The organism is Streptomyces sp. JHA26, from assembly GCF_002005565.1.
In the GTDB taxonomy this organism is placed as follows: domain Bacteria; phylum Actinomycetota; class Actinomycetes; order Streptomycetales; family Streptomycetaceae; genus Streptomyces.
In genome coordinates this window covers 1-42,805 of sequence record NZ_BDJC01000056.1, presented here as the reverse complement: position 1 = coordinate 42,805, position 42,805 = coordinate 1, and the positions used below count along the sequence as shown (strand labels likewise).

Below are 42,805 nucleotides of genomic sequence, written 5' to 3'. Positions count from 1 at the left end.
GCGCGGCGCCGCCCTCGGCCTGCGCCGCGCCCTCGGAGCCCCGGCCGACCCCGCCGCCGAGGCCGAGGCGTTCGCCGTCGCGGCCGACCCCGCCGTCCTCGGCGACTGGCTGGCCGGCCTGCTCGCCCTCGCCCGCGAAGAGATCCTGCGGCCCGCCCCGAAGGGCGAACAGTCCCTGCTCGGCACCCTGGACGGCGTCGTCACCACCATGACCGACCACGTCTTCCTCCGCGCCCTGCCCGCCCTGCGTCAGGCCTTCGCCTTCTTCCCGCCCCGGGAACGCGAACGCGTCGCACGACTCCTCCTCGACCGCCGGAACCTGCACGGCTCCGCCCGCACCCTGCTGCGCACCACCGCCGACCCGCTGCTCCTCGCCCGTGCCGCGGCCCTCGAGGAACACACCGACCTCCTGCTCGACCGGCACGCCCTCGGAGCACCCCGATGACCCCCGACGACCCCCGCGCGGGACTGGAACGCTGGCGGCTGATCCTCGGCGCCCCCGCCGAACGCCGCACCGGCGGCCTCGACGGCCCGGACGCCGCCCGCGACACCGCCCTCCAGTGGCTCTACGGCCGAGACGACGACCTCGCCCGCCGTGGTGAACGCCGCGGCACCGCCGACGGCCGGGAGGACGGCGACGGCCCCTCCACCCTCGCCGTCGTCGACTGGCTCGACGACATCCACCGTCTCTTCCCCCGCGAGACGGTCGAACGCCTCGAACGCGACGCCGTGGAGACCTACGGCATCGACGAGATCGTCACCGACCCCGACGTTCTTCTGCGCGTAGAACCCAGCACCAGCCTGCTGCGGGCCGTGCTGCGCACCAAACACCTGATGAACCCGCGGATCCTGGCCGCCGCCCGGCGCATCGTCGAAGCCGTCGTGCGCGACCTGACCGAGCGGCTGAGGCCGGAGATCCGACACGCCCTCACCGGAGCCCGCTCCCGCCGCCCCAGCCGAACCCCCCGCGCCCGGAACTTCGACTTCAGGGCCACGATCCGCGCCAACCTCGCCCACTACCGGCCCGAGGACCGCCGCATCCTCATCGAGCGGCCGCACTTCCACTCCCGCACCCGCCGCCACATCGAGCAGTGGCAGCTGATCCTCCTCGTCGACCAGTCCGGCTCCATGGCCGGATCCGTGATCCACTCCGCCGTCACCGCCGCCTGCCTGTGGGGCCTGCCCGGACTGCGCACCCACCTGGTCGCTTTCGACACGCAGGTCGTCGACCTCACCTCCGACGTCACCGACCCCGTCGAACTCCTGATGAAGGTCCAGCTCGGCGGCGGCACCGACATCGCCCGCGCCGTCGACTACTCCGCCGGTCTCGTCGACAACCCGCGCCGCACGATCGTCGCCCTGGTCACCGACTTCTACGAGGGCGGCGACGCCCACCGCCTGACCCGCACCGTCCGCGACCTGACCGGACAGGGCGTCACCGTCCTCGGCCTCGCCGCCCTCGACGAGGAGGCCGCCCCCTCCTACGACCGCGACCTGGCCGGCCGCCTCGCCGAGGCCGGCGCGCACATCGGCGCCATGACCCCCGGCCACCTGGCCGAGTTCGTCGCCGAGAGAATGGCCCACGGAGGACGATCGGCATGACCCGCACCGACCTGCTCGCCCTCACCCCCGACACCCTCGCCGCCCTCGCCAACCGCGGCCTGGTCAAACGCGCCGCCAAGGACCTCGACGCCGGAGCAGGCCCCGACCTGGACGTCACCGGCGACCACACCGTGCACGGCCGCTTTCCCGACGGCACCGAGACCCGGCTGCCGCCCGGCGCCACCCTGCAGGACGCCCACTGCAGCTGCGAGGCCCACGGAGTCTGCCGCCACCGCATCGGCCTCGTCCTCGCCTACCAGCGCACCGCGACCGCATCGGACACCCCGCCGCCTTTCACCGACTGGTCCCCCGGAAGCATCGACGACACCGCCCTCGCCGAGGCCTTCGGCCGTCCCGCCCTCACCGCGGCCCGTCGCACCCGCGACCGCGGCTACCAGGCCGTCCTCCACCGCCCCACCCCCGCCGACCCCGTTCCCGCCGTCGAACTCCCCGCCTGCACCGTCCGCTTCCCCGTGCCCCACCGCCCCGGCTTCGCCGTCACCGACGCCGCCGAGCCGCTGCGCGGCACGACGGTCGTCCTCGCCGTCTGGGCCTTCCGGGCAGCCGACACCGAGGGCGGCGACCGAGTCACTGTCGGAGGAAAGGAAACAATCCCGGACAACGGTGACAGCGCCCACCGCGCGGCCATGGACCTCGTCGACGAACTCCTCGTCGAAGGCGTCCCCCAGGCCGGCCCCGTCCTGGACGGAACCCTCCGCCGTGCCGGCGCCGCCCTCACGGCCGCCGGCCGCCACTGGCCCGCCGCGGCCCTCGAGGGGATACGCCACCAGCTCGCCGAGCACGCCGTCCGCGGCGCCCGCCACGACCGCGAGACCCACGCCCTGCTCCTCGCCGAACTCCACGCCCGCCACCGCGCCGCCCCCACCGACCCCGCAGCCGTCCTCGGCACTGCCGAGACGGCCCGCACGGCCTTGCGCCGAGTCCGCCTCGTCGCCCTCGGCTGCCACGTCGACGGCTCCGCCCGCGACCGCACCGCCCACGTCTTCTTCGCCCACCCCGATGCCGGTGTCGTCCTCGTTCTGCACAGACGCTGGGAGCTGCCCGACGGTCAGGCGCCCACCGGCCACGACCTCGGCTCCCGCAGGATCCTCGGTACGAACCTGCGCACCCTTGCCGCCGCCAACGTGGTCAGCGAGGCCACTTCCCGCACGGCCGGCCGCGCCGTGGAGATCTCCCGCGGCCGGGTCGCCACCACGTCCGTCACCCCCGTCGGCGCCGCCTGGGACGACCTGCCGCCCGGGCTGCTGGTCACGGACCTCGCCGCACAGTTCCCCGCCCCCGGTGCCCTCCCTCCCCGCCTCGTCCGCCCTCGGGTGGAGGCCGAGTCCATGCGCGTCCTCGCCGTCGCGGAGGCCGGACCCGTGCGGTACGACCCGGCCGCACAGCGCCTCGAAGCCGTCCTTCACGACCCGGCCGGCAACGAGGTCCTGCTGAGCACCGCGCACAACCCCCACTGCCCCGGCACCCTGGACGCCCTGGCCGACGCCCTCGCCTCCGGCACCGCCGACCGGGTCAGCGGTTCCCTCCGCCATGACCGGGGCAGGGTCCTCCTCGCCCCGCTCGCCGTCCGCACCTCCCGCGGCGTCCTCGTCCCCGACCTCGCCCCCGGCGACGGCGACACCGCCCTCCCCGTCGCCCCGCACCTCCCGGACGACCCCCTCACCACCGCCTTGGAACAGGCCCTCGCAGCCCTCGCCGAGGCCGCCCACCACGGTCTGAAGAACCTGACCGCCACCGATCACGACATCCTCGAATCGGCAGCCGCCCTCCTGCACCGCACCGGCTTCCACACCACCGCGGACAAGGTCTCCGCCGTGACCACCACCCTCCGCGCCCACGGCCCGGCCCCCGCCGCTTCTCACTGGCACACCGCCGTCATCCGCCTCGCCACGACCCTGGAGCTCCACCGGACCGGCCCGTACGCATCGCCGTGACCGGACGTGACGGTCCGGTGCGTTCACGTCGAGCCCCGGCATCCTGTGCACGTCGTCCTCGATCAGCCCTCGGTTCGGTGGGACAGGCCGGGCCGGACGGGGGCCGGGATGGTCAGTCGGCGGCCTCGATGTGGAGGGTCAGCTGCTTGAGCAGTGCGGCGAGGCGGGAGCGGTCGCGGGCCGTGAGGGCGCCGAACAGCTCGTCCTCGGCCTTGCCGCGGAGCGCCATCGCCTGTTTCCAGACGGCGAGGCCGGCCTCGGTCACCTCGACGTCGACGCGACGCCGGTCGCCCGTGGCCGGTGCCCGGCGGACCCAGCCGGACCGCTCCAGCGCGTCGAGCCGACCGGTCATCCCGGCGGCGCTCACGCCGAGATCGGCGGCGAGTGCGGAGGGGGTCGTCCGGCCCGGGGTGTCCCGGATCATCAGGTGGTGCAGGGTCTCGTACTCGTGGATCTGCAGTCCGGCCCCCTCGACGGCGTGGCGCGTGCTCTGCTTGAGGTGGCGCCGGATCCGGTCCAGCCGGACCGTGATCGCCTCCACCTCGTCGTCGAACTCGATGCCGATCCAATGGTCCCGCCAGCGGTCGACGTGGCGGTCCGCCCAGTCGTGCGGCCGGTCGGGGTGAGGTGCCTCCATGCGGCGATCCTAACCGTGTGTTTCGGCGCCTGATAATTAGTTGACGAACATTTCGGTGCCGAAATACCTTCCTCGCCGTGAAGCGACGAAGTCATCGAGTCCTGCGCCACCACGGCTTCCGGTACCTGGTGGCCGGAACCGCGGTCAACGCGCTCGGCAACGCCATCACACCGGTGGCCCTGGCGTTCGCCGTTCTCGATCTGGGGGGATCGGTCGTCCAGCTCGGCCTGGTGGAGGCCGCGTTCGCCGCGTGCCAGGTCGTCACCACGCTCGCCGGCGGCGTGCTGGGCGACCGGGTCTCGCGGCGGCTGATGATGACCGGGGCGTCGGTCGTCAGCGCCCTGGTCATGGGAGGGGTGGCCGGCGCGCTGCTGCTGGGCGTCGCCACCATCTGGCTGATCGCGGTCCTGGGCGGGCTCGGCGGCGTGGTCTCGGCGCTGGGGCGCCCCTCCGCCATGGCGATGACCCGGCTGGTCGTACCGCAGGACGAACTGGGCGACGCGGTCGCGCTGCGCACGCTGCTCCAGACCGGTGCCTCGACCGTCGGATACGCCGTGGCGGGGGTGCTGGTCGCCGCCGTGGGCCCGGGGTGGGCGGTCGTGGCCGACGCCTGCACCTTCGCCTTCGCCGCGGCGGCCTTCGCCCGTCTCCGCGTCCCGCACGTGCGCACGCCCCGGGCGGCGTCGGCCCTCGCGGATCTCAAGGACGGCCTGCGGGAGGTGATGCGGCACAGCTGGCTCTGGCTGCTCATCCTCCAGGCCCTCCTCTACCACCTCTTCTACGGCGGGGCGCAGGCGGTTCTCGGCCCCGTCGTCGTGGGCCAGGGGATCGGCCGGTCGGCCTGGGGGCTCGCCCTGTCGGTCCTGATGGCCGGGTTCGTGACCGGCGGCCTGCTCTGCCTCCGGATCCGGCCGCGACGGCCGCTGGCGGTCGGTGTGGTCCTGCTCGCGTTCACGGGCTTCTTCCCGCTCGCCATGGCGCTGACCGACACGCTGTGGCCCGTCCTGCTCGGCGCCTTCCTGCACGGCCTCGGCCTGCAGATGTTCGACGTGTACTGGGAGCAGTCCATCCAGAGCCACGTGCCGGAGGACAAACTCGCCCGGGTCTACGCCTTCGACACGGTCGGCTCCTTCGTGGCCCGCCCCGTCGGCCTCGCCCTCACCGGTCCGGTCGCCACCGCCGTCGGCTTCGGGACGTGGCTGCTCGTCGTCGCCGCGGTGATCTCCGGGGTGTCGCTCGTCGCGTTGGCCGCCCGGGGCGTGCGCGACCTGGAGCGGGTGGACTGAGACCCGGCACGACGGGTCCCGGTCGCGGCCGGAACGCACCGCCCCCGGGGCCTCGTCGGGGCTCCGGGGGCGGTGCGGCCGGGCCGTGCCTCACGCGCGGGCGCGTCGCACCACTCCCGCCAGCAACGGCCACGCCAGCAGCAGCACGATCACCCCGTACACCGTCACCGCGAACGGTGTGTTCACCAGGCCCGTGACGCTGCCGTCGCTGATCTGCAGGGCGCGGCGCAGCTGCTGCTCGGCGTTGGGGCCGAGGATGACGCCGATCACGGCGGGCAGGACCGGCAGGCCGTAGCGCCGCATGCCGAACCCGACCAGGCCGATGACCAGCAGGATCACCAGGTCGACGACCTCGCCGCCGACGGCGTACGCGCCGACCGCCGCGAAGAACATGATCCCCGCGTAGAGGTAGGGCCGCGGGATGCGCAGCAGCTTGGCCCACACCGGTGCCAGCGGCAGGTTGAGGGCGAGCAGCAGCACCATGCCGACGAAGAGGGAGGCGATCAGGCCCCACACCAGCTCGGGTTCGCGCTCGAAGAGCAGCGGGCCGGGCTGGATGCCGTACTGCTGGAAGGCGGCCAGCATGACCGCGGCGACGGCCGTGGTCGGCAGCCCCAGGGTCAACATGGACACCAGCGTGCCCGCCGCCGAGGCCGACGCCGCCGACTCGGGGCCGGCCACGCCCTCGATGGCGCCCTTGCCCCACTCGTCCTTGTGCTTGGACAGGCGCTTCTCCGTCACGTACGACAGGAACGTGGGGATCTCCGCGCCGCCCGCCGGGATCGCGCCGAACGGGAAGCCGATGAACGGGCCGCGCAGCCAGGACTTCCAGGTCCGCTTCACGTCGGCGCGGCCGAGCCAGGGGCGTCCCACCGGGATGGGTTCGGCCGCCCCGCGCCGCAGGTGCGCCGCCACCCACAGCGCCTCGCCGATCGCGAAGAGACCGACCGCCACGATCACCACGTCGACGCCGTCGGCGAGTTGCAGCGAACCGAAGGTCAGCCGCTGCTGGCCGGTCATCTGGTCCAGGCCCACCAGACCGATCGTCAGGCCGATCAGCAGGGACGCCAGGCCCCTGATCCGGGACGAGCCCAGCACCGAGGTCACCGCGATGAACGCCAGCACCATGATGGCGAAGTAGTCCGGCGCGCCGATGTCCACCGCCAGGTCGGCCACCGTCGGCGCCAGCGCCACCAGCAGGGTCGTGCCGATCATGCCGCCCGCGAAGTGACCGATGGCGGCCGCGGCCAGCGCCTGGGCGCCCCGCCCCGCCTTGGCCATGGGGTTGCCCTCCATGGCCGCGACCACCGCGGCGCTCTCGCCGGGGGTGTTGAGCAGGATGGAGGTCGTCGAACCGCCGAACATCGCACCGTAGTAGATGCCCGCGAACATGATGAACGCGGCGACCGGGTCGAGGCCGTACGTCACCGGCAGCAGCAGTGCCACGGCCATCGCGGGGCCGATGCCGGGCAGCACGCCGATGGCCGTGCCGAGCAGGACGCCGAGGGCGGCCCACAGGAGGTTGACCGGGGTGAGGGCCGTGCCGAAGCCGTCCAGGAGGGAGTTCAGGGCGTTCATGTCACAGCACTCCCATCAGCGGACCACCGGGCAGCGGCACTCCGAGCAGCTTGTCGAAGACGACGTAGGTGACCAGGGACAGCACCGCGGCGATCAGCGGATCGCGGTCGACGCGCCGGCTGCCGAGCGCGAAGGCGGCACCCCAGAACAGCAGCGCGCCCGCGGCGGGGAAGCCGGCCGGCTCGATCAGCACGGCCGCGCCGAGGAAGATCCCGGCGAGCAGCAGCACCGTGCGCCAGTCGGCCGGTTCGGACAGGTCGACGTCCTCGCCGCCCTCCGCCTCGCCACGGCCGCCGCGCAGGACGTCCACGGCGAGCAGCGCGGCGATCACCAGCAGGCCCGCGCCGACGACGACCGGGACCGTCCTCGGGCCGACGGGACCCCGCTGCGCGATGTCGACGTCCATGGTCAGGGCGTCCGTCAGGACCAGGACGCCGAGCGCCAGCAGCAGGACGCACACGCCCAGTTCGGAGTGGTCGCGCAGCCACGAACGCCGCTCGGCGGCCGGCTCGGTGGCCGTTTCGGTCCGCGTCGTCACAGTCCCAGCTCCTTCAGCACCGACACCACGCGCTTGTCCTGGGCGTCCAGGAACGCGCCGAACTCCTCGCCCGTCAGGAAGGCGTCGTCCCAGCCGTTCTGCTGCAGGGACTTCTTCCACTCGGGGGAGTCGTGCAGTTCCTCGACCAGGCGGGTCAGCTTGCCGCGCTCCGCGTCGGTCAGGCCGGGCGGGGCCACGATGCCGCGCCAGTTGGTGAAGTCCACGTCGTAGCCGGACTCCTTCAGCGTCGGGGCGTCCTGGAGGTCGTCCACACGCTCGGGGCCCGTCACCGCGAGCACCCTCAGCTCGCCCGCCTTGATCTGGTCGAGGTACTCGCCGACGCCGGAGACCCCGAAACCGACCTTGTTGCCGAGGATCGACGCGAGCAGCTCGCCGCCCCCGTCGAAGGGGATGTAGTTGACCGACCTGGGGGAGATCCCGGCGGCCTGCGCCATCAGCATCGGCGCGAGGTGGTCGGGTCCGCCCGGGGACGAGCCACCACCGACGGGGATCTTGCCCGGGTCCTTCTTCCAGGCGCCGATCAGCTCGTCGATCGTCCGGTACGGGGAGTCCTTGGCGACCACGACGACGTCCTGCTCCTCGGTGAGCCGCGCGATCGGCGTGGTGTCGGCGAGGGTCTTGGGCGCGTGGTTGGAACGGGCGGCGCCCACGACGCCGAGGCCCATGGACATGGCGAGCTTGCCGTTGCCGTGCTCGCTCACCAGCCGGCTCAGGCCCACGGTGCCGCCCGCGCCCGGCAGGTTGAACACCTCGATGTTGTGCGTGAGTCCGGCGTCCTCGGCGTTCTTCGCGGCCGTGCGGGCGGTGATGTCGTAGCCGCCGCCCGGGGTGTTGGGGACCATGAAGCGCAGGCCGGGGATCTGCGTGCCGGTCCCGGACTCGCTGCCCGTCGAGAGCAGCGGGGGACCGGCGAGGACGAGCACGGCGGCCCCGAGCAGAGCAAGGGGGGTGCGCAGGCGCACGAATGCCACCACCTGTCGGTTGGGTAGATCGGTACGGGGAGCCCTGTGGGGGAGGGTGACGTGGGCCACATGGTGCCCGTGGTCCGGCGATGTGTCTTCCTTGCGGAACCAAGGGAGGTTGTGGTCTTTGCGGTCGCCGGGACGCGGCCGCGGTCCGCGTCACCGGCACATCGCCGGTTCGTTGCGAAGACAGCACATCCCTTTCCTTCACCGCAGGTGGGCGCCATGATGGCGACCCGACACCCCCGCCCCCGGACGCCCTCCCGACGCCCCCCGACCCCGCCAGCCGAGATCGAGTACGCCGTGGCCCCCACCTTCCGCCGTCACACCCTCGCGGGCGAGATGCTGGTCCTCCAGCTCGCCATCGTCGTGGTGGTGCTGCTCGCGGTGGCCGCCGTCTCGCTCGCCCAGTCGAAGGCCACGTTCAACCGGGTCGAGGGCCGTCGCGTCACCGCCCTGGCCGAACAACTGGCCGCCACCCCGCTGGTCCGCAGCCAGTTGCTGCGCCCCGTGCCGCAGGAGGCCCTCGCCCCGCTGGTGAACTCCACACAGACCCAGTCCGGGGTCACGTCGGTCACGGTGGCCGACGCCGGCGGCCGCATCGTCAGCTCCACCGACCCGACGGTGGTCGGCGCCCGGCTGCCGCTCGCCGACGACGCCGTCGAGGGACGCGGCTGGTCGGGGGCGCTGACGCTGGGCGGCAGCCGGGAGCTCGTCGCGCAGGTGCCGGTGCTCGGCGACACCCCGGAAACCCTCGGCCGGCACCTCGGCACGGTGATGGTCGGCGAGGCCGACCCCACGGTGTGGCAGCGGCTCGGCGGCGCCTCCTCCTACCTCCTGGCCTACCTCGGCGCCGCCAGCGGCCTCGGGGTGGCCGGTTCGTGGCTGCTCGCCCGGCGCGTCAAACGGCAGACCCTCGGCCTGGAGCCCCGCGAGATCGCCGGGCTCGCCGAACACCGGGAGGCGATGCTCTACGGCATCGCCGAGGGCGTGGTCGCCCTCGATCCGCAGCACCGGCTCACCCTGGTCAACGAGATGGGCCGGCGCCTGCTCGACCTGCCCGGGGACTGCGTGGGCCAGAGCCTGGACGGCCTGGGCGTCGACGGGCGCCTGCTGGACGTCCTGACCGGTGCCACGGCGGACGCGGACGGCCGGTCGGAGCCGGGCGGGCGGCGTGACGAGGTCGTCGTCCGCCACGGCCGGGTCCTGGTGATGAACCGCATGACCGTCACCAAGGACGGCCGCCCGCTCGGCTCGGTCACCACCCTGCGCGACCGCACCGAACTGGCCCGGCTGGAACGGGAGATCGGTGCCTTCCGCAGCACCTCCGAGCTGCTGCGCGCCCAGGCCCACGAGTTCGCCAACCAGCTGCACACCATCTCCGGGCTGATCCAGATAGGCGAGCAGGACGAGGTGGTGCGCTACATCCGGGCGCTCAACCAGCGCCGCCAGTCCCTCGACGTCACCCTCAGCCGCCGGGTCCGCGACACCGCCGTCGCCGCACTGCTGACGGCGAAGTCCTCCCTGGCGGCCGAGCGGAAGGTCGCCCTGCGCGTCTCCGAGCGCACCGCCCTGGGCCGGCTCGCCCCCGAGGACGCCGCCGACGTGGCGACCGTGGTCGGCAACCTCGTCGACAACGCGGTGGACGCCGCCGCGTCGCACGGCGACGACGCCGCCTGGGTCGAGGTCGAGCTCAGGCAGGACGCCACCGGCGTGGAGATCGTGGTCCGCGACTCGGGGCCCGGCGTGGCGCCCGCACTGGCCCGCGAGGTCTTCTCGCACGGCTTCACCACCAAGGCCGCCCGGCAGGGCGAACGCGGCATCGGCCTGGCGCTGACCCGGCTCGTCTGCGAACGTCACGGCGGCGAGATCTCGGCGGCCAACACCTCCGAAGGGGCCGTGTTCACGGCACGCATGACGGTCAGCCACCTCACCGACGCGGTGGCGGAAGGAGCAGCACCATGAAGGGGACGAGCGGCACCGGCGGAGCGGGGGCCACGACCGGCGCGAGAGCCGCCACCGACGCGATCGGGGTGCTCGTCGTCGACGACGACTTCATGGTGGCCCGGGTCCACCGCGCCTTCGTCGAACGCGTCGAGCACTTCCGGGTCGTCGGAGTCGCCGGCACCGGCGAGCAGGCCCTCGCCGCCGTCGACGAACTCCGCCCCGACCTCGTCCTGCTCGACCTGTACCTGCCCGACCTCTTCGGCCTGGACGTCATCCCCCGGCTGCGCGCCGCCGGCCACGACTGCGACGTCATGGTCATCAGCGCGGCCCGGGAGGCGGACACGGTGCGCGGCGCCGTCCGCCACGGCGTCGTCGACTACCTGCTCAAGCCGTTCGACTTCGAGGACCTGCGGGTCCGGCTGGAGCGCTACGCCGGCCGGCGGGGCCGGCTGCTCGGTACCGTCGTGCGCAGCCAGGCCGACGTCGACCGCGTACTGGCCGGGGCGGCGGCACCGGCCGCCGCGGTCCCGGCACTGCCCAAGGGCATGAGCGCGGAGACCGCCGAACTGGTCGAACGCGCTCTCCGCGAGGCCGACGGCACGCTGTCCGCCAGCGAGTGCGCGGCGCTGACCGGCATCTCCCGGGTCAGCGCCCGCCGCTACCTGGAGTACTTCCACACCGTCGGCAGCGCGGACGTCTCGCTGCGCTACGGCGTCGCCGGCCGCCCCGAGCGCCGCTACCGCTTCCGGGGCGCGGTCACCGGCGTGGCGCTCCCGCGCGCAGCCCGTCCATGACGAAGTCCAGGAACCGGGTGGCCCGCGGCTGCCAGTCCTCGCCGGGATCGATCAGCCACAGACCGCCGATGACGAGGAAGAAGTCGTCCGCGGAGATGCCGGGCCGGATGGTGCCGGCCTCCTCGTTGGCGCGGAGCAGGAGGCCGGCCGCGTCCATGACGGGGGTGGGGTGCGGCTTCTGCGGGCTTCCGGGCGCGCTGGTGACCAGCCGGATCGCGTCCGCCAGGCCGGCCTTGGTCATGGCGAACCCGGCGAGGCGGTCCATCCACTCGCGCAGGGCCCGTTCGGGCTCGCGGGTGGCCAGCAGCTCGGGCGCGGCATCGGCCACCTGCTGCATCTCGTAGCGGTAGACCTCCAGGACGAGCGCCTCGCGGTTGGGGAAGTTGCGGTAGAAGGTGCCCTGCCCGACGCCCGCCTTCCTGGCGATGGCGCTCAACGGCGCGTCCGCGCAGCGCGTCAGTTCCTCCGTGGCCACGCGCAGGATCCGCTCGCGGTTGCGCTGGGCGTCCGAGCGCAGGGGGGTATCCGGCTTGTCCCTCTTCGCCTGCGGCACCCGTCCTCCTCCCGGGTCCGTGGCCGAATCCCGTTCTTGCTAAGCGGACAGCTGTCCGTTACGTTTCCAGTGAGCGGACAGTTGTCCGTTTACTGGCCCACTTTAGCGGCGGACGCGGCCCCGCGGGACCGGCCGGCGGCCTCCGCCCAGCGATGAACCCACGCCTACAGCCCGTTTTCCTTGTCACCAGACACCAAAGAAGGCTGATTATGGCCCCAGCGCCCTCGTCGACGTCCAGTGCCATCACCCTGAACATCAACGGCGAGAAGCACCAGCTGACCGTCGACCACCGCACCACCCTGCTCGACGCCCTGCGCGAGCGCCTCGACCTGACCGGTACCAAGAAGGGCTGCGACCAGGGGCAGTGCGGCGCCTGCACCGTCCTGGTCGACGGGCGTCGCGCCGTCTCCTGCCTCAACCTCGCCGTCGCGGCCGAGGGCCGCGAGATCACCACCATCGAGGGCATGGCCGAGGGCGACCGGCTGCACCCGGTGCAGCAGGCCTTCCTCGACCTCGACGGCTACCAGTGCGGCTACTGCACGCCCGGCCAGATCTGCTCGGCCGTCGCCGTCATCGAGGAGCACGCCGCCGGCTGGCCGAGCGCCGTCACCGACGACGTGCGGCCCGAGGCCGGCCCGCCGCCCCTGACGCCCGAGGAGATCCGCGAGCGGATGAGCGGCAACCTGTGCCGCTGCGGCGCCTACGTCTCGATCGTCCAGGCCGTCGCACGCGCCGCCGAGGCCCACGGGAAGACCGCGGCCGAGAACGCCGAGGAGGCCGCCGCATGAGGGAATTCGGCTACCAGCGCGCCGACGACGTCCCCGGAGCCGTGGCGTTGCTCGCTGCCGATCCGGACGCCCGGTTCCTCGGCGGCGGCACCAACCTCGTCGACCTGATGAAGACCGGCGTCGAACGGCCCGCCCTGCTCGTCGACGTCCGCGAACTCCCGCTGGACGGCATCGAACCGACCGGTGACGGCGGCCTGCGCATCGGCGCCACCGTCACCAACAGCGACCTCGCCGCGCACCCCGAGGTCCGCCGCCGCTACCCGGCGTTGACCCAGGCCGTCCTGGCCGGCGCCTCCGGACAGCTGCGCAACATGGCCACCGTCGGCGGCAACCTGCTCCAGCGCACCCGCTGCGGCTACTTCACCGACGTGAGCAAGCTGTGCAACAAGCGGGTCCCCGGCAGCGGTTGCCCCGCGATCACCGGCGAGCACCACAACCACGCCGTGCTGGGCGCCTCCGACCACTGCGTGGCCGTCCACCCCTCGGACATGGGCGTCGCCCTCACCGCCTTCGACGCGGTCGTCACCTACGAAACCGCCGACGGACCGGGAGAGCTGCCGCTCGCCGACTTCTACCTCCCCGTCGGCGACACCCCGCACCGCGAGACCGCCCTGCCGCCCGGCGCGCTGATCACCGGCGTCACCCTGCCGCCCGCGCCCGTCGCCGCCCGCTCCCGCTACCGCAAGGTGCGCGAGCGTGCCTCGTACGCCTTCGCCATCGGCTCGGTCGCCGCCGCGCTCGACGTCGAGGACGGCGTCGTCCGCGAGGCCCGGCTCGCCCTCGGCGCCGTCGCCTCCCGCCCCTGGCGGGCCCGCACGGCCGAGGCCGTGCTGACCGGCGCACCCGCCGACGGCGACACCTTCGCCGCCGCCGCGGACGCCGAACTGGCGGCGGCCAGGCCCCTGCCCGACAACGCGTACAAGGTGACCCTCATGCGCAACCTCGTGGTCGCCGTGCTCACCGAACTCGCCGAGGAGGCCACCCGATGACCACCGCCACGACCGGCCGCACACCGGTGAAGGGCGCCGTCGGCACCGCGCACACCCGTGTGGAGGGCCGCGACAAGGTCACCGGAGCGGCCCGCTACGCCGGTGAGATCCCCTTCGCCGACCTCGCCCACGGCTGGCTGGTGCTGTCCACCGTCACACGTGGCCGCATCCGCTCCCTCGACGCGGACGCCGTCCTCGCCATGCCGGGCGTGCTGGCCGTCCTGCACCACGGCAACGCCCCGCGCCTCGACGCCGGATACGTCGGCATACTGGGCATTCCGGACCCGACCGCGGCCGTCTTCCAGCACGACCGGGTGCCGCACGCCGGATGGCCCGTCGCCCTCGTCGTCGCCGAGACGCCCGAGCAGGCCAGGGAGGCCGCCGAGGCCCTCGCCGTGACCTACGACGAGGAGCCGCACGACACCGTCCTGCGCGCCGACCACCCCGACGCCCACCCCGCGGGCGGGCACATGCCGGCGGAGACGGAGAAGGGCGACCTGGAGTCCGCCCTCGCCGCGTCCGCCGTCGTCCTGGACGCCGAGTACACCACCCCCGAAGAGCACCACAGCATGATGGAGCCGCACGCGGCGACCGCGCTCTGGGACGGCGGACGGCTCGAGGTCGTCGACTCCAACCAGGGCACCACCTGGGTGCAGAGCGAACTCGCGAAGATGTTCTCCCTCGACGAGTCCGCGGTGCGCGTGCGCTCCGAGCACATCGGCGGCGGCTTCGGCAGCAAGGGCCTGCGCGCCCACCAGGTGTCCGCCGTGATGGCCGCGACCGTCCTCCAGCGCCCGGTACGCGTCGTCATGACCCGGCGCCAGATGTTCTCGCTGGCCGGGTACCGCAGCCCCACCGCCCAGCGCGTCAGGCTCGGCGCCGACCCCGACGGCCGGCTCCGCGCCCTGGAGCACCGCTCGCTGAACCAGACGTCCACGGTGTACGAGTTCGTCGAGCCCGGCGCCGGCGTGGCCCGCGTGATGTACGACGCCGACGCCCACCGCACCGCCAACCACGTCGCACGCCTCGACGTGCCGTCCCCCACCTACATGCGGGCGCCGGGCGAGGCACCGGGGTCGTTCGCGATCGAGTCGGCGCTCGACGAGCTGGCCGAGCGCTGCGGCGTCGACCCGATCGAGCTGCGCCTGCGCAACGAGCCCGAGGTGGGCCCGGTCTCCGGGCACCCGTTCAGCAGCCGCAACCTCGCCGCCTGCTTCCGCGAGGGCGCCCGCAGGTTCGGCTGGGCCGACCGCGACCTGCGTCCCGGCGTGCGCCGTGACGGGCGCTGGCTGCTGGGCACCGGTACGGCCGCCGCATCCTTCCCCGCCGGCGCCGGGCCCTCCACGGCCCTGGTGACCGCGGAGGCCGACGGCACCTTCACCGTGCGGATCGCCGCCGCCGACATCGGCACCGGCGCCCGCACCGCCCTCACCCTGATCGCCGCCGACGCGCTGGAGGTCACGCCGGACAGGGTCCGCGTCCGCATCGGGGACAGCGACTTCGGGCCGGCGATGATCGCCGGCGGCTCCATGGGCACCCGCTCCTGGGCCTGGGCGATCACGGCCGCCGTCGCGGAACTGCGCGAGCGGCTCGCCCTGGGCACCGACATCCCGCCCGAGGGCATCAGCGTGCGCTCCGACACCACCGCCGCCCTCGGCGCCCTCGCGCAGAAGGAGCGGCACTCCTTCGGGGCGCAGTTCGCCGAGGTCGCCGTGGACACCACCACCGGCGAGGTGCGGGTGCGCCGCATGCTCGGCATCTTCGCCGCGGGCCGGATCGTCAACCCGCTCACCGCCCGCAACCAGCTCGTCGGCGGCATGGTCTGGGGTCTCTCCATGGCCCTGCACGAGGAAGCGGTCCGGGACCGGACCACCGGCGGCCTCTACGGCCCCGACCTCGCCGGCTACCACGTCGCCACGCACGCCGACGTCGCGGACATCGAGGCGGACTGGGTGGACGACCCCGACCCCGACGACCCGGTCGGCATCAAGGGCGTCGGCGAGATCGGCATCGTGGGCGCCGCCGCGGCCGTCGCCAACGCCGTCTGGCACGCGACGGGCGTCCGCCACCGGCACCTGCCGATCCGGCCCGACCGCGTGCTGACGGGAGCGGCACCCGTGGACAGGGGAGCGGCGGATGCTTGACATCGCCGACGAGCTGCACGGATGGATCGAGGAGGGACGGGACTTCGCCGTCGCCACCGTCGTCTCCGTCGGCGGCAGCGCGCCGCGCGGTCCCGGCGCCGCCCTCGCCGTCGACAGCGAGGGCCGGGCGCTCGGTTCGGTCTCCGGAGGCTGTGTGGAGGGCGCGGTGTACGACCTGTGCACCGCGGCCCTCCGCGACGGGGAGACGGTGCGCGAACGGTTCGGCTACAGCGACGAGGACGCCTTCGCGGTCGGGCTGACCTGCGGCGGGGTCATCGAGGTGATGGTCACACCGGTCACCGCCCACGCGCCGTCGCGGGCGGTGTTCCGGGCGGCGCTGTCGGCCGCCGTCCGGGACGAGCCCGCCGCCCTGGCCCGGGTCGTCCAGGGCCCGGCCGCGTTCCTCGGACGGGCGCTGCTCGTCCGCGCCGACGGCTCGCACGAGGGCGGACTCGGCGGCCACCCCGAGCTGGACCGCACGGCGGTGACCGAGACCCGGGCGCTGCTGGAGGCGGGACGCACCGGCACGGTCGCCCTGTCGGAGGACGGCTCGCACTGCCCCGGCGGACTCACCCTGCTCGTCGAGTCCCGGACGCCGCCGCCCCGCATGATCGTCTTCGGCGCGGTCGACTTCGCCGCGGCGCTGGTGCGCGCCGGCAAGTTCCTCGGCCACCACGTGACCGTGTGCGACGCCCGACCCGTCTTCGCCACCCCGGCCCGCTTCCCGGAGGCCGACGAGGTCGTCGTCGACTGGCCGCACCGCTATCTGCGGAGCACCCCCACCGACGGGCGCACGGTGCTGTGCGTGCTCACCCACGACGCCAAGTTCGACGTACCGCTGCTGACGCAGGCCCTGCGCATGCCGGTCGCGTACGTGGGCGCGATGGGCTCGCGGCGCACCCACGAGGACCGGGAACGACGGCTGCGCGACGCCGGTCTGGGCGACCGCGAGCTGGCCCGGCTGCGGTCTCCCATCGGACTGGACCTCGGCGCCCGGACGCCCGAGGAGACGGCCCTGTCCATCGCGGCGGAGATCGTCGCCGCCCGGCGCGGCGGTACGGGCCTGCCGCTGACCGGCGGGGCGACGCCGATCCACCGCGACCTGTCGGGGGCGGCCGCCTGAGGCGGTCGAGGGCGGCGTTCCGGCGCCGGGGCCGGGACGGTGTCCGCAGCGCCCCGGCCTCCGCCGTCCGCACCCCGTCCTCCCGGAGGGTCCGCCATCAGGCCGGTACCGAAGCCCGGCCGCGCGTCCAGCACCGGGCGCAGGCGCGGCCGGCCCCGCACCGCCCGCATCCGGCGCAGCCGCACGATCCGGCCCTCCGGGTCCACGACCGCGCTCCGCCCGCCGTCGGCGATCACCGCGTCCTCCCGCGGCACCCACGGCGGACCGGACGGTTCCGGACCTGTCCGGCCCGATCTGCACGGTGTCCCCCGACGCTACGGCCGTCCCGGCGCCGTCGGCCGAGACGACGCCGCGCCGGCGGTTCGCACGGGTGCCACGACGGGCACGCCACGGCGGTACCGGGCCCCGCCCACCCCGTGCTCGGCCAGCGGCCCCACGACCAGGCCCCGCGCACGGCAGTCGGCGACGAGGCCGGGAAGGGCGCCGAGGGCCGCCCGCCAGCTGCCGGGGGCGGAGGCGTGGTCGGTGTCGTGCAGGAGGACCGTGCCGCCGCCGCCCAGGTCCGCCGCGACGGTCGCCCGCACGGAGTCCGGCGTCGCGTCGTGCCGCCAGTCCTCGCCCCACGCCGTCCACAGGACCGGGCGCAGTCCCGCGCGCCGGGCCGCGGCCCAGCGGCCGGAGGTGAGGATGCCGTAGGGCGGCCGGTACCAGTGCGGTGCGCGGCCGGTGGCGTCGCCGATCGCGCCCGCCGCCCGCTCCAGCTCGCGGGCGTCACGGGCCGGCGACGGCAGCCAGGGCCGGCCGTGGGACCAGCCGTGGACGGCGATCTCGTGGCCCCGCCGCACCAGCTCGCGGGCGGTCGCGGGGTGCCGGGCGACGTTCTCGCCCAGGACGAAGAACGTCGCGCGCACGCCGAGCCCCTCCAGCACGTCCAGGAAGCGGGGCGTGGACACCGGGTCGGGACCGTCGTCGAAGGTGAGGGCGACGTGATCGGGCCGGCCCACTCCGGCCAGCGCGGGGAACCAGCGCCGACGCAGCTCCGGCAGCCAGGTCGCGGCCGGACCGATGTGGGCCAGCGCGGCGACGGCCGGCACGGCGACCGCCGACGCCACGGCGTACGCCGCCCGCCCGGCTCCGTCCCGCTCCCTCATCGGCCCCGCCTCCTGCTCTGCCGGAAGTCCCGGTCACCCGTGATCCGTCGTCCGTGGTCCGTCGCCCGTGGTCTGTGATCCGTCGCTCGTCGTCGGGTGCCCCGAGGACGCCCCGAGCCCCGCGCGGCTTCTTCCTCCGCCCTTTCGTCCGTCCCGCTCCTCGCCCGCCGGGAAACCCACGTGCCCCCGCCGGAGGGTCTCCAGTCGCCTTTGCCGACAGACGGGGTCCTTCCACCGGACGTCCGGATCACGGTGCGCCGGGCACCCGATGGTCACGACTCCTGCCGCTCCTGCCGCTGTCGCCCTCCACCTCCACCCGGCCCGTCGCGCGCCGCCGGCGCGGTGTCCCAGGCGCCGTGCACCGACGGCGCCCGGGCCAGTCCGACACTGCCGAGGCCGATCAGCGCCACGCCGATCAGCTCGGGCAGCACCCGCACCCCGAGCACGATCTCCTCACCGAACAGGGCCCAGCCCATGGCGACGCTGGTCAGCGCGTCCCCGAGGGTGAGCGCGGGCTGCGACGCGGCGAGGGTCCCGGCCCGCAGCGCGCTCTGCAGGAGGAGGAAACTGATCACGCCGACGACTCCCGTGGCGTACAGCGGCCACTGCGTCAGTACGGCGCCCGCCCCCTGGGGAAACCGCCCGGTGACCTCCTTCAGCAACGCGGCCGTCCCGCCGAACGCCACCGCGGACGCCGACCCGAACAGGGCGGCACGGGGCGCTCCGTGCACCAGCCGGCCGGCGACGGCGAAGCCCGTCACCACGCAGAACAGCGCCAGGAGGGCCCAGGGCCAGCGGCCCGGGGCCGCGGTGGCGTCCCCCGCCGACGGGGACGCGGCACCCAGGAACAGCGCCAGCCCCGCGGCCAGGGCCACGAACGCCAGCCAGGTGCGCTGGTCGGGCCGTCGGTGGAAGACCATGCTGCCGACGACCAGGGTGAACATCAGCTCGCTGGCCATCAGCGGCTGGACGACGGCCAGGCTGCCCACCGCCAGCGCGGCCGCCTGCAGCACCGTCGTCAGGGCGAGCAGCGCCGCGCCGCCCACCCAGTACGGGTCGCGTATCAGCCGCAGCAGTGAGCGCACCACCGTGTGGACGGCACCGGGCCGGTCCTCGTCCTGGGCCGCGGCCCGGCGCTGCAGCACCGACGCCGCAGCGTTGGACAGCGCCGCGAACAGGGCGAGGACGACGGTGAGGACACTCACCGCGGCGGCCTCCCGCTCATCCGAACCGGGAGGCCATCCGCCGGTAGAGCCCGGGCGCCGCGCCCCGGACCCGGCACGGCAACCGCAGCCAGCCGGGCACGTACACCTCGTCCCGGCCCCGGGCCACCGCCCTGCACACCGCGTCGGCGACCCGCTCCGCCGGCACCGGCCGCGGCCTGGACCGTCGGTAGGGCGCGCCGCGGCGTTCGAAGAAGGGCGTGTCGACGACACCGGGCACCACGTGGGTCACCCCCACCCCGGTGCCCCGCACCTCGTACCGCAGGGCGTCGGCGAAGGCGCCCAGCGCGGCCTTGGCGGCGGAGTACACGGCCTCGTCGCGCACCCCCACGCAGCCCGCCAGCGACCCGATGAGCACCACGCGCCCCGAGCCCGCCTCGATCATGCCGGGCAGCAGCAGCCGCACCAGCCGCAGCGTGGCCAGGACGTCGATGTCGAAGACCTCGCCGATGGTGTGCGGCGGCATGTCGCGGAACTCCCCGGCCCAGCCCACCCCGGCACCGGCCACCAGGAGGTCCACCGGACCCGCCGCGGCCAGGGCGAAGTCGGTGAGCCGCCGGTCGGCGCCGGGCAGGGTGAGGTCCGCGGCGAAGGCGGTGGCCGACGCGGCCCGAGCCACCTCGTGCAGCCGGGACGGGTCGCGCCCGCTGAGCACCAGCCGCCAGCCGCCCTCGTCGGCCAGCCGCCGGGCGACGGCCGCACCGATGCCGGAGGAGGCCCCCGTCACCAGCGCCGTGCGCGTACGCGTGCCCCGCTCGCCGACGGGCGGCCGGGGCCTCGCCCGGTCCGCGTCGGGGGCGGCGATCCGCGGTCCGGGGGCGGACCGGGCGCGGGAGAACGCATCGACCATGGGGACCACCTTGGCTCGGGGTGGACGCCGGGAGGCGATCGACCGGACGGCCGGGGCCTCCCCGCGTCCGACCGGACGGGCGGTCATGGAGTATCCCCGGTGAAAGATCCGAAACATCCGCTTGTGCCCCGGTTTGGAACGCGATGGGCGGGCAACCTGAAGCGCCGTGCATCCTCCCAGCTCATCCGCGTCCCGCCGGACCGCACCTCCGCGCACCCCGCAGGGCGCCGGACGTCTGCTGCTGGTCAGCGCGAGCATGGGCGCCGGGCACGACACGGTCGCCGCCGAACTGGCCCGCCGGATCCGGGAACGCGGGGGCGACGCCCTGGTCGTCGACGTCCTCGCACTCCTGCCGTACGGCCTCGGCCGTGCCCTTCGGCTCTTCTATCGCGGGTCGGTGCGGCACTTCCCCTGGGCGTACGCCGTCCTGTACCGCCTGTTCCTGCGCCCCGGCGGCGGGCGCCGGCCGGGCGGGACGCCCCTGGCCCGGCTCGCCGGCGCCCGGCTGCGGGAGCTGGCCGACCGCACGGGCGCGGACGTGGTGGTCCCCGTCTTCCACCTCGGCGCCCAGCTGACCGGCCATCTGCGCGCCCGCGGGCTGCTGCCCGTGCCCAGCGTCGTGCTCGTGATCGACTTCGTCGTCCACCGGCAGTGGCTCCATCCCGGCAACGACCACTGTCTGTGCCTCACGGACGACGCGGCACGCCAGGTGCGGCGGACCACCGGCACACCCGCCGGGGTCTGCGGCCCGGTGGTGGCCCCCGAGTTCTTCGCCGACGCGCCCGGAGCGGACGGGTGGCGCCGGCTGTTCGACCGGCACGGCCCCGGGCGGCCCCCCGTCGTGCTGTCCGTCGGCGCCTGGGGGGTCGGCTCGCGTCTGGCCGCCACCGTGCGGCTGCTGTCGGAGCACGGTTTCCTCCCGGTCGTGCTCTGCGGGGACAACGTGAGACTGCGCCGTGAGCTGTCCGGCGTTCCCGGTGCGCTCGTCCTCGGCTGGGTGACGGACATGCCCGGCCTGCTGCAGGCCGCCCGGGCCCTGGTCGACAACGCCGCGGGGCAGACCGCCGTCCAGGCGCTCGCCGCCGGACTGCCGGTCGTGGGGCACCGACCGATACCGGGCCATGGCGCGGACGGCGTGCGCCGGATGGCCGCGCTGGGCGTCTCGGAGACGGCCGAGGACGACGCCGCGCTGCTCGGGGCGCTGCGACGGCTGACCGCCCCGGGCCCGGCCCGGCGGGAGCGGATCGCCGCCGGACGCGCGCTGTTCCGGGACGACGCCGTGACCCGGGTGACCGCCGTCGCCGACGCGTTGCGCGCACGCCGGTGAACCGGGCTGCGCCCGGCGGCCCCGCGTCCGTTTCCCCCATCCCGGCCGGGGCACCCGGGGCCGGGCGAGAACCGGCGGAAGGAGGCGGCGCCGTGCGGCTCGACGAGTTCCTGACCCGGGTCCGTGACCGCGGGGAGTACCACAGCGGGGAAGAGGCCGAGCAGGTCACCACGGCCGTGCTGTGGGTGATCGCGTCCCGGATCGCACCGGAGGAGGCCGCGGCCCTGGCCGCGCATCTGCCGGCGCCCCTGGACGACGCGCTGCGCCTGGAACGGGGAGGCCCCGAGACCTTCGGCCGCGAGGAGTTCCTGCGACGCGTGGCCCAGCAGACCGGCGCCCGGCCGCGCACCGCGGAGTGGGACGCGGGCGCGGTGCTCTCCACGCTCGCCGAAGCGGTGCCAGGCGAGCGCGCGGACCGCCTCCGCGGTGCGCTGCCCGCCGACTGCGCGGACCTCTTCGGCGGTCCCGCGACGGGCTGACCGCCGCACCCGCGTGCGCGTCGGACGCGGCGGCGTGCGTCGGGCGTTGGAACCGGCCGGAACAGGGCACTCGGCCCCCGGTCGACGAGGCGGCCCCGACGGCGGGCGCCCGAAGGGAAGGCAGTCATGACGGACGGTGAGCAGCGCTACGGCGCCGACGACGACACCCCCCTGGCGGGATACGCGACGCTCGCGACGACCTTCGCGACCGCTGTCGGAGCGTTCGCCGTGGTGGCGTGGCGCCGTGGGGTCCGCCTGCCCGACACCGTCCCGCCCTGGGACGTGGCCCTGCTGGGGACGGCGACCTTCAAGGCGTCCCGGCTGCTGACCAAGGACAAGGTCACGAGCTTCGTGCGGGCGCCGTTCACCCGCCGGGAGCGCGAGGGCGAGGGCAGCGAGGTGATGGACGCCTCGCGCGGCGGCGGGCTGCGCCGCGCCGTCGGAGACCTGGTCTCCTGCCCGTTCTGCACCTCGGCCTGGGTGGCCGGCGGGCTGGTCGGCACCTACGCGGTCGCGCCCCGGGCCGGCCGCATGCTGAGCGCGGGCCTGAGCGCCGTCGCGCTGTCGGACTGGCTGCAGTACGCGTGGAGCCTGACGGAGCAGAAGGCCGAGGCCTGAGCCGAGGGCTGAGCCGGGGGCCATGCCCCCGGACGGTCAGCCGCGCTCGGCGCGTGCGGCGCGCTCCGCGTGGAGCTGCTTCACGCGGGCGGCCTCCTTGCGGACGTCGGCCTGGACGGCCTGCTCCCGCTCCAGCCACTCGGGACGCTCCTGCTTCAGCGCGTCGATCTGCGCCGTGGTCAGCGGTTCCTCGACCCCGCCGCGGCGCAGCCCCGCGATGGACACGCCCAGCTTGGCCGCCACCACCGGCCGCGGGTGCGGACCGTCGCGCCGCAGCTCGCGCAGCCACTGCGGCGGGTCGGCCTGCAGCGCGTTCAGCTCGGCGCGCGTGACGACGCCCTCCCGGAACTCGGCGGGTGTGGCCTCGAGGTACACACCCAGCTTCTTCGCCGCGGTCGCGGGCTTCATGGTCTGGGTGTTCTGGTGCGACGTCATGGTGTCAAGGGTATCGAGCATGTGAACGGCTCCCGACCACGCCCGGTAACCTGGCCGGGTGACAGGCTCGGAAGAACCCCCCGCGTTCCGGCTCGCGTACGTCCCGGGGGTGACGCCCGACAAATGGGTGCGCATCTGGAACGAGCGGCTGCCGGACGTCCCGCTGTCCCTGACCCAGGTCTCCGCCGCCGAGGCGGACGGAGTGCTGCTGGACGGCGGCGCGGACGCCGGACTGGTGCGGCTGCCCGTCGACCGGACCGTCCTCAGCGCGATCCCCCTCTACACCGAGACCACGGTCGTGGTGATCCCCAAGGACCACCTGGTGACCGCGGCCGACGAGGTGACCGTCGAGGACCTGTCCGACGAGATCGTGCTGCACCCCCTCGACGACGTGCTCGGCTGGGAGCGGCCGCCCGGCCGGCCCGCGTTCGAACGCCCGGCCACCACCGCGGACGCCGTGGAACTGGTGGCGGCCGGCATCGGCGTCCTCGTCGTCCCCCTGTCGCTGGCCCGTCTGCACCACCGCAAGGACCTCACGTACCGGCCGGTCACCGACGCCCCCGGATCGGGTGTGGCGCTGTCGTGGCCCGAGGACGCGCACACCGACCTGGTGGAGGAGTTCATCGGGATCGTCCGGGGCAGGACCGTCAACAGCACCCGGGGCCGGCGACCCGGCCCGGCACAGGCGAAGGACGAGCGCACCGGTACCGCGTCGCCGCGGCGCAAACCGGCGACGGCGAAGAAGCCGGCCGGAGGGAAACAGGCCGGCGGCGCGCGGCGCGGGTCCGGCGGCAGCGCCAAGGGCGGCCGACGGGGCAGGCCCCGCGGCAGGTGAGCCGCCGGGGACGCGGGCGGCGCCCGCCGGCCTCAGCGGACCGTCGGACCGGGCGTCGGAGCCGTCGTGCCGACGTCCGGCCCGGGCGGCTCGGTGAGGGCCAGCACCGGTTCGCCCGGCTGCGGAGCCGGCGGGGTGAGCTGGACCTTCGGCAGGCCCGGCGGGGCCGACTGCTGGAAGTTGACCTGGTCGAAGTTGACCAGGCCGGTCCTCTCCAGCACGGTGATGTGATCGAGGACGGTGTCGTTGGCCTGATCGGCCAGCTGCCGCACCAGCGAGTTCTTGGTGTTGGCGCGGATCTTGGCGATCACCGGGAAGATCTGGCCGTGCGTGATGCGCATGATGTTGACCGCGGTGGTGTCGAACTGCTTGCCCGTGGTCCCGCTCACGGTCGACACGAACTGCTGCTGCTGCGGTGACGCCAGGTTGGGCAGGGTGATGCCCAGCTCCGGGGCGATCCGGCGGCACGTCGCGTCGAGCCGGGAGTGGCCCGTGACCAGGTGCTCACCGGCCTCCCGCATCTCCGGTGTCGTCCCCCGTTCCATGGCCATCAGCCCGAGCGGGTGCTCCCACAGCCCGGCGGCACGGACCTTCACCACGAAGTCCCGGTCGGCCTCGGTGAGCGGCCCGTACCGCGTCTCGGTGACGACGCGGGCCTGGTCGTTGCCCGCGTTCTGGACGCCGAGCACGGCCGGGTAGGCGAGCGCGGTGAGGGTGAGGACCAGGGAACCGGCCACGAAGGCCGTCCCTGCCGTGGTGCGCGTGATGCGCATCGTGCCTCCTGGTGCGAGGACAGGCTCGGACACCAGGAGATACGGATGCGGACCGCGCTCTGATCAGCGCCGCGGGCAGAACCCGCGCACGACGGATGTGTTCTCCGTCTCGTCGGCCGCCGTCACCTCACGTACGACGCCTTCCGCGGCCCCCGGCACGCGGCCCCCCCGGCACGCGTTCGCCCCTGTCGCGCGTTCGCCCCGTCGCGCCGGAGCGGTCCGGCACCGGGCCGGGCGTCCACGATGCCGAGGCTCATGTGCGCGCCGTGCGCCCGATCGACTCCACCAGCGGCAGCAGCCGGTGCGGGACGCGCTCGCGCAGGGCGACCTCGCTGCGGGTGCGGACCACGCCGGGCAGGCTGATCAGCTTCTGGACCACGTCCTCCAGGTGCGCGTTGTCCCGGGCCACCACCCGGGTCAGCAGGTCGCCGCCGCCCGTGATGGAGAACGCCTCCACGATCTCCGGCACGGCGGCCAGTGCCTCGCCCACGTCGTCCAGGTGGCCCTGGGTGACCTCGATGTGCACGAACGCGAGCACGGGGTGGCCCAGCGCCGCGGGGGAGAGGGACGGCGCGGTGCCGGTGATCACGCCGTCGCGCTCCAGCCGGTCCAGCCGGGCCTGGAGCGTCCCGCGGGCGACCCCGAGGAGACGTGCGTACTCGCGCACGCTGGTGCGCGGCTGCTCCAGCAGCAGCCGCAGGATGCGGGTGTCGAGTTCGTCGACGGCCATGGTGTCCCGGTTCCTCTCGTCGGCCAATGGCCCTCCGGTGGCCGCGGAAAAGCCACGCTCACTGTACCAATGGACCAATTCACAAAGCGGCAGTTGAGCCACTGGTGGAAAGGATGCTCATATGGAGGGGTCGATGGCGCTGCGGATCCCGCGGCGCCTTTTTCGTTCCGGTGACGGCCGGGTCAGTGTGCGAGGGGGCGGTAATCAGTGCTGAAGAGGGTGTTCGTGAGCCCGGACCCGGGGCGGGCGCGGCTGCGCTTCGCCGCGCGGGCCGTCGTCGGTATCGGGGCGGCCGTCGTCGTCTGCGGTCTGGCGGGCGTCTCCCTCGTGGGCGCCGTCGTCGGCGGGCTCGCCGCGCTGCTCGCCCTGTTCACCGTCACCGACGCCACCGTGCGCGGCCAGGCGGTCACCACCGCGCTGCTGCCGGTGGTGGGGCTGCCCGTGCTGACCGCCGCGGCCGGACTGCACGGCCACCCCGTGGCCCGCGACCTCGCCTTCCTCGCCGTGGTCGGCGCGGGCGTGTACGCCCGGCGCTGGGGCCCGCGCGGTCACAGCCTCGGCGTGTTCGCGTTCATGACCTTCTTCATCGCCCAGTTCCTGCACGCGACCACGGACCGGCTGCCGGAGATGCACGCCGCCGTACTGCTGTCCGTGGCGACCGCCGCGACGGTCCGCTTCGGCCTGTGGTGCTACGAGCGCCGCCTGCCCCCGGCCGTCGTGCCTGCCCCGCCCGCCGGCACCGGACTCGCCCGCATCACCACCCGCCAGGCCGTCCAGGCCACCGTCGGCGCGGGCTTCGCGCTGGTCGTGGGCCAGCTGGTGTCCGGCGACCGCTGGTACTGGGCCGTCGGCGCCACCTGGTGGGTCTTCGTCAACACCACCTCGCGCGGCGAGACCCTGGTCCGCGGCTTCCGGCGGGTGCTCGGCACGGTCGTCGGCATCGGTCTCGGCTTCCTCGTCGCCGTCCCCGTCGCCGGGTCCGCGGTGCCCACGGCCGTACTCGCCGCCGTCTGCGTCTTCGGCATCTTCTACACCGCCGCGGTGTCCTACACCTGGATGATGCTCTGCGTGACGCTGCTCGCCGAGCTGCTCTACGGCCTCCTGGGTGTCCTCGGCCCCGGGCTGCTCGCCCTGCGGATCGCCGAGACCGGCGTCGGCGCGCTCGGTGCCGTGCTCGCGGTCCTCTTCGTCCTGCCCGTCACCACCCACGCCGTCACCGACGCCTGGATCCAGCGGGCCCTGCGCTGCGTCCACGCCTGCACCGCCGAGGCCGCCGCCCGTCTCGCCGGCACCGAGGGCGCCGACCCGGCGCCCCGCGTGGCCGAACTGGAGCAGCTGCTCGGCCGGGTGCGGCTCTCGGTCGCCCCGCTCGTGCACCCGCTCAACCCCATGCACGGGCGCAAGCGCCGCGCCCGGCGCGTACTCGCCCTGCTCGACGACTGTGCCCGGGAGATCCGCGGTCTGGTCGCTGTCGCCGCCGACCCGGAGGCCTCGCACGACGCCCGCCTGGCCGCCGCCTGCTGGCGGGTCGAGGCCGCGGTCGAGGCGCTCACCGGCGGCGGGACCGTTCCCGCCCACCAGGAACGGCCGCTCGCGGCCGAACCGGCCCTGGCCCACCTCCACGGCCTGGAGCGCGCCCTGGCCGAACTCGCCGCCCCCCTGCGCGGCCCGTCCGGCTCCCCGCTGGTCGGCGCCTGACCCGACGCGACCCCGCCACCCATTTGGTCTAGACCGCGCGTGATCGACTGCTACCGTCGCTCCGGGGCGACGATCGGTCGGCGCCCGACACGGTGCCCGACGAGGCACGGGACGAGAGGGGTCAGCGGTGGCGGACGGCGGCAGACGGCGACGGCGGGCGTTCATCGGGTCGTTCACGGCGGCCGGGGGGCCGGGGATCGTGACGGCGGCCGTCACCCCCGGCGAGGGCGCGCTGACGGTCCTGAGCAGCGTGAACAGCGTTCCCGACCCCTCCTACCTGGCCCTCGGCCCCGACGGCGGCACGCTCTACGCGGTCAGCGAGACCACCGAGGGGGCCGTGGCCGCGTACCGCGTCGACGGGGACAAGCCCGAGCCGGCCGGGCGGCCGGTGCCCGTCGGGGGCGACGGACCGACCCACCTCAGCCTGTTCGCCGGACACGTCCTGACCGCCAACTACGGTTCCGGAAGCGTCACCGCCGTGCCGGTCCGCTCCGACGGCACCCTCGCCCGGTCCGCGTCCGGCGTGCTCCGGCACACCGGCTCCGGCCCGCACGCCCAGCGCCAGCAGGGACCCCACGCCCACCAGGTGCAGCCCGACCCCGACGGACGATGGGCCGTCAGCGTGGACCTGGGCACCGACTCGGTGCGCGTCTGCACACTGAAGGACGGCGCCCTCGCCGTCCACCGGGAGATCGCGCTGCGCCCCGGCTCGGGACCCCGGCACCTGGCCTTCCACCCGGACGGCACCCACGCCTACGTGGTCAACGAACTCGCCCCGACCGTCACCGTCTGCCGCTGGGACGCCGCCGACGGCACGCTGCGGCCGCTCACCGAGGTTCCGGTGCTCCCCGGCGCCCCGGCCGGCGACGCCTACCCGTCGGGCATCGTCGCCTCGCCCGACGGCCGCTTCGTGTGGACCGCGACCCGGGGGGAGGACGTGCTGTCGGTGTTCGCCGTCGAACCCGACGCGCTCCGGCTGACCGCCACCGTCCCGTGCGGCGGCCACTGGCCACGGGCGATCACCGTGTCGGACGGTTTCCTCTACGCGGCCAACGAGCGCTCCGGAGACGTCACCTGGTTCGCCCTCGACCCGGCGACGGGGGTGCCCAGCCGCGCCGGCTCCCTCGCGGTCGCGGCGGCGTCCTGCGTGGTCCTCGGCTGACACCGCGCCGCCGCAGGGCACGACGAAGGGCCCGCCCCGGTACCGGGGCGGGCCCTTCCGGCCGTACGGGCCGTGGTCGTGCGGGTGCCGTCCGCCTCAGCGGACCGGCGTGCCCTGCGGCTGCTGCGGCGAGATGCCCAGCGCCGTCGTGTACTTCGCCAGCGTCAGCTTGCCGATCGCCGGGTACGGGCCGAGCGGCTCGGCGCTGGAGCAGTCCGCCTCCTTCGCCGCCTCCTCCAGCAGGGCCGCGTCGATCTCCGGGCCGATCAGGTACGGCGCGAGCGCCAGCTGGTGCGAGCCGGAGGAACGCAGCTGCTCGGCCACGGACGCGATCGAGCCCTCCTGGTCCAGCGCCGCCGCCATCACCGGCACGGCGAGGCGCGCGGCCAGCAGCATGCCGGTGATCCCGGCCGCCTGCACGGCCTCGTCACCACCGACGGAGGCGAGGATGATGCCGTCCGCGGCGGTCGCCACGGTGAACAGGCGGGCCCGGTCGGCGCGGGCCAGCCCGGCCTCGGAGAGCCGCACGTGCAGCGCCTCGGCCAGCAGCGGGTGCGGGCCGAGCACGTCGGTCAGCTCGGCCGCGATCCGGCTGTCCATGACGGCCTGCCGGATCCGGCGCAGCAGCGCGCCGTCCGGACCGGCGAGCAGCGGCACGACGACGGCGACGGGGCCCTCGGGCTCCTTCACCTCGAGGCCGGCGGCGCGCGCCTGCTCGTAGCGGGCCGTGCGTTCCTCGGCGGCCCGCACCAGCGTCGTCGACAGCGACAGGAACTCCTCGTCGTCGCCGTCGAGGTAGCCGATGCGGGCGTCGATGCCGGGCAGCTCGGAGCGGGCGATGCTCACGATCTCGTCGGCGAGGCCCCGGGTGGCGCCACTGGGTGTGCCCGGCACCGCGAGGACGAGCGCGGGCGCGCCCTCGGGAGCCACCAGAGGCTCGGGTCGGCGGTGCCGCCCGGGCTGTCGGGGGCGCGGCATTCGTACTGGCAGGCCGGACGCGGGCCCAGTGGGGGAGCTCATGGCGCCGCATGTTACTGGTTTCCCGGGCCTCCCTGTTCGGGGAGGGTGCAGGTGAGCGGTATCCGTCCGGTTTTGTCTGATGAGTGATGTACGGATCGGACGACATCGGTACGATTCCCCGCTCCGGGGGGCTGTTGTCAGCCGCCCGGAACCGTCGTCACGAACAGCATCCGTCCATCACCCGGAAGGGTGAGGGAGCCCGTCGCCAGATCGGTCGCGATGCGTACGGACCCGTGCAGCGGATCGCCCTCGGCCGCCACCCGACGCGCATGCGGCAGTCGCTTCTCCAGCTCCTCCCCGAGCGGTACGGCCAGGGGGTCGCCCATCTTCAGCAGGCCGCCGGTGACGGTGATCAGGGGCTCGCCGCGGGGCGGGCAGACCGCGGCGGCCGAGTCGGCCATGTGCCGGGCGGCGGCCCGCAGGATGCCCCGGGCGACGGGGTCGCCGTCCGCGCAGGCCGCCACCTCGGGCGCGAAGGAGGCGAGCACGGCGGGACGGTCGGTGCGCGGGTACAGCTTGCCGGGCAGCCCCCCGACCGGTCCGAACCGCTCCTCGGCGCGGGCCAGCAGCAGCGCGGAACCGCCCTCCCGCCCGTCGTGGGCGCGCAACGCCGCCTCCAGGCCGGCCCGCCCGATCCAGGCGCCGCCGCCGCAGTCGCCGAGCAGGTGCCCCCAGCCGTCCGCCCGGCGCCAGCGGGCCAGGTCGGTGCCGGTCGCGATCAGGCCCGTGCCGGCGGCCACCACGGCTCCGGCGCGGGGGCCGAGGGCGCCCACGTAGGCGGTGACGGCGTCGGCGACGAGCGCGACCGTGCGCACCCCCAGCTCCCGACCCAGGGCGCCGGGCAGTTCGGCGCGCAGGGCGTCGCCCAGGGTCGCGAGCCCGGCGGCCCCGACCACCACGGTGCCGATCCGGTCCACGCCGGCCCCTTCGGCCAGCTCCCGGGCCATGGGCACCAGCTGCTCCAGCAGGTGCCCGGGCTCGATGCCGCGCACCCCGGTGCGCACGGGCTCCCGTGACGCACGCCGCCCCAGCGGCCCGCGTCCGCCCTCGCCGACGGTGCCGACGACGACGCGGAGCCCGGAACCACCGGAGTCCACGGCCAGGAAACCGGAACCGGCCGCCGTGCCGGGTGCAGGACGCACCGCGTTCCTCCCTCCCCGATGACCGGCCGGGCGGACTCCGCGACCGCCGGCCGACGCTGACAGAGGAGGAAGAGTAGCGCCCGGTGGCGCGGTGGACCCCGCAGGGCAGGTCCGCCGGTCCGCCGGTCCGCCGGTCCGGGCTGTCGGTGTCGGCCAGTAGAGTGAGGCAGCGTGGCACCACGACCGTTGCATGAACTTGTCGAAGCCGGCTGGGCGAAGGCCCTGGACCCGGTCGCCGGACGTATCGCGGGCATGGGCGACTTCCTGCGCGCCGAGGTGGCGGCGGGCCGGACGTACCTCCCGTCGGGGGCGAACGTCCTGCGGGCGTTCCAGCAACCCTTCGACGACGTCCGGGTCCTGATCGTCGGTCAGGACCCGTACCCGACACCGGGAATGGCGATCGGCCTGAGCTTCGCGGTCTCGCCGGAGGTGCGGTCCCTGCCGGGCAGCCTGGAGAACATCTACCGGGAGATGCACACGGACCTGGGCCTGCCCCGGCCCTCCAACGGTGACCTGACCCCGTGGACCCGCCAGGGCGTGCTGCTGCTGAACCGGGCGCTGACCACGGCCCCGCGCAAGCCGGGAGCCCACCGCGGCAAGGGCTGGGAGGAGGTCACGGAACAGGCCATCCGTGCCCTCGTCGCGCGTGGCAAGCCGTTGGTGTCCATCCTGTGGGGACGCGACGCGCGCAACCTGCGCCCCCTGCTCGGCGGTTCTCCGGCGATCGAGTCGGCGCATCCCTCGCCGATGTCCGCGGACCGCGGCTTCTTCGGTTCCCGCCCGTTCAGCCGGGCCAACGAGCTCCTGGTGCAGCAGGGAGCCGAGCCGGTGGACTGGCGCCTGCCGTAGCGGTCCGCGGTCGGGCCGCCTCCGCGCCGTACGCGAGTGCGCTCTCCGGCGGGGCGCGCCCACGGCCCCGGCGCGGGCCCGGTCGGACAGGACGATCGGCAGGGTGCCGATGGCCGGCGGAAGCGAGCGTTCGTGCACGACGCCGCGGATCCCGGCCGACGGGGGACGGCCGGGCCCGGCCGGTCCGCCGCCGATCACGGTCGTCGGCGGACGCGTGAAGCCGACCGGCGTGGCGAGGACCTGCCCGACCCGGCGACCGCCGGCCCCGGCGGGGCCGGCGCCGGTGTCGGGCGCCGCGGTGTCACCCGACGACCGCGGCCCGGACGCACAGGACGTCCGGCAGGTGGGAGGCCAACTGCCGCCAGCTGTCGCCGTCGTCCGCCGACGCGAACACCTCGCCGTTGCGGTTGCCGAAGTACACGCCGGCCTGCTCGGCGTCGTCGGTGCTCATCGCGTCGCGCAGCACCGTGCCGTAGTGGTCCTCCTGCGGCAGCCCCGCCGTCAACGGCTCCCAGCTCCGGCCCGCGTCGGCCGTGCGGAACACCCGGCATCGGCGACCGGCCGGGACGCGGTCCGCGTCGGCGTTGATCGGGAACACGTACGCCGTGTCGCCGCGGTGCGGGTGGGCGGCCACCGCGAAACCGAACGTGGACGGCAGCCCCTCGCCGATGTCCGTCCAGTGGGCGCCCGCGTCGTCGCTGCGGTACACGCCCCAGTGGTTCTGCAGATAGAGCCGGTCCGGGGTGGCCGCGTCCCGCGCGACCTTGTGCACGCACTGGCCGAACTCCGGGTCCGGGTCCGGCAGGAACACCGCGGAGACGCCCGAGTTGGACGGTGTCCAGCTCGCGCCGCCGTCGGTGGTGCGGAAGACGCCCGCGGTCGAGACGGCGACCGTCACCGAGTCCGGGTCGCGCCGGTCGGTGAGGACGGTGTGCAGCCCCTCACCGCCGCCGCCCGGCACCCACCGCGACCGTGTGGGGTGCTCCCACAGGGGGCGGACCAGCTCGAAGCTCTCCCCGCGGTCCTCCGACCGGTACAGCGCGGCCGGTTCCGTGCCCGCGTACACGACGTCCGGCTCCGCGGCGGACGGGTGCAGCTGCCACACGCGCTCCAGCGAGGCACCCGTGTCCTTGGGGAACCTGACGGCCGGCCGCGCCGGTTCCGTCCAGGTCCGGCCCAGGTCGTCGGAGTGGAACACCGACGGGCCCCAGTGCGCGCTGTCGCCGCCGGCCAGCAGCCGCGGGGTGTCGCCGCGGGTGTCGACGGCGACCGAGTAGACGGCCTGCGCGTTGAAGTAGGGGCTTTCGTCGAACTCCCAGGTGCCACCCCGTCGGCGCCCGATGAACAGGCCCTTGCGGGTGCCCACGGCGAGCAGTACCTCGGTCATGCCGATCACCTCCGCGGCGTCGCCGTCGACGCCTTCGTCTCGGACACCGGCCAGTCTGCACCCGGCCACTGACAGTCACCCCTGGAAAGGGCGTCGCCGCAGGCCGGAGCGGTGGTGTCGGGTCCGGGGAGGTGCCCGGGCGCACGGTGCTCAGTCCTCGCCCGGCAACGCCCTTCCCAGGATGCCGTCGAGATCGGCCCCGTCCGGCAGCGTGCCGAAGGCGTGCCCCCAGTCGCCGCCCAGCCGGCTCGCGCAGAAGGCGTCGGCGACGGCGGGCGGGGCGTGCCGGACGAGGAGGGACGCCTGGAGGGTGAGGGCCATCAGCTCCACCAGGCGGCGGGCCCCGGTCTCGGACGCCGTGGTCAGCCCCGTCTCCAGCCGGGCCACGGCCGCGTCCAGCCGGGCGTCCGCCCCGCGCGCGAGGGACAGCTCCCCGAACAGGGCGTGCGCGGTCTCCGGCGACCGGCCGAGCGCCCGCAGGACGTCGAGGGCGTTGACGTTCCCCGAGCCCTCCCAGATCGACAGCAGCGGCGCCTCGCGGTAGTGGCGGGGCATGCCAGACTCCTCCACGTAGCCGTTGCCGCCCAGGCACTCCAGGGCCTCCGCGGTGAACGCCGGACCCCGCTTGGTCACCCAGTACTTGCCGACGGCGGTGGCGATCCGCCGGAACGCCGCCTCCCCGGCGTCCCCGCGCACCGCCCGGTCGGCGGCGCCGGCCAGCCGCAGGGTGAGCGTCGTCGCGGCCTCCGACTCCAGTGCCAGGTCGGCCAGGACGTTGCGCATCAGCGGCTGGTCGATCAGCCGGGCGCCGAACGCGCTGCGGTGCCGGACGTGGTGACCGGCCTCGACGAGCGTCTTGCGCATCAGCGTCGCCGACGACATCACGCAGTCCAGCCGGGTGCAGTTGACCATCTCGATGATCGTCTTGACGCCCTGCCCCTCGGGCCCCACCAGCCAGGCGACCGTCCCGTCGAACTCCGGTTCCGAGGAGGCGTTGGACCGGTTGCCGAGCTTGTCCTTCAGCCGCTGGACGCGGAAGGTGTTGCGGGTGCCGTCGGGCAGCACGCGCGGCACCAGGAAACAGGAGAGCCCGCCGGGCGCCTGGGCCAGCACCAGGAACACGTCGCACATCGGCGCCGACGTGAACCACTTGTGCCCGCGCAGCGTGTGGACGCCGGGCTCGGCGGTGGGGGTGGCCGTCGTGGTGTTGGTCCGCACGTCCGAGCCGCCCTGCTTCTCGGTCATCCCCATGCCGGCCAGCAGGCCGCGCTTCTCCGTGGGCGTGCGCAGCCCCGGCTCGTACTCCCGGCTGGTCAGCAGCGGTTCGTAGACCTTGGCCAGCTCCGGCTGCCGGCGCAGCGTGGGGACCGCCGCGTACGTCATCGACGTCGGGCAGCCGTGCCCCGCCTCGGTGTGCCCCCAGACCAGTCCGCCCGCCGTCCGCGCGACGTGGGCGCCCGGCCGGTCGTCCGCCCAGGCCGAGGCGGCGAGGCCCTCGCCGACCGCCACCCGCATCAGGTGGTGCCAGCTCGGGTGGTACTCGACCTCGTCGATCCGGTTGCCGTACCGGTCGTGGGTGCGCAGCACGGGCTCGTGGCGGTTGGCCAGCTCGCCCCACTCCTGCGCCTGGACGCTGCCCGCCCGCAGGCCGAGCCGCCGCAGCTCCTGCTCGGCCCACCCCGCGCCCTCCCGCCGCACCCCCTCCAGCAGGGCCGCGTCCTCGCAGGCGTCGTACGGCGCCAAGGGAGGGGGCTGGTTGGTGACGTCGTGCGTGGCGTACCCCTGCGGGCCACCCGCGGTTCCCCCGGACTGGTACGGCTCCTGCGCGCGTGTCGTCATGACCCGAGTGTTGCACCGTCTCTACGGCCGCAGCAATAGTGCAACACCCCGGGTACGGCACGTACAGTACGTGCGTGTCCCCGCCGCCCGCCGCCCCCGCGCCCTTGGGCGAGCCGGTGCTGCGCCCGCTGTCGGCGCGGTCGGTCGTGCTGAGCCTGCTGCTCGGTACGCACCCCCCCGAACTGCCGGTCAGGGACCTGATGCGGCTCGTGCAGCGCTTCGACGTCGGCGGGTCCACCGCGCGGGCGGCGCTCAGCCGGATGGTGAGCGCGGGGGACCTGCGGCGCACCGGCACCGGCTACCGGCTGAGCGAGCGGCTCCTCGAACGCCAGCGGCGCCAGGACGAGGCGGTGCGTCCGCACACGCGCGCGTGGGACGGCGACTGGGAGATGGTCGTGATCACCGCGACCGGACGCGGCCCCGCCGAACGCGCGGAACTGCGCACCCGGCTCGCCGCGCTGCGCCTGGCCGAACTGCGCGAGGGGGTGTGGCTGCGTCCCGCCAACCTGAGTCGCCCGCTGCCCGGCGACCTCGACGCGGTGGCCGAGCGGTGCACCGCCCGCCCCGCGCGGCCGGCCCGCGAGCTGGCCGCGGAGCTGTGGCCGCTGGACGCCTGGGCCGCGACGGCCCGGGCCCTGCTCGCCCACGTCGAGGGGTCACTGCGGCCGGCCGGCCGGCTCGCCGCCTTCGCGGCCGTCGTGCGGCATCTGCTCGCCGACCCGGTCCTGCCGCCGGAACTCCTGCCGCCCCGCTGGCCGGGCGCGGCCCTTCGCGACGCCTACACGGCCTACCAGCGCGAACAGACGGAACGGATCCGGCCGGACGGCGCCTGAGTCCCGTCGGCGCGGACGGCCGGCGGGAACCCGCACGGGGGCGTCGTCACACGGCCCAACCGTACTGGTCCGGCACCCGCACCTCGCCGCCCAGTTCCCGCGCCGCCCGCTGCGCCCACGACGGGTCGCGCAGCAGCTCGCGACCGAGCAGCACCGCGTCGGCCTCGCCGTTGGCCACGATCTTCTCCGCCTGCTCGACGTCGGTGATCAGGCCGACGGCGGCGACCGGAAGCGACGTCTCCGCCTTCACGCGCGCGGCGAACGGAACCTGGTAGCCGGGCCCGGTGGGGATGCTCACCCGGGCGTTGCCGCCGGTCGACACGTCGAGGAGGTCGATGCCGTGGGCCTGCAGGTCGCGGGCGAAGCGGACGGTGTCGTCCGCCGTCCAGCCGCCCTCGTCCAGCCAGTCGGTCGCGGAGACGCGGAAGAACAGCGGCTTGTCCTCGGGCCACACCGCGCGTACGGCGTCGACGACCTCGAGGGCGAAGCGGGTGCGGTTCTCGTAGGAGCCGCCGTAGCCGTCGGTGCGGTGGTTGGAGTGGGGCGAGAGGAACTCGTGGATCAGGTAGCCGTGGGCGCCGTGGATCTCGACGATCTCGAACCCGGCCGCGAGGGCCCGGCGGGCGGCGTCCGCGAACTGGCCCGTGATCTCCTGGATCTGCGCGACCGTCAGCTCGGTCGGCACCGGGTGCCGCTCGTCGAAGGCCAGCGCGCTGGGCGCCAGCGGCTGCCAGCCGTGCGCGTCCGGCCCCACCGGCGCACCGCCCTTCCAGGGCCGGTCGGTCGAGGCCTTGCGGCCGGCGTGGGCGAGCTGGACGGCGGGGACCGCGCCGTGCGTGCGGAGGAAGTCCGTGATCCGGCGGAACGCCTCGGTCTGGGCGTCGTTCCACAGGCCGAGGTCCTGCGGGGAGATGCGGCCCTCCGGCGAGACGGCCGTGGCCTCGACGACGATCAGGGCGGTTCCGCCCGTCGCGCGTGCGCCGTAGTGCGCGAAGTGCCAGTCGCCGGGAACGCCCGTCGACGGGCCCTCCGGCGCGGCCGAGTACTGGCACATCGGAGGCATCCACACCCGGTGGGGAATGGTGACGTCGCGCAGCTTCAGGGGCTGGAAGAGGGCGCTCATGGGGGCTGCTCCATCTGTCGCGGTGGGGGGACGTCTCGTACGGTAACTCTCGTAGTACGGTAGATGTCAAACTACGGTAGCCTTCGTACAATGAGAATTCCTCCCGCATCGCCCCCGAGCGGTGGGACCTCCCGGACGAACTGGAGCCGCCGTGACCCCCGCCACCGCCGTCAGCAGCCGTGATCTGCCGCATCCGGCGCGCGCGGAGATCCGGCTGGAGGGCGTGCTGCACGCCCTGTCCGATCCGATGCGGCTGCGGATCGTGCGGGATCTCGCCGCCGGCAGCGACGAACTCTTCTCCTGCTCGTACTTCGACCTGCCCGTCACCAAGTCGACCACCACCCACCACTTCCGCGTGCTGCGCGAGAACGGGGTGATCCGGCAGACCTACCGGGGCACGGCCAAGATGAACGGGCTGCGCAGGGACGACCTGGACTCCCTCTTCCCGGGGCTCCTCGACGCCCTCCTGGCCGCGGCCGACCGCCAGGCCGCCCGCCTCGGCACCGGTTGACCGCACGCGGATGCGCTGACGGGGTGCCGCCCGAGGGGGCGGGCGCGTGTGTCGTTCGTTCGGGATGTGATCGTGCGGTTACGTTGCGGAGGTGCTCGAAGCATCCTTTGTTGATCGTTCTCTTCAGCTTTCCGATCGCTGTCCGGACGACGGTGAGGTGTCCGTGCGGCACACATGGGCGGTGCGGGAGGGGGACGCGACCACGTCGTGGTTCGACGTCCGCTGGACCTTCGCCGACGGCGCCCGCATCGACGCGCTCGCCGTGCTCTGCGGCGACGGGGTCCGCATCGAGGACGTCCGGGCCGAGCCGGCCCTCTCCCTCGACGACCTGTCCGTGCTCGCCGAGTGGCTGGAGGACCCGCTCTTCGAGGCCTGTGTGCGGCCCTTCGCCGCCCGGCCCCCGGCCGCACCGCGACGGACCCGCCCCGCGGGGCCGGGCGGCGGTGAGGAACGCCGGCTCGCCGCACGGGAGTACCGGGCGGCCCGGGAGGAGGGGGCCGACCCGGTCCTCGCGGTGATGCGCGCGACCGGGCACAGCCGGAGCAGGTCGCTCAGGCTGATCGGCCGGGCGCGCGACGACGGCCTGCTGCCCCCTCGCCGCGCACGGCGCTGAACACCCGCCCGCCGAAGAGGCGTCAGAGCATCCCGCGCATCCGCGCGATCTCGCTCGTCTGCTGGGCGACCACGTCGTCGGCCATCTCCTCGATCTGCACGTTGTTGCCCTGGGCCTTCACGTCCGTGGCCATGGTGATCGCACCCTCGTGATGGGTGATCATCAGGGTGAGGAAGAGCCGGTCGAAGGCCTTGCCGTCCGCCGCGCGCAGCTTCCCGAGCTGTGCCTCGGTCGCCATCCCCGGCATCGCGGCGTGGTCGTGCCCGCCCCCCGTCTCCTGCTGCCCGTGGGACGTCAGCCAGCCCTTCATCGCCGTGATCTCCGGTCCCTGCGCGGCGGAGATCCGTTCGGCGAGCTTCCTCACCTGCCCGGACCCGGCGTGCTCCGGCGCGAGTGCGGTCATCTCCAGCGCCTGGGCGTGGTGCCGGATCATCATCCGCGCGTAGGCGACGTCCGCCGAGTTGGGGGAGTCGTCGTCGGTGCGCTGCCGCTCGGCCTCCTCGGCCGAGAGCGTCCGGTTGGCCTCGCCGGGCCCGCCCGGAACGATCACCGAAGGCCCGGCCGCCGCCGCCGACCCGGTGTCCGGAGCGGAGTCGCAGGCCCCGAGCCCGAGCACGGCCAGTGCGGTCAGCGACGCCGTGAGGAGCGATGCGCGGGTCGGTGCGGGACGGATGGGCACGACAACCTCCTGTGGCCGGGGGGTCCCTCCGGGGGAAGGGCACGGAACGCTTCGTGGGCGCGATGACCGTCCTAGCACGCTTCCGCGCGTCACCGATCAGGAAACTTCATTACGTGTTCGTCACCCCCTGTTGGTATGTGCATGGCGAAGACGATACTGCGGGGGTGCGTGAACCGTTCCGATGGGAACGGACGTAGGGAGGAAACAGTGATCCTGTTGAGCGACCCGCGAACACGGCGCAGACGCCTGGGAGTCGCGGCGGCAGCCGCCGGACTCGTGGCCGCGCTGCTCACGGCCGCCCCGGCCGCGGCGACCCCCGACCCGGGAGACGGCCCGGCCACGTCGAAGGAGGTGTCCTCGAGCGCGCGCGCCGAGGCGCGCGACGCCATCACGAGCGGCGAGATACCCGGCCAGGACGAGATCGTCCACTCGAACAACATCCAGCACCTGACCAACATCCCGAAGGACGCGCTGCCCGGCTTCAACTCCGACCTGGCCTTCCAGGGCAAGTACGCCTTCGCCGGCAACTACGACGGCTTCCGCATCTTCGACATCAGCAACCCGAAGAAGCCGAGGACCGTCGCCCAGGTCCTCTGCCCCGGCTCGCAGAACGACGTCTCGGTCTCCGGCGACCTGCTGTTCCTGTCGACCGACTCCTCGCGCAGCGACAGCAGTTGCAACAGCACCACCCAGCCCGCGACGGAGAAGTCCTCCTGGGAGGGCATGAAGGTCTTCGACATCAGCGACAAGCGCAATCCGAAGTACGTCGCCGCCGTCGAGACCGCCTGCGGCTCGCACACCCACACGCTGGTGCCCGAGCGCAGGAACGTCTACGTGTACGTCTCCTCGTACTCGCCGAACGCGGCCTACCCCGACTGCCGGCCGCCGCACGACGGCATCTCGGTCATCAAGGTGCCGCGCGACGCACCCGAGCGGGCGGCGGTCGTGAACTTCCCGGTGCTGTTCCCGGGCGAGGGCCCCGACGGCGGCGGCAACCCGGGCGGACCCACCAACCCGGGCGTCTCCAAGACCACGGGCTGCCACGACCTGACGGTCCTGCCCTCGAAGGACCTGGCCGCGGGCGCCTGCATGGGCGACGGCATCCTGTTCTCCATCGAGGACCCCGAGCACCCGAAGGTCATCGACCGGGTCCAGGACAACGTCAACTTCGCCTTCTGGCACTCGGCGACCTTCAACCAGAAGGCGAACAAGGTCGTCTTCACCGACGAGCTGGGCGGGGGCGGCGCGCCCACCTGCAACGCGGAGATCGGCCCGAACCGCGGCGCCGACGGCATCTACGACATCGTCGGCAGGGGCGACCACCGCAAGCTGGTCTTCCGCAGCTACTTCAAGATCCCCCGCCACCAGGCGGACACCGAGAACTGCGTGGCCCACAACGGCTCGCTGATCCCGGTCAAGGGCAAGGACATCATGGTCCAGGCCTGGTACCAGGGCGGCGTCTCCGTGTGGGACTTCACCGACTCCTCGCGCCCGAAGGAGATCGCCTACTTCGAGCGCGGTCCGCTGAGCACCGACTCGCTCGTCACGGGCGGTTCCTGGTCGGCGTACTACTACAACGGCTACATCTACTCGAACGACATCGCCAAGGGCTTCGACGTCCTGAAGCTCGGCGACCGGCGCACCGACCCGGCCAAGCGGGTCCACCTGCGTGAGCTCAACGTGCAGACGCAGCCGGACTACTTCGACTGATCCGACCGCTCGGCCCGGCCGGTCCGCACCGCCGGACCGGCCGGCGACGGGAACCCGGGTGCCGCGCCGGTCGCGAAGAACCGCGACAGATCCGTGTCGCAGCTCCCGCCGGGCGCCTCGGCGTCCGGCGGGACGCCCAGGTCCCAGTCCAGCCGGTAGCGCTTGAACAGCTCGGCGCGCAGCACCGGCACGGGCATCGGCACCCCGGGCACCAGGGCGGCGAAGACGGCGCCCATCAGCAGCGCGCGCAGCATCGGATAGTCGTGGTCGACGTCCCGGGAGCCGTGCCGGGCCACGGTGTCCCGCAGCAGCTCGGCCAGCCGCCGCTGCTCGGGGCAGGGCACGAAACCCACTTCGGCCTGGAGCAGGCCCGCCATGTGCTGGCGCATGAGCACCGGCCGGTCCCGGGCGAGCCCCAGGATCGCGTCGATGGCCCGCGCCATCCGCTCCGGACCCTCGGCGGTGCGCGGCTCGCGTTCCAGGGCCTCCTCGAGCGTGCGGTGCATCAGCCGGTGCACCGCGGACTGCACCAGCTGGCGCTTGCCGGGGAAGTAGTACGAGACCAGACCGCGTGCCGAACCCGCCCGGTCGGCGATGGCGCCGAGCGTGGTCGCGTCGTACCCGAGCTCTCCGACCAGCTCCACCGCGGCCTGCAGGAGCCGCTCCTTCGAACGCCTCCGCAACTCTTCATTGACCGAGGCGCTGCGCGGGGACATGCTGTACTCCTGCGTTGACTGGCGGACAGCCAACTATACTCGGCGCAGACGGACCGGCCCCGGCGGGGTCCGTCCGGCTACCGTCTGTCCTGGGCGACACGGGGGATCGCCCAGGACGGGCGGACGTACCGATGGTTGCTTCGGGCTACGGCCTTCCGGTTCCCGCGGCCGTCATGCCACCGCGGCGTCAGCTCCTCGGGACGTCCTTGACGAACACGATGCCGTCGCTGCCCGCCAGGTGGGCCGGATCGAGCGGGGCGTAACCGAGCCAGGGGGACGCGCGGGGCGCGGGCGGGGTGTCGCCGAGGGCGCCGGCCAGCCGCGAGGCGTCCACGACGCAGCGGTCCTGCGGGAGGGCGTACAGGAGTCCTTCGACGGTGTCCGGCGGCGGCGCGTCCACCCCCCGGTGCCGGATCGTGCCGAGGGCCGTGGCCACGAAGGCGTACTCCTCACCGAGCCGGGCGCTCACCAGCGCCCCGGCGCTCCACCACTCCACCGGCCCCTGCCACATCCGCATCGTGCTCTTCCCCCGCTGGAGGTGGGAGTTGTGGGCGTGGACGAGTACCGGGCCCCGTTCGGCGAGGGCGAGGAGGTTGTGGGTCATCATCAGGGCCCGCGCGGCCAGCAGGCGGGTCATGCGGGCCGGGGAGGTGTCGGCCATCTCGTGGTGGTAGCGCAGCAGACCGGTCGCCGTGCGCGCGTACAGGCGCGCCCGGTCCCAGTCGTCCCGTGCGGCAGCCGTGCTCGGCCGCGGTACCTGCGCGTCGAGCAGCGCCGCCAGGTCGTCGGCCAGCAGCCGCAGCCGGCTGGCCTCGGCCGACCGGCCCACGGACTCGGCCGGGTCCGTCATCGCGGCGGGATCGGTCCACCGCTCGTCGGCACCGAGCAGGCGGTCGAGCGTCTCCGGGGTGCAGGGGAGCAGGTCCGCGTCCACCCGGGCCGCGAGGAAGTCGTGGAGCGCGGTGAGGGCCCGCCGCGGGCTCGCCGCACCGGTGATCTCCAGCGGACCGTCGAAACCGGCGAAGCGGACCCGCTCGGACGGGTGCCGGCCCTCGTTGTGGGCGCGCATCCAGCGCACGAGCTCGCGGTTGGCCGCGGACGCGCCCCATCCGTGGCTGATCCCGTGCTCCACGACCTCGTCCAGGGAGCCGGTGCCCGACGTGACGTGGTCGTCCACGGCCAGGGCCGCCATGCAGTCGCTCTCGATCGCGATCGTCCGGTAGCCCTCCTCCTCGACGAGCTGCCGGACCAGTTCGTTGCGCAGGCGGAGCAGGGAGTCCTCGCCGTGGGTGGGCTCGCCCAGCGCGAGCAGCCGCGGCCTGGCCGGGAGCAGCCCCATGAGAGCGGCCGCCTCGACGGCGTGGACGCCGTCCTTGATGTCAGTAGCCATGGATTCCACCGTATCGTTGAACCCTCGGTGGAAACTTTCGCGCGATATCTTCGATCCCATGGGGCGAAACCTTCAAAACGGTGAGCGGCTCAGGCCGGTCGATCTCGCGCGTGGGCACGGTCTGTCCACCCAGGCGGTCAGGAACTACGAGGAGGCGGGCATCCTCCCGGCCGCCGCCCGCACGCCCCACGGCTACCGCACCTACACCCCGCTGCACGCGGCGGCCCTGCGCGCGTTCCTGGCCCTGGTGCCCGGCCACGGCCACCGGACGGCGACGTCGATCATGCGGGCCGTGAACCGGGGCGCGGTCGACGAGGCGTTCCGCCTCGTCGACGAGAGCCACGCCCAGCTCCTCGACGACCGGCGGACCCTGCAGGCCGTGGAGAGCGCCCTGCGCGACCTGGAGTCCGCCACCGTGCCCGAGCCGGCGACGGTGTCCGGGCCCGACGGCACGTTCATCGGGCCACTGGCACGGAAGCTCGGGATCCGGCCCGCGACGCTGCGCAAGTGGGAGCGCGCCGGGCTGGTACGCCCGCGCCGCGACCCGCACACCGGCTACCGCGTCTACGACGAGGCCGACGTCCGGGACGCCCGGCTGGCCCACCAGCTCAGGCGGGGCGGCTACCTGCTGGAGCAGATCGCCCCGCTGATCACCCAGGTACGGGCGGCCGGCGGCCTGGAGCCGCTGGAGGGCGCCCTCGGCGACTGGCACGGCCGGCTGTCCGCCCGCGGGAGGGCGCTGCTGGCCGGAGCCGCCGCACTGGACGCGTATCTGCGCGAGCGCGGCTGAGGCCC

The 42,805-nt window shown here is 74.4% G+C and carries 41 protein-coding genes; 22 read left to right on the top strand and 19 right to left on the bottom strand.

The features are described from left to right. From JHAT_RS34765 to JHAT_RS34425, 3 genes are all read left to right on the top strand, one after another. On the top strand, positions 1-445 hold a 445-nt coding region (locus JHAT_RS34765; protein WP_253195624.1), incomplete at its 5' end, for a DUF5682 family protein. Further along, complete coding sequence (locus tag JHAT_RS27315; protein WP_077800938.1) at positions 442-1,602, top strand: VWA domain-containing protein; 1,161 nt, start codon at positions 442-444, stop codon at positions 1,600-1,602. The genes JHAT_RS34765 and JHAT_RS27315, both read left to right, overlap by 4 nt. Next, positions 1,599-3,557, top strand: coding sequence for a hypothetical protein (locus JHAT_RS34425; RefSeq protein ID WP_077800937.1), 1,959 nt, complete (start codon positions 1,599-1,601; stop codon positions 3,555-3,557). Before JHAT_RS27315 ends, JHAT_RS34425 begins: the two co-directional genes overlap by 4 nt. A 112-nt stretch (positions 3,558-3,669) precedes the next feature. Here the strand turns inward: JHAT_RS34425 and JHAT_RS27305 are convergent, their stop codons facing one another. Beyond that, the gene (locus tag JHAT_RS27305) at positions 3,670-4,194 is read right to left on the bottom strand and encodes a MarR family winged helix-turn-helix transcriptional regulator (protein ID WP_077800936.1); all 525 of its coding nucleotides are present in this window, start codon (positions 4,192-4,194) and stop codon (positions 3,670-3,672) included. Positions 4,195-4,271: 77 nt separating this feature from the next. Between JHAT_RS27305 and JHAT_RS27300 the strand changes: the two genes are divergently transcribed. Further along, the gene (locus JHAT_RS27300; RefSeq protein ID WP_077800935.1) at positions 4,272-5,480 is read left to right on the top strand and encodes an MFS transporter; all 1,209 of its coding nucleotides are present in this window, start codon (positions 4,272-4,274) and stop codon (positions 5,478-5,480) included. Between the two features lie 90 nt (positions 5,481-5,570). On the opposite strand, the gene JHAT_RS27295 is transcribed toward JHAT_RS27300, so the two are convergent. The 3 genes from JHAT_RS27295 to JHAT_RS27285 are packed head-to-tail and all read right to left on the bottom strand — an operon-like array spanning position 5,571 to position 8,579. After that, complete coding sequence (locus tag JHAT_RS27295) at positions 5,571-7,058, bottom strand: tripartite tricarboxylate transporter permease (RefSeq protein ID WP_077800934.1); 1,488 nt, start codon at positions 7,056-7,058, stop codon at positions 5,571-5,573. A gap of 1 nt (position 7,059) precedes the next feature. Then, positions 7,060-7,596 carry a tripartite tricarboxylate transporter TctB family protein gene (locus JHAT_RS27290; RefSeq protein ID WP_077800933.1) on the bottom strand — a complete coding sequence of 179 codons (537 nt, stop codon included), beginning with the start codon at positions 7,594-7,596 and terminating at the stop codon, positions 7,060-7,062. Further along, entirely contained in the window at positions 7,593-8,579 is a 987-nt protein-coding gene (locus JHAT_RS27285; RefSeq protein WP_171991075.1) for a tripartite tricarboxylate transporter substrate binding protein, read from the bottom strand. Before JHAT_RS27285 ends, JHAT_RS27290 begins: the two co-directional genes overlap by 4 nt. A gap of 303 nt (positions 8,580-8,882) precedes the next feature. Between JHAT_RS27285 and JHAT_RS27280 the strand changes: the two genes are divergently transcribed. Both JHAT_RS27280 and JHAT_RS27275 read left to right on the top strand, forming a co-directional pair. After that, a complete protein-coding gene (locus JHAT_RS27280) occupies positions 8,883-10,544 on the top strand; it encodes an ATP-binding protein (RefSeq protein ID WP_077800931.1) in 1,662 nt (553 codons plus the stop codon). Continuing rightward, positions 10,541-11,320, top strand: coding sequence for a response regulator (locus tag JHAT_RS27275; protein WP_077800930.1), 780 nt, complete (start codon positions 10,541-10,543; stop codon positions 11,318-11,320). Before JHAT_RS27280 ends, JHAT_RS27275 begins: the two co-directional genes overlap by 4 nt. On the opposite strand, the gene JHAT_RS27270 is transcribed toward JHAT_RS27275, so the two are convergent. After that, positions 11,283-11,873 (bottom strand): TetR/AcrR family transcriptional regulator, encoded by a 591-nt coding sequence (locus JHAT_RS27270; RefSeq protein ID WP_077800929.1) that lies wholly within the window; start codon positions 11,871-11,873, stop codon positions 11,283-11,285. The genes JHAT_RS27275 and JHAT_RS27270 overlap by 38 nt on opposite strands. A gap of 209 nt (positions 11,874-12,082) precedes the next feature. On the opposite strand from JHAT_RS27270, the gene JHAT_RS27265 reads away from it, so the two are divergent. From JHAT_RS27265 to JHAT_RS27250, 4 genes are read left to right on the top strand one after another with little or no spacing between them, the layout of a single operon-like run. Further along, on the top strand, positions 12,083-12,661 hold the full coding sequence (locus JHAT_RS27265; RefSeq protein ID WP_077800928.1) for a (2Fe-2S)-binding protein: 579 nt from the start codon (positions 12,083-12,085) through the stop codon (positions 12,659-12,661). Then, positions 12,658-13,650 carry a xanthine dehydrogenase family protein subunit M gene (locus JHAT_RS27260; protein ID WP_077800927.1) on the top strand — a complete coding sequence of 331 codons (993 nt, stop codon included), beginning with the start codon at positions 12,658-12,660 and terminating at the stop codon, positions 13,648-13,650. Before JHAT_RS27265 ends, JHAT_RS27260 begins: the two co-directional genes overlap by 4 nt. Next, positions 13,647-15,794 (top strand): xanthine dehydrogenase family protein molybdopterin-binding subunit, encoded by a 2,148-nt coding sequence (locus JHAT_RS27255; RefSeq protein WP_077800926.1) that lies wholly within the window; start codon positions 13,647-13,649, stop codon positions 15,792-15,794. Before JHAT_RS27260 ends, JHAT_RS27255 begins: the two co-directional genes overlap by 4 nt. Beyond that, positions 15,787-16,917, top strand: coding sequence for an XdhC/CoxI family protein (locus JHAT_RS27250; RefSeq protein ID WP_077800925.1), 1,131 nt, complete (start codon positions 15,787-15,789; stop codon positions 16,915-16,917). The genes JHAT_RS27255 and JHAT_RS27250 overlap by 8 nt, the downstream gene beginning before the upstream one ends. A 314-nt stretch (positions 16,918-17,231) precedes the next feature. On the opposite strand, the gene JHAT_RS27245 is transcribed toward JHAT_RS27250, so the two are convergent. The 3 genes from JHAT_RS27245 to JHAT_RS27235 all read right to left on the bottom strand — a co-directional run bounded on the left by JHAT_RS27245 (position 17,232) and on the right by JHAT_RS27235 (position 20,141). After that, entirely contained in the window at positions 17,232-18,068 is an 837-nt protein-coding gene (locus JHAT_RS27245; protein ID WP_077800924.1) for a polysaccharide deacetylase family protein, read from the bottom strand. A gap of 272 nt (positions 18,069-18,340) precedes the next feature. Beyond that, positions 18,341-19,273, bottom strand: a complete 933-nt coding sequence (locus JHAT_RS27240) for a DMT family transporter (protein WP_077800923.1) — start codon at positions 19,271-19,273, stop codon at positions 18,341-18,343. A gap of 16 nt (positions 19,274-19,289) precedes the next feature. Next, positions 19,290-20,141, bottom strand: a complete 852-nt coding sequence (locus JHAT_RS27235; RefSeq protein ID WP_171991074.1) for an SDR family oxidoreductase — start codon at positions 20,139-20,141, stop codon at positions 19,290-19,292. Between the two features lie 256 nt (positions 20,142-20,397). Here JHAT_RS27235 and JHAT_RS27230 point away from each other — a divergent pair, with 256 nt between their 5' ends. From JHAT_RS27230 to JHAT_RS27220, 3 genes are all read left to right on the top strand, one after another. Further along, positions 20,398-21,468, top strand: coding sequence for a galactosyldiacylglycerol synthase (locus JHAT_RS27230; protein ID WP_107482030.1), 1,071 nt, complete (start codon positions 20,398-20,400; stop codon positions 21,466-21,468). A 92-nt stretch (positions 21,469-21,560) separates the two neighbouring features. Then, the gene (locus tag JHAT_RS27225) at positions 21,561-21,947 is read left to right on the top strand and encodes a DUF2267 domain-containing protein (protein ID WP_077800920.1); all 387 of its coding nucleotides are present in this window, start codon (positions 21,561-21,563) and stop codon (positions 21,945-21,947) included. 126 nt (positions 21,948-22,073) lie between these two features. Then, positions 22,074-22,565, top strand: a complete 492-nt coding sequence (locus tag JHAT_RS27220; RefSeq protein ID WP_077800919.1) for a DUF1360 domain-containing protein — start codon at positions 22,074-22,076, stop codon at positions 22,563-22,565. A gap of 36 nt (positions 22,566-22,601) precedes the next feature. Here the strand turns inward: JHAT_RS27220 and JHAT_RS27215 are convergent, their stop codons facing one another. Next, positions 22,602-23,000, bottom strand: coding sequence for a DUF5997 family protein (locus JHAT_RS27215; RefSeq protein ID WP_077800918.1), 399 nt, complete (start codon positions 22,998-23,000; stop codon positions 22,602-22,604). A 58-nt stretch (positions 23,001-23,058) separates the two neighbouring features. Here JHAT_RS27215 and JHAT_RS27210 point away from each other — a divergent pair, with 58 nt between their 5' ends. Then, positions 23,059-23,835, top strand: coding sequence for a LysR family substrate-binding domain-containing protein (locus JHAT_RS27210; RefSeq protein ID WP_077800917.1), 777 nt, complete (start codon positions 23,059-23,061; stop codon positions 23,833-23,835). 32 nt (positions 23,836-23,867) lie between these two features. Here JHAT_RS27210 and JHAT_RS27205 read toward each other — a convergent pair whose 3' ends face one another. Together JHAT_RS27205 and JHAT_RS27200 are read right to left on the bottom strand one after the other, a co-directional pair. Beyond that, on the bottom strand, positions 23,868-24,608 hold the full coding sequence (locus tag JHAT_RS27205) for a DUF4142 domain-containing protein (protein WP_077800916.1): 741 nt from the start codon (positions 24,606-24,608) through the stop codon (positions 23,868-23,870). Between the two features lie 253 nt (positions 24,609-24,861). After that, complete coding sequence (locus JHAT_RS27200; protein ID WP_077800939.1) at positions 24,862-25,338, bottom strand: Lrp/AsnC family transcriptional regulator; 477 nt, start codon at positions 25,336-25,338, stop codon at positions 24,862-24,864. A 207-nt stretch (positions 25,339-25,545) separates the two neighbouring features. On the opposite strand from JHAT_RS27200, the gene JHAT_RS27195 reads away from it, so the two are divergent. Both JHAT_RS27195 and JHAT_RS27190 read left to right on the top strand, forming a co-directional pair. Then, positions 25,546-27,036 carry an FUSC family protein gene (locus JHAT_RS27195; RefSeq protein WP_077800915.1) on the top strand — a complete coding sequence of 497 codons (1,491 nt, stop codon included), beginning with the start codon at positions 25,546-25,548 and terminating at the stop codon, positions 27,034-27,036. A gap of 127 nt (positions 27,037-27,163) precedes the next feature. Beyond that, on the top strand, positions 27,164-28,198 hold the full coding sequence (locus JHAT_RS27190; protein ID WP_077800914.1) for a lactonase family protein: 1,035 nt from the start codon (positions 27,164-27,166) through the stop codon (positions 28,196-28,198). 96 nt (positions 28,199-28,294) lie between these two features. On the opposite strand, the gene JHAT_RS27185 is transcribed toward JHAT_RS27190, so the two are convergent. Both JHAT_RS27185 and JHAT_RS27180 read right to left on the bottom strand, forming a co-directional pair. Continuing rightward, positions 28,295-29,218: a sirohydrochlorin chelatase gene (locus JHAT_RS27185; RefSeq protein WP_077800913.1), complete on the bottom strand. Its 924-nt coding sequence runs from the start codon at positions 29,216-29,218 to the stop codon at positions 28,295-28,297. 137 nt (positions 29,219-29,355) lie between these two features. Next, complete coding sequence (locus JHAT_RS27180; RefSeq protein ID WP_077800912.1) at positions 29,356-30,360, bottom strand: N-acetylglucosamine kinase; 1,005 nt, start codon at positions 30,358-30,360, stop codon at positions 29,356-29,358. Between the two features lie 171 nt (positions 30,361-30,531). Here JHAT_RS27180 and JHAT_RS27175 point away from each other — a divergent pair, with 171 nt between their 5' ends. Beyond that, complete coding sequence (locus tag JHAT_RS27175) at positions 30,532-31,209, top strand: uracil-DNA glycosylase (RefSeq protein ID WP_077800911.1); 678 nt, start codon at positions 30,532-30,534, stop codon at positions 31,207-31,209. Between the two features lie 301 nt (positions 31,210-31,510). On the opposite strand, the gene JHAT_RS27170 is transcribed toward JHAT_RS27175, so the two are convergent. Together JHAT_RS27170 and JHAT_RS27165 are read right to left on the bottom strand one after the other, a co-directional pair. Then, positions 31,511-32,665, bottom strand: coding sequence for a glycosyl hydrolase (locus JHAT_RS27170; protein WP_077800910.1), 1,155 nt, complete (start codon positions 32,663-32,665; stop codon positions 31,511-31,513). Between the two features lie 81 nt (positions 32,666-32,746). Beyond that, entirely contained in the window at positions 32,747-34,435 is a 1,689-nt protein-coding gene (locus JHAT_RS27165) for an acyl-CoA dehydrogenase family protein (protein ID WP_077800909.1), read from the bottom strand. Positions 34,436-34,509: 74 nt separating this feature from the next. Between JHAT_RS27165 and JHAT_RS27160 the strand changes: the two genes are divergently transcribed. After that, entirely contained in the window at positions 34,510-35,268 is a 759-nt protein-coding gene (locus tag JHAT_RS27160) for a PaaX family transcriptional regulator C-terminal domain-containing protein (protein WP_077800908.1), read from the top strand. A 46-nt stretch (positions 35,269-35,314) separates the two neighbouring features. Here JHAT_RS27160 and JHAT_RS27155 read toward each other — a convergent pair whose 3' ends face one another. After that, the gene (locus tag JHAT_RS27155; RefSeq protein WP_077800907.1) at positions 35,315-36,391 is read right to left on the bottom strand and encodes an NADH:flavin oxidoreductase/NADH oxidase; all 1,077 of its coding nucleotides are present in this window, start codon (positions 36,389-36,391) and stop codon (positions 35,315-35,317) included. 151 nt (positions 36,392-36,542) lie between these two features. On the opposite strand from JHAT_RS27155, the gene JHAT_RS27150 reads away from it, so the two are divergent. Both JHAT_RS27150 and JHAT_RS27145 read left to right on the top strand, forming a co-directional pair. After that, positions 36,543-36,902 (top strand): helix-turn-helix transcriptional regulator, encoded by a 360-nt coding sequence (locus JHAT_RS27150; RefSeq protein WP_077800906.1) that lies wholly within the window; start codon positions 36,543-36,545, stop codon positions 36,900-36,902. A 157-nt stretch (positions 36,903-37,059) separates the two neighbouring features. Continuing rightward, positions 37,060-37,515 (top strand): DUF6214 family protein, encoded by a 456-nt coding sequence (locus JHAT_RS27145; RefSeq protein WP_077800905.1) that lies wholly within the window; start codon positions 37,060-37,062, stop codon positions 37,513-37,515. Between the two features lie 22 nt (positions 37,516-37,537). On the opposite strand, the gene JHAT_RS27140 is transcribed toward JHAT_RS27145, so the two are convergent. Next, positions 37,538-38,194, bottom strand: coding sequence for a DUF305 domain-containing protein (locus tag JHAT_RS27140; protein ID WP_077800904.1), 657 nt, complete (start codon positions 38,192-38,194; stop codon positions 37,538-37,540). A 207-nt stretch (positions 38,195-38,401) separates the two neighbouring features. Here JHAT_RS27140 and JHAT_RS27135 point away from each other — a divergent pair, with 207 nt between their 5' ends. Further along, a complete protein-coding gene (locus JHAT_RS27135) occupies positions 38,402-39,904 on the top strand; it encodes an LVIVD repeat-containing protein (protein ID WP_077800903.1) in 1,503 nt (500 codons plus the stop codon). Here JHAT_RS27135 and JHAT_RS27130 read toward each other — a convergent pair. Then, positions 39,892-40,620 carry a TetR/AcrR family transcriptional regulator gene (locus JHAT_RS27130; RefSeq protein ID WP_077800902.1) on the bottom strand — a complete coding sequence of 243 codons (729 nt, stop codon included), beginning with the start codon at positions 40,618-40,620 and terminating at the stop codon, positions 39,892-39,894. The two genes, JHAT_RS27135 and JHAT_RS27130, sit on opposite strands and share 13 nt — an antisense overlap. Positions 40,621-40,807: 187 nt before the next feature. Next, complete coding sequence (locus JHAT_RS27125; protein WP_077800901.1) at positions 40,808-42,010, bottom strand: erythromycin esterase family protein; 1,203 nt, start codon at positions 42,008-42,010, stop codon at positions 40,808-40,810. A 58-nt stretch (positions 42,011-42,068) separates the two neighbouring features. On the opposite strand from JHAT_RS27125, the gene JHAT_RS27120 reads away from it, so the two are divergent. After that, positions 42,069-42,800 carry a TioE family transcriptional regulator gene (locus tag JHAT_RS27120; protein ID WP_077800900.1) on the top strand — a complete coding sequence of 244 codons (732 nt, stop codon included), beginning with the start codon at positions 42,069-42,071 and terminating at the stop codon, positions 42,798-42,800. The last annotated feature ends 5 nt before the right edge of the window (positions 42,801-42,805 follow it).

Coding starts and splice junctions, on each gene's coding strand:
- JHAT_RS27315 (WP_077800938.1), top strand. CDS start 442: ATGACCCCCGACGACCCCCGCGCGGGACTGGAACGCTGGCGGCTGATC.
- JHAT_RS34425 (WP_077800937.1), top strand. CDS start 1,599: ATGACCCGCACCGACCTGCTCGCCCTCACCCCCGACACCCTCGCCGCC.
- JHAT_RS27305 (WP_077800936.1), bottom strand. CDS start 4,194: ATGGAGGCACCTCACCCCGACCGGCCGCACGACTGGGCGGACCGCCAC.
- JHAT_RS27295 (WP_077800934.1), bottom strand. CDS start 7,058: ATGAACGCCCTGAACTCCCTCCTGGACGGCTTCGGCACGGCCCTCACC.
- JHAT_RS27275 (WP_077800930.1), top strand. CDS start 10,541: ATGAAGGGGACGAGCGGCACCGGCGGAGCGGGGGCCACGACCGGCGCG.
- JHAT_RS27265 (WP_077800928.1), top strand. CDS start 12,083: ATGGCCCCAGCGCCCTCGTCGACGTCCAGTGCCATCACCCTGAACATC.
- JHAT_RS27260 (WP_077800927.1), top strand. CDS start 12,658: ATGAGGGAATTCGGCTACCAGCGCGCCGACGACGTCCCCGGAGCCGTG.
- JHAT_RS27255 (WP_077800926.1), top strand. CDS start 13,647: ATGACCACCGCCACGACCGGCCGCACACCGGTGAAGGGCGCCGTCGGC.
- JHAT_RS27250 (WP_077800925.1), top strand. CDS start 15,787: ATGCTTGACATCGCCGACGAGCTGCACGGATGGATCGAGGAGGGACGG.
- JHAT_RS27245 (WP_077800924.1), bottom strand. CDS start 18,068: ATGAGGGAGCGGGACGGAGCCGGGCGGGCGGCGTACGCCGTGGCGTCG.
- JHAT_RS27235 (WP_171991074.1), bottom strand. CDS start 20,141: ATGGTCGATGCGTTCTCCCGCGCCCGGTCCGCCCCCGGACCGCGGATC.
- JHAT_RS27230 (WP_107482030.1), top strand. CDS start 20,398: ATGGGCGCCGGGCACGACACGGTCGCCGCCGAACTGGCCCGCCGGATC.
- JHAT_RS27220 (WP_077800919.1), top strand. CDS start 22,074: ATGACGGACGGTGAGCAGCGCTACGGCGCCGACGACGACACCCCCCTG.
- JHAT_RS27215 (WP_077800918.1), bottom strand. CDS start 23,000: ATGACGTCGCACCAGAACACCCAGACCATGAAGCCCGCGACCGCGGCG.
- JHAT_RS27205 (WP_077800916.1), bottom strand. CDS start 24,608: ATGCGCATCACGCGCACCACGGCAGGGACGGCCTTCGTGGCCGGTTCC.
- JHAT_RS27200 (WP_077800939.1), bottom strand. CDS start 25,338: ATGGCCGTCGACGAACTCGACACCCGCATCCTGCGGCTGCTGCTGGAG.
- JHAT_RS27185 (WP_077800913.1), bottom strand. CDS start 29,218: ATGAGCTCCCCCACTGGGCCCGCGTCCGGCCTGCCAGTACGAATGCCG.
- JHAT_RS27165 (WP_077800909.1), bottom strand. CDS start 34,435: ATGACGACACGCGCGCAGGAGCCGTACCAGTCCGGGGGAACCGCGGGT.
- JHAT_RS27155 (WP_077800907.1), bottom strand. CDS start 36,391: ATGAGCGCCCTCTTCCAGCCCCTGAAGCTGCGCGACGTCACCATTCCC.
- JHAT_RS27130 (WP_077800902.1), bottom strand. CDS start 40,620: ATGTCCCCGCGCAGCGCCTCGGTCAATGAAGAGTTGCGGAGGCGTTCG.
- JHAT_RS27125 (WP_077800901.1), bottom strand. CDS start 42,010: ATGGCTACTGACATCAAGGACGGCGTCCACGCCGTCGAGGCGGCCGCT.
- JHAT_RS27120 (WP_077800900.1), top strand. CDS start 42,069: ATGGGGCGAAACCTTCAAAACGGTGAGCGGCTCAGGCCGGTCGATCTC.